General features: G+C 65.9%; 38 protein-coding genes. 18 read left to right on the forward strand and 20 right to left on the reverse strand.

Going from position 1 to position 45,394, the window contains the following annotated elements:
* Positions 1 to 221: 221 nt before the first annotated feature.
* Positions 222 to 788 (forward strand): YSC84-related protein, encoded by a 567-nt coding sequence (locus VHL31_RS06225; protein WP_329660345.1) that lies wholly within the window; start codon positions 222 to 224, stop codon positions 786 to 788.
* A gap of 21 nt (positions 789 to 809) precedes the next feature.
* Here the strand turns inward: VHL31_RS06225 and VHL31_RS06230 are convergent, their stop codons facing one another.
* Complete coding sequence (locus VHL31_RS06230) at positions 810 to 2,021, reverse strand: OpgC family protein (RefSeq protein ID WP_329660346.1); 1,212 nt, start codon at positions 2,019 to 2,021, stop codon at positions 810 to 812.
* 343 nt (positions 2,022 to 2,364) lie between these two features.
* On the opposite strand from VHL31_RS06230, the gene VHL31_RS06235 reads away from it, so the two are divergent.
* On the forward strand, positions 2,365 to 3,171 hold the full coding sequence (locus VHL31_RS06235) for an SGNH/GDSL hydrolase family protein (RefSeq protein ID WP_329660347.1): 807 nt from the start codon (positions 2,365 to 2,367) through the stop codon (positions 3,169 to 3,171).
* Positions 3,172 to 3,387: 216 nt separating this feature from the next.
* Here VHL31_RS06235 and VHL31_RS06240 read toward each other — a convergent pair whose 3' ends face one another.
* The 8 genes from VHL31_RS06240 to VHL31_RS06275 form a co-directional block, all read right to left on the reverse strand.
* Positions 3,388 to 5,007, reverse strand: a complete 1,620-nt coding sequence (locus tag VHL31_RS06240; protein ID WP_329660348.1) for a glycosyltransferase family 39 protein — start codon at positions 5,005 to 5,007, stop codon at positions 3,388 to 3,390.
* Entirely contained in the window at positions 5,004 to 6,170 is a 1,167-nt protein-coding gene (locus VHL31_RS06245; RefSeq protein WP_329660349.1) for a glycosyltransferase family protein, read from the reverse strand. Before VHL31_RS06245 ends, VHL31_RS06240 begins: the two co-directional genes overlap by 4 nt.
* A gap of 177 nt (positions 6,171 to 6,347) precedes the next feature.
* A complete protein-coding gene (locus VHL31_RS06250; protein ID WP_329660350.1) occupies positions 6,348 to 6,965 on the reverse strand; it encodes a DUF1109 domain-containing protein in 618 nt (205 codons plus the stop codon).
* On the reverse strand, positions 6,962 to 7,522 hold the full coding sequence (locus VHL31_RS06255; RefSeq protein WP_329660351.1) for a sigma-70 family RNA polymerase sigma factor: 561 nt from the start codon (positions 7,520 to 7,522) through the stop codon (positions 6,962 to 6,964). The genes VHL31_RS06250 and VHL31_RS06255 overlap by 4 nt, the downstream gene beginning before the upstream one ends.
* A gap of 72 nt (positions 7,523 to 7,594) precedes the next feature.
* Positions 7,595 to 8,182, reverse strand: a complete 588-nt coding sequence (locus VHL31_RS06260; RefSeq protein ID WP_349262373.1) for a malonic semialdehyde reductase — start codon at positions 8,180 to 8,182, stop codon at positions 7,595 to 7,597.
* A 36-nt stretch (positions 8,183 to 8,218) separates the two neighbouring features.
* Positions 8,219 to 9,538: a lipopolysaccharide biosynthesis protein gene (locus VHL31_RS06265; protein WP_329660353.1), complete on the reverse strand. Its 1,320-nt coding sequence runs from the start codon at positions 9,536 to 9,538 to the stop codon at positions 8,219 to 8,221.
* A 135-nt stretch (positions 9,539 to 9,673) separates the two neighbouring features.
* Entirely contained in the window at positions 9,674 to 13,267 is a 3,594-nt protein-coding gene (locus tag VHL31_RS06270; protein WP_329660354.1) for a DUF2341 domain-containing protein, read from the reverse strand.
* A 115-nt stretch (positions 13,268 to 13,382) separates the two neighbouring features.
* Positions 13,383 to 14,027 carry an HAD family phosphatase gene (locus VHL31_RS06275; protein WP_329660355.1) on the reverse strand — a complete coding sequence of 215 codons (645 nt, stop codon included), beginning with the start codon at positions 14,025 to 14,027 and terminating at the stop codon, positions 13,383 to 13,385.
* 201 nt (positions 14,028 to 14,228) lie between these two features.
* Here VHL31_RS06275 and VHL31_RS06280 point away from each other — a divergent pair, with 201 nt between their 5' ends.
* Complete coding sequence (locus tag VHL31_RS06280) at positions 14,229 to 14,660, forward strand: cupin domain-containing protein (protein ID WP_329660356.1); 432 nt, start codon at positions 14,229 to 14,231, stop codon at positions 14,658 to 14,660.
* A gap of 10 nt (positions 14,661 to 14,670) precedes the next feature.
* Here the strand turns inward: VHL31_RS06280 and VHL31_RS06285 are convergent, their stop codons facing one another.
* The 4 genes from VHL31_RS06285 to VHL31_RS06300 are packed head-to-tail and all read right to left on the reverse strand — an operon-like array spanning position 14,671 to position 20,722.
* Entirely contained in the window at positions 14,671 to 16,770 is a 2,100-nt protein-coding gene (locus VHL31_RS06285) for a PP2C family protein-serine/threonine phosphatase (protein ID WP_329660357.1), read from the reverse strand.
* A 3-nt stretch (positions 16,771 to 16,773) separates the two neighbouring features.
* Complete coding sequence (locus VHL31_RS06290; RefSeq protein ID WP_329660358.1) at positions 16,774 to 17,772, reverse strand: ABC transporter substrate binding protein; 999 nt, start codon at positions 17,770 to 17,772, stop codon at positions 16,774 to 16,776.
* Entirely contained in the window at positions 17,769 to 19,943 is a 2,175-nt protein-coding gene (locus VHL31_RS06295; RefSeq protein WP_329660359.1) for an MFS transporter, read from the reverse strand. Before VHL31_RS06295 ends, VHL31_RS06290 begins: the two co-directional genes overlap by 4 nt.
* A complete protein-coding gene (locus VHL31_RS06300) occupies positions 19,940 to 20,722 on the reverse strand; it encodes a hypothetical protein (RefSeq protein ID WP_329660360.1) in 783 nt (260 codons plus the stop codon). The genes VHL31_RS06295 and VHL31_RS06300 overlap by 4 nt, the downstream gene beginning before the upstream one ends.
* Positions 20,723 to 20,956: 234 nt before the next feature.
* Here VHL31_RS06300 and VHL31_RS06305 point away from each other — a divergent pair, with 234 nt between their 5' ends.
* From VHL31_RS06305 to VHL31_RS06315, 3 genes are all read left to right on the forward strand, one after another.
* Entirely contained in the window at positions 20,957 to 21,793 is an 837-nt protein-coding gene (locus VHL31_RS06305) for a formyltransferase family protein (RefSeq protein WP_329660361.1), read from the forward strand.
* 137 nt (positions 21,794 to 21,930) lie between these two features.
* A complete protein-coding gene (locus VHL31_RS06310; RefSeq protein ID WP_329660362.1) occupies positions 21,931 to 22,275 on the forward strand; it encodes an STAS domain-containing protein in 345 nt (114 codons plus the stop codon).
* Between the two features lie 17 nt (positions 22,276 to 22,292).
* The gene (locus VHL31_RS06315) at positions 22,293 to 23,351 is read left to right on the forward strand and encodes an NADP-dependent oxidoreductase (RefSeq protein ID WP_329660363.1); all 1,059 of its coding nucleotides are present in this window, start codon (positions 22,293 to 22,295) and stop codon (positions 23,349 to 23,351) included.
* On the opposite strand, the gene VHL31_RS06320 is transcribed toward VHL31_RS06315, so the two are convergent.
* From VHL31_RS06320 to VHL31_RS06335, 4 genes are all read right to left on the reverse strand, one after another.
* A complete protein-coding gene (locus VHL31_RS06320; RefSeq protein WP_329660364.1) occupies positions 23,352 to 23,894 on the reverse strand; it encodes an ureidoglycolate lyase in 543 nt (180 codons plus the stop codon).
* Positions 23,891 to 24,490, reverse strand: coding sequence for a short chain dehydrogenase (locus VHL31_RS06325; RefSeq protein ID WP_329660365.1), 600 nt, complete (start codon positions 24,488 to 24,490; stop codon positions 23,891 to 23,893). Before VHL31_RS06325 ends, VHL31_RS06320 begins: the two co-directional genes overlap by 4 nt.
* Before the next feature lie 609 nt (positions 24,491 to 25,099).
* A complete protein-coding gene (locus VHL31_RS06330) occupies positions 25,100 to 26,182 on the reverse strand; it encodes a replication initiator protein A (protein WP_329660366.1) in 1,083 nt (360 codons plus the stop codon).
* Positions 26,179 to 26,388: a hypothetical protein gene (locus VHL31_RS06335; protein ID WP_329660367.1), complete on the reverse strand. Its 210-nt coding sequence runs from the start codon at positions 26,386 to 26,388 to the stop codon at positions 26,179 to 26,181. Before VHL31_RS06335 ends, VHL31_RS06330 begins: the two co-directional genes overlap by 4 nt.
* Positions 26,389 to 26,512: 124 nt before the next feature.
* Here VHL31_RS06335 and VHL31_RS06340 point away from each other — a divergent pair, with 124 nt between their 5' ends.
* From VHL31_RS06340 to VHL31_RS06355, 4 genes are all read left to right on the forward strand, one after another.
* Positions 26,513 to 26,989: a YcgN family cysteine cluster protein gene (locus VHL31_RS06340; protein ID WP_329660368.1), complete on the forward strand. Its 477-nt coding sequence runs from the start codon at positions 26,513 to 26,515 to the stop codon at positions 26,987 to 26,989.
* A 76-nt stretch (positions 26,990 to 27,065) separates the two neighbouring features.
* The gene (locus VHL31_RS06345; protein WP_329660369.1) at positions 27,066 to 28,223 is read left to right on the forward strand and encodes an extracellular solute-binding protein; all 1,158 of its coding nucleotides are present in this window, start codon (positions 27,066 to 27,068) and stop codon (positions 28,221 to 28,223) included.
* Between the two features lie 361 nt (positions 28,224 to 28,584).
* Complete coding sequence (locus VHL31_RS06350) at positions 28,585 to 31,137, forward strand: GumC family protein (protein WP_329660370.1); 2,553 nt, start codon at positions 28,585 to 28,587, stop codon at positions 31,135 to 31,137.
* A gap of 162 nt (positions 31,138 to 31,299) precedes the next feature.
* Positions 31,300 to 32,388: an ABC transporter ATP-binding protein gene (locus VHL31_RS06355; protein WP_329660371.1), complete on the forward strand. Its 1,089-nt coding sequence runs from the start codon at positions 31,300 to 31,302 to the stop codon at positions 32,386 to 32,388.
* A gap of 15 nt (positions 32,389 to 32,403) precedes the next feature.
* Here the strand turns inward: VHL31_RS06355 and VHL31_RS06360 are convergent, their stop codons facing one another.
* On the reverse strand, positions 32,404 to 33,819 hold the full coding sequence (locus VHL31_RS06360; RefSeq protein WP_329660372.1) for a sugar transferase: 1,416 nt from the start codon (positions 33,817 to 33,819) through the stop codon (positions 32,404 to 32,406).
* A gap of 638 nt (positions 33,820 to 34,457) precedes the next feature.
* On the opposite strand from VHL31_RS06360, the gene VHL31_RS06365 reads away from it, so the two are divergent.
* The 5 genes from VHL31_RS06365 to VHL31_RS06385 all read left to right on the forward strand — a co-directional run bounded on the left by VHL31_RS06365 (position 34,458) and on the right by VHL31_RS06385 (position 41,342).
* Complete coding sequence (locus VHL31_RS06365; protein ID WP_329660373.1) at positions 34,458 to 36,755, forward strand: GumC family protein; 2,298 nt, start codon at positions 34,458 to 34,460, stop codon at positions 36,753 to 36,755.
* Positions 36,756 to 36,858: 103 nt separating this feature from the next.
* Positions 36,859 to 38,271 (forward strand): O-antigen ligase family protein, encoded by a 1,413-nt coding sequence (locus tag VHL31_RS06370; protein WP_329660374.1) that lies wholly within the window; start codon positions 36,859 to 36,861, stop codon positions 38,269 to 38,271.
* Positions 38,272 to 38,507: 236 nt separating this feature from the next.
* Positions 38,508 to 40,037 (forward strand): MBOAT family protein, encoded by a 1,530-nt coding sequence (locus VHL31_RS06375; protein ID WP_329660375.1) that lies wholly within the window; start codon positions 38,508 to 38,510, stop codon positions 40,035 to 40,037.
* Positions 40,038 to 40,046: 9 nt separating this feature from the next.
* On the forward strand, positions 40,047 to 41,018 hold the full coding sequence (locus VHL31_RS06380; protein WP_329660376.1) for a hypothetical protein: 972 nt from the start codon (positions 40,047 to 40,049) through the stop codon (positions 41,016 to 41,018).
* A gap of 126 nt (positions 41,019 to 41,144) precedes the next feature.
* A complete protein-coding gene (locus VHL31_RS06385) occupies positions 41,145 to 41,342 on the forward strand; it encodes a CsbD family protein (protein WP_329660377.1) in 198 nt (65 codons plus the stop codon).
* A gap of 105 nt (positions 41,343 to 41,447) precedes the next feature.
* Here the strand turns inward: VHL31_RS06385 and dps are convergent, their stop codons facing one another.
* On the reverse strand, positions 41,448 to 41,936 hold the full coding sequence (dps, locus tag VHL31_RS06390; RefSeq protein ID WP_329660378.1) for a DNA starvation/stationary phase protection protein Dps: 489 nt from the start codon (positions 41,934 to 41,936) through the stop codon (positions 41,448 to 41,450).
* A 275-nt stretch (positions 41,937 to 42,211) separates the two neighbouring features.
* On the opposite strand from dps, the gene VHL31_RS06395 reads away from it, so the two are divergent.
* Entirely contained in the window at positions 42,212 to 43,165 is a 954-nt protein-coding gene (locus VHL31_RS06395) for a glycosyltransferase family 2 protein (RefSeq protein WP_329660379.1), read from the forward strand.
* Positions 43,162 to 44,190, forward strand: coding sequence for a glycosyltransferase (locus VHL31_RS06400; RefSeq protein ID WP_329660380.1), 1,029 nt, complete (start codon positions 43,162 to 43,164; stop codon positions 44,188 to 44,190). The genes VHL31_RS06395 and VHL31_RS06400 overlap by 4 nt, the downstream gene beginning before the upstream one ends.
* A gap of 73 nt (positions 44,191 to 44,263) precedes the next feature.
* On the opposite strand, the gene VHL31_RS06405 is transcribed toward VHL31_RS06400, so the two are convergent.
* The gene (locus tag VHL31_RS06405; protein WP_329660381.1) at positions 44,264 to 44,437 is read right to left on the reverse strand and encodes a hypothetical protein; all 174 of its coding nucleotides are present in this window, start codon (positions 44,435 to 44,437) and stop codon (positions 44,264 to 44,266) included.
* 159 nt (positions 44,438 to 44,596) lie between these two features.
* Here VHL31_RS06405 and VHL31_RS06410 point away from each other — a divergent pair, with 159 nt between their 5' ends.
* The gene (locus VHL31_RS06410; protein WP_329660382.1) at positions 44,597 to 45,178 is read left to right on the forward strand and encodes an HXXEE domain-containing protein; all 582 of its coding nucleotides are present in this window, start codon (positions 44,597 to 44,599) and stop codon (positions 45,176 to 45,178) included.
* Positions 45,179 to 45,394 lie beyond the last annotated feature (216 nt).

Raw genomic sequence — 45,394 nt, forward strand, 5'->3', positions numbered from 1 at the left:
CCCAGGACGATCGCCGACGTTGCCGCGAGCAGGCGGACGAGACGCATGTGAACCTCCCTGTTCACCCGGTCTTCCTGCGGGTGTGGCGATCATCTACGACGGCTCCCCAGCCCAGAGCAAGTAATAGATCGTATGAATAGCCGTGTTCCACACGAGCCTGCTGCACATCTCCGTCGCCTCGCCTATCCTCGCGGCAGATCCGGAAGGACCGGACGGAGGACATGGACGTGCCGATCGATCGACGCAGGCTGGTGGCGGGTACAGTGGCGCTCATGGGTGGGATGGCAGCGGCCGGCATGGCCCAGGCGGCTTCGCGCCAGGAGATCGACGCGGAGGTGGACCTCGCCCTGGACACGCTGTTTCGTCACAACAGCGCGGCCAAGGCGCTCTCGGAGAAGGCCAAGGCGATCCTGGTCTTCCCGCGGGTCGTAAAGGGCGGCTTCGTGGTGGGCGGCAGCTTCGGCGAGGGCGCTCTCCTGGAGAACAGGGAGAACCGCGGCTACTACAACACCGTCTCGGCCTCGTTCGGCCTGCAGGCGGGTGCGGAATCCTTCGCCTATGCCCTCTTCTTCATGAACGAGAAGGCGCTGAGCTATCTCACGGACAGTCGCGGCTTCGAGCTGGGCGTAGGGCCGACGCTCGTGGTGGTGGACGAGGCCGTGCAAAAGCAGCTCACGACCACGAACGTATTCCAGGACGTCTATGCCTTCATCTTCAGCGAGCAGGGCCTGATGGCGGGCCTTGGCATCGAAGGCTCCAAGATCAGCCGGATCGAACCGGAGGCCTGATCCGGCGGACCCCGGCAGGCCTCAACTGCCGGCCGGGGTCGGACCGCCGGTGGGCGTACTGCGGCGAAGGAGCCCGCGCAGGTCCGTCTCGCGCAGCCAGGCGGGGACGGCCAGGGACGCGATCGCCGTGATGGCGATGAGCGTGCGGGCCAGCTCCGTGAACGGGCCGTAGTGCTTGTCCAGCGCCATCACCAGGTACACGACCGCGACGTGGAACACGTAGACCTGCAGGGAGTGGCGGCCGACCAGGCGCAGGAACGGCAGGGAGAAGAGGCGCGTGAACAGGTCGGCCAGCTTGCGGATCCGGCTGTTCTCCGAGCGCGGGCCCGCGATCATCACCCAGGCAAGCAGATAGCCGGTCGCGACGAAATTGAGGAGATAGACCAGGCTGAACTCGCCACGGTTGGTGACCGCCACGAAGCGGTTCCACACGACTTCCGGCAGGATCCCGAAGGTCCAGCTCACCCGGAACAGCAGGAAGAACAGGAAGAAGGCAAGCGCCGCCACGACCACCGCGCGCTGGTCCGGCCGGAACACATTGCGCCACTCGATCTGCCTGGTGCTGGTCAGCACGCCCATGACCATGCCGCTCATGAACACGATCTGCCACGCGAAGACGTTGAAATGGCTTCGCATGGCAAGGCCCTCGTCCCAGCTGCCGAGCAGTCGGTCGACGGCGGCACCCATTGGCAGGACCAGACCCAGCTGCACCGCGAACCAGCAGACCGCGGACATGGTGGCGACCAGGGCCCAGCGGCCCTTGAGCACGAGGTAGACGAGCGGCGGGGCCACCAGGAGGTAGACGATGTACTGGGGCAGGATGTCCATGTAGGTCGGCTGGTGCAGCAGCGAGGCGGCTGCAAAGCTCGAGGCGCGGCCGGGCGAGGCCAGCTCGCCCAGCCAGTCGATCCAGTAGCCGCGCGCCGTCGGCATCAGCCTTGCCGCGAGCAGCAGCACGAACAGGCAGAAAAGCGCGTAAAGGTAGAGTTCGGCCGCTCGGTGCCAGATGCGGTTCGCCCCGGCCAGGAAGCCGTCGCGGCTCATCCGCCGTGCATAGACCATGCCGATCAGAAGTCCGGACAGAAAGACGAATCCCTGGGCGTCCTCGACGAAGCCGATCTCGGCATGGTTGATGCGAACGAGCGCCAAGCCCTTCGTGAAGTGCAGGTGGTTCAGCATCATGAAGACGAGAAAGTAGCCTCTCAGTCCATCCAGCAGTTCGAACCGCCGCATCCTCACCCGTCTCCTCTCGACGATTCGGCATCGCTCTGGGCTGCCATCAGCGAAGACTGCATGGCATGCGCCCGTCCGAATCCCACGAATACGGCGGAATAAATGCAGATCAGGGCCGAAGTTCCGGATATGCCACCTTCAACGATGTCATCTGAACGAACGTTAGGGATGCGCCCATGACCGTGGCGCATGCGGCATGTCCGCAACAGGTTCCCTCCATGCGAAGATAAATTCGCGTTGTGCGCGAATTGACTGATGATCCTGACCGGGTTCTGACCTATCGGTCATCTCGACCCTGCGCACGGGCCATATAGCCCCTCATCGTGATGGAACAGAGTCGATCATGAAAAACACGCTCATCGTGGGCGCGATGCTGCTCGCCCTGTCGGCCGCCTCCACGATGGCCGCAGCTTCGCCGTGCGCAGCACCCGAAGGTGCCTGGGGTCCATTCAAGCCGCTAGCAACCAGCCAGAAGGCCCTAGCGACCAGGGGCGCCCTGAAGATCGTGGCACTGGGCTCGTCCAGCACGTTCGGCACCGGTGCCACCAGCCCTGGCCATGCCTATCCCGCCCAGCTCGCCAGCATCCTGCAGAAGAGATTCGTGGAGGCCCGGATCGAGGTCATCAACGCTGGGATCGGCGGCGAGACCGTCGACAAGAACCTGGCCCGCCTCGACAGGGACGTGCTCGCCAAGAAGCCGGACCTGGTGATCTGGCAGGTCGGCACCAACGACGCATTCCAGAAGAAGAGCATCGCCGACGTCTATCAGGGTGTCCTGAACGGCATCGCCCGGATCAAGAAGACGGGTGCGGACGTTGTGCTGATGGAGACCCAGTACTTCCCGGGCAGACCGGACACCGACGCTCTCAAGGCTGCCCGTGCGATGGTGCGCAAGGCCGCCATGGAAACGCAGGTAGGCTTTCTGCCCCGCTACACGTTGATGCGGCACTGGATCGAGACCGGCGAGTTCACGCCACGTACCCTGCTCATCGCCGACAGGATCCACATGACCGATGCCAGCTACCATTGCCTGGCCAGACGGGTGGCGGACCTGCTGCCGGGACCTGACGCCGTTGCCGATGGCGGCATGGTGGCGGTCACCAACAACCGCGACGATAACAAGGCCAATGGCGCCATCGTCGCACATTGATGTCGCTGGGGCATCGGGACCACTGCTCGATGAGGAGCATGCAACTGGCATGACGGACTGACGTCGTCCGAGGCATTCAGGCTACCTTGCCTTGCGCCCTCAGGAACGAGCCAAGCTGCGATCGTGCCGGCGTAGTCGAGCCGCATGAGCAGGCAGCCCAGATGGCGGGCACCGCGCGCTGGGCATGAGAAGTACGACGGCAGACGCCTGTTCTGGTCAGCGATGCGGCAGCACGGGGCAGTCCTGCCGCCCGGTCGGCGGGTGCGACCAGCGGAAGGCCTTGATCCGGCTGCCGTCTGGCAGGTCGATCGGCTCCATGCGCCTTACCACCAGGTCGGCCACGGAGTCGTCGATCATCGGCTGGTTGCGCCAGCGGAACGTGGGCGTGACCAGGAGGCCGGTCGGGAAGCAGTCGATGATCTTGTCGACGGCATCGGGCGTCGCGACCACCGGGCGTTCCGTCCGGATGTCGAGCGTGAATTCCTCCTTGCCGCGGCCCTGGGTGCGGACCTCCCCCATCCGGCTCCGGCTGATCAGGATGTCGTAACGTCCGAGGAAGTAGAGCGAGTCGAGCTCGTTGCTGGTGAGCACGACATCGGCCTTCTCCAGGTCCGGGCGCAGGATCGGCAGGACCTCGGCCCAGCGCGGCGCCGGCTGTGCTGGCGGCACGGTGATGTCGGCCAGCAGGGTGACCGTGCGCACGAAGGCTGCATTCGCGCCGACCACCCAGAGCACCGCAAGCACCAGGAAGATGGTGGCAGCCGTGCCTGCGCTGCGGCCGGGCGCCAGACGGGCGAACGCGATGCCGGCATGGGCGCGGGTGAACGAGACGACCCGCCGGATCAGGGCCGCCAGCGCGATCCCCCAGATGATGTAAAGAAACGGCAGTACGTAAAAGACGTACCGCATGCTCTTGTTGCCGGCAAAGCTGTGCAGCGCGATGCCCAGGCCGAACAGCACGGCGGCGAAGAACGTAGGCCGGGGTGCCGCGACCAGCGCCACAGCGAGCAGGACCGGCAGGAGCGTCCAGAGCGTCGGATAGAACAGCAGGAACCAGGTATGGTAGTAGACGACGTTGCCGGCGTTCTCCGCCGACCATTGCGGCGTCGCCCGGTACATGCGGAGTGCCACGTCGAGCTTGCCGGTGGCCTGCGCCACGACCAGCGCCAGCACGAGGAGCAGCAGGCCCGCGACGATCAGGCCGATCTTGCGGCCGGCCGGCACGTCCTTGCGCAGGAACCAGGGTCCGAACAGGTAGAGCACCGCCCAAAGGCCGAGGCCGGCCACGCCGATCAGCGTGGTGACCTGGAAGAAGGTCGCGATCGCGAGGGACAGGATCGCGACGAGCCCCAGGACGATCCGCGCGTTGCGGGTATGGTCTCCGGCAACGGCCGCGTAGACCGCGAAGCAGCCGACCAGGAAGGCCAGACCGTGGATGCCGTAGAAGCGCGCGAACTGGGCGATGTCGACAGTGAACGGAGCCACGGCGAACAGAAGGGCCGCGAGCACGCCCGCCACATTGCCCACCTCGCGCCGCACCCAGACGAACAGGAGGGGCACCATCAGCGCGACCGAGATCAAGGATGGCAGCCGGGCCACCCAGCGGTCCTCGCCGAACATCCCGAACAGCTGCGCGATCGTCCAGGTGAAGGGACCACCGCGCCGGTACACGCCCTCCGCGATCACGAAGTCCCCGGTCTGCAGGTACCCGCGCGCGGCCAGGATATGGTAGAGCTCGTCGAAGTCCGGCGCCTTGTTCAGGTTGATCGCATAAAGGGCGGCGGCACCGACGAACAGGAGGAAGGGCAGCAAGGGCCCCTGGCGCAGCGAGTTCATGGCTGACGCTCTCCCAGCAGCTCACGCATCAATCCGATCAAGCGTGCCGCCTCCTTGTCCCAGTTGAAGGTGGAAAGAACCGCCGCCCTGCCCCGCTCGCCCATGGCACGCGCCTCGTCGGGGTGGGCCGCCAGCCAGCGGACAGCGTCCTGCACGGCTTCCAGCGAGTTGGGATCGACGCAGAGGCCGACCCGGTGGCCCTCGATCAGCGACTTCCAGACCGGGAAGTCGGAGGCCAGGATCGGCAGGCCGGCCGCCATGTACTCGAAGAACTTGGTCAGTTCCTTTTCGCGGTAATGGCTGGTCTCGGGCATTACTGCCAGGCCGCAGGTCCAGGGCTCGCGATAGGCCTGCAGGATCCGCGAGAACGGCAGCTTCTCGCCGATGCCGACGATCTCGAGACGACTGGCACCGCTGCCGGCGCGCTCCTGCATCTTCCTGGCAAGATCGACCGGGGTGACGCCCACGGCCTGGACGAACGCGTCGTCCATCGTGCGCGCCAAGTCGGCATAGGTCAGCGCGCCCCGCTCCATGTTGAGGCCACCGGTGTAGAGGAGCCTGGGCGTGGCGGGAGGCTCGCTCGGCCGCTCGGCCAGCACGGCCAGCACGGCCGCGAACTGCTCGAGCCTCGGGTAGTTCAGCACCGGAACAGCTTCGGGGAAGCGGCGGGCGTAGTAGCGCTCGGCGATGACGGTGCGAAAGGCCCGGCGGGTCAGGCGCTCGACGCCGTAATAGCCCCAGGCGGCGACCTTCTTGGACACGGCGCCGGGGAGATAGGGCGTCTTGTCGAGGATCGAGGTGTAGTAGTCCTCGTGGACGTCGAACACGACCGGCTTGCCGGCGGCGCGCAGGCGCAGGGCCGGCAGGATCAGCTCGGGATCGTGGAACTGGTAGACGTCGGCGTCTTCGGCCAGGCCGCGGGCGATCACCGCCCGGGTGGTCTTGAGGAAGCGCTCCTTGCGGCCGCGGGGCAGTGGCACGGTCAGGATCTTCACGCCCTTGGCGACACGATCTGTGCCAGCGTCGGGCACGACCAGGCTGATGTCGAAGCCGGCCTCGGCCAGCGACACGCATTCCTTCTCGAAGATGCGGTTGTCGAAGGCATGGTGCACCGAGGTCAGGTGCACGATCCTCGGCTTCCGTCCGGAGGCGGCGACCGCCATGCTCACGTCCTGCCGCAGGAAAGCGACCGGTCGGGGCAACCGGACGGCCCGGCCGGGGCGGGCACGGGACTGGCTGGATAGGCGATCATGAAGTGCCCGCTGCAGGTCGTGGAATGACGGCGCCGGAAAATGCCAGGAGGATCAGCTACGGCGCAAGGCAGCCGGGCATACCAGGAGTCACCAGGCGAGGATACGGGGCCCGAGCGCACGGCCGATCAGCGTCGTGATCACGAGCGCCGGCAGGTAGGCGGTGACCAGATAGAGCGGATCGTCGTTCGGGCAGTGAAGGGCGTAGGCCGCGGCCGACAGCGTTCCTGCGAGGAGGCCGACCATGAGCCCGGTGCGCGGCAGGTCGGTCGGCGCCTGCATCCGTGCTGCATGGCCCAGCAGGACGAAACCGGGCAGGGCGAACAGCGGGACCATCACGAGGCACCACAGCGTCTCGTTGCGCCAAAGCGGCGGGGCAGGTCCGCTCAGCAGCTGGTAGGCTGCCGCCGCGAGAAGAACCGCCACGGCCGCCAGCGGCAGACAGAGACGCCGGCCGACCGGAGCGCCTGGCCGCAACATGCGCAGGAGCGATGGCAGCGTCAGCAGGCCCAGGCCCAGCGCGAAGGCAAGCTTGCCCAGCACCGGCAGGCTCGCCAGCACGCCCATCGGCCGCAAGCCCAGGACCAGGGCCGTGAGCAGCAGGGCCGTGGCAAAGCCGATCAGAACCGCGGACGGCAGGGACCAGCTGCTCGGGCGATGGACCTCGCGGTCGGCGACCAGCAGGTCGATGAGTTCCGGCGTGTTCATCCGCGGCCTCCATCCCGCTTCACCAGCAGGGCCAGCCGCTTCAGCCCCCGATGCACCCCGACCTTGATGGCCGAGACCGACATGCCGGAGCGAAGGGCGGCGTCCTGGACGGACAGGCCTTCCAGCCGGGTGAGCTCGATCGGCACGCGCATCTGGCGCGGCAGGGTCGCCATCAGCTTGGCGATGTCGCCGGGCGCGGCGGCCTCCTCGGTGTCGGTGTCGGCCGGCAGCTCCATCGCAGCGTCCAGCTCGATCTGCACGCCTTCCACCCGGCGGCGCCGCACCCGGTCGATCAACCGGTAGCGTGCGATCGCGAACAGCCACGGTCCAGCCGGCGCGGCCCGGTCGTAGGTGTGACGCTTGGCGTGGATGGAAAGCAGGGTTTCCTGCACGATGTCTTCCAGCTCGTTGATGAGCCCCGGCGGGAGGCGGCGCCGCAGGAAGGCGCGCAGCCGCCGGGCGGCCTCCTCCAAGAACGCCCGATAGGCCGCCTGGTCGCCATCGAGCGCGCTGCGCAACAGGATGTCGAGCCGGTCGGCCTGATCGGTCCGTTCCATGTCTCCCTGTTCCTACGTACCGGACGCGCGGCAGGTTACAGCCAAGCCGGATGGGCAACCAGCCGGGCGGCGCTACCGGACCTGGCAGGCCTCGTCGAAGCTCAGGCGCGGGTTGCGCTGCCGTTGTTCCGCCGGATCGCCGAAGCCGAGATTGCACAAGAAGATCGTCGACCAGCGTCCGTCCGGGAAGAAGGCGGCGTCGACCTTCGCCTTGTCGAAACCCGCCATCGGACCGCAGCCCAGCCCCTTGGCCCTGGCGGCCAGCATGAAGTAGGCGGCCTGGAGCGTCGCGTTCATGGCCCCCGCCGCATCCGCCTTGGACTGGTCACCGGTGAACCAGGAGCGGGCGTCCGAATGCGGCCAAAGGCGCGGCAGGAGCTCGTAGAAGTGGCGGTCGAAGGCGAAGATGGCGCAGACCGGTGCCGCCATGACCTTGGGGCGGTTGCCCGAAGACAGGGCCGGCTCCAATAGGGCCTTCGCTTCCGAGGAGCGGACGAACACGATCCGCAGCGGCTGGTTGTTCGCCGAGGTCGGGCCCATCTTGGCGAGATCCCAGACCTCCTCGAGCAGGCTGTCCGGCACCTCCTGCGGCAGGAACTTCGTCTTGGTGGCCGCGACGCGGAAGATCCGGTCCAGCATGGCGTCATCGCTCATGGGCATCTCGCTCCAGGAATTGCAGTGAAGTCGCGGCGGCGCTCACTCCGCCTGGGCCGCGGCCACGCCGTCGTTGCCGGCCGGCTGGCCGGTCAGGATGACATGGCGGGTGAGCAGCCAGTTCAGCCCGTAGTTCAGGCTCATGCCGATGCTGTAGATGAGCAGGGTCACGTTCGCTGAAAGGCCGGCCAGCCAGCCGAGCGCGAAGGCGGCCAGCGTGATCGTCATGTTGCCCACGTCCCACCACAGGTTCAGGTCCTGACGACCGAACATGGAGAGTGTCTGGCCGATCGGGAAGATCACGAACTGGGCGAGATACATGATCGCCAGGATCTGCAGCTGGACGCCCGCCTCGCGCCAGGCCTCGCCGAACACGAGGGCGAACAGGAAAGGAGCCGGGATGGCCACGGCCGCCATGCCGAGCGTGCCGATCCAGGCGAGGTGGAAGGTAGTGGTCTTGAACAGGCGGAACATGGCGGCCCGGTCCTCACGGGCGAGCCTGGGGGCGGCGCCAAGATAGGCCTGGCCGATGCTCATGCCGAGCAGCCGCACCGGTGCCAGCACCACGCGCTGCGCCAGGCCGAACTGCCCGGCGACCACGGGGCCGAACAGCGTGGCCAGGAACACGGCCGGCAGCATCTTGGCCGAGGTGTTCAGCAGGAGCGAGGGGGTGAGCAGCAGGGGAAAGCGGCGGTGGCGGGACAGAGCAGCGCGGATCATCGGCCAGCGGGTGCCGCGCAGGACCCGGCGCTGCTCCGGCCCGAAGCTGCGCACGAAGTTCGCGACACCTGCCGCCTGGCCCAGCGCCTGGCCGATCACGAGGCCGGCGGCACCCTTGGCGAGCCAGCCATGGACCAGCTGCCAGACGACCTGGAAGCCGATCTGAGCAAACTTGCTCAAAGCCACCGCCTGGAAAGCCTGGTGGCGCACCGCCCAGAGATTGGTGGCGTTGTAGAGGGCCATCGCGGCCGTGCCGACGGGAACGGCCCAAAGCAGCGGCCGCAATGCTGGGACGTTCGCCTGCTCGGCGAGGTGGCCGCCACCGAAGAACACCGCCACCGCCACCAGCACGGTAGTCGATGCGCCGGCCACCATGGCGGCGAGGAAGGTGGCCGCGGCATCCTCGGGTGCTGCGTCGAGTGGAATGGCGGTCTCGTAGCGCAGATTGGTGATGGCGCCGGTGATCGAGACGATCGCCGTGAAGACCGCGAGGACGCCGAAGTCCTCGGGCGTGTAGAGGCGGGTCAGGATCGGTGTCACCGCGATCAGCAGCGCCTGGGCGGCCAGCGTGCCGAGGGTGACGATGAGCGCATTGCGGGCAAGCCCGCCTTTGCGGAAGCGGGCGGTCAGACGGGCGAGCACGTGAGCGGGTAGCCTCGGTCCTTGAGCGGCGGCGCCTTCTTGCCATGTCCGGGCCGGGCCCGCGACCCCGCGCACGCAAAAATAGAATGGGGCCGCGCCAGAACGGCGCGGCCCCCTGTGGCTCCCGACAGGGCGTCAGGCGATGCGGAATGCAACGGGCATATGGAGGTCCGTGCGGGACTGGGTGCCCAGCCGGTCCGAATCGAAGCTCCAGCCGGCCCAGCTGGAACCGCCATTGGCGCTGTACTCGCCGTAGCTGCTCGGTGGCACGTTGCGGTCGGTGAAGCCGTAGGCGGCACCGCGCTGGAAGGCACCGAACCAGTAGTTGCCGGACGTAGCGGAGAAGCGGACGAAGTAGGTCTTCCCCTTCACGAGCATGCGCGGCTGACTGAACGACTTGAACTGCCACGGCACCGGCACGTCGTAGCGCGTGCTGAGAACGACCTGCGACGCCGGAATGCGGACGTCCTCCATGATCGTCCCGCTGGACCCGTCGATCAGCTGGCAGATCAGGTCCGAGGGAGTGCCGCCATACTTGCGCACACGCGTCCAAAAGCCGTCGACGCTGCGCGTCTCGTCCAGGATCGGGAAGCGCTGCCGCGCCATGAACGAGCCGCCGACCTGCTTGTCCGCCGTGTCGGCCGAGTAGATCCAGCCCTGCCCGCAGGCCATGCCGTCGTCATAGATGACCTCGAAGATCGGGCAGCGATCCGGCCGGATGTACCAGCCGGAGCTGTTGGTATAGAGGTGGGCCATCATGTCGCCATGATACGGCCCCATCCGCCCCGTGCCGCCCAGCGGGATCGGCTGCTTGGTGTGCAGCATGTTGACGGAGATCTCGTTGTCGCCGCTCGCGTCGAGCTGCAGGAAGACGAGATGGTAGATCTGGCCCGCCGTCAGCACCGGTGCGGCCCCGGTGAACGGCACCTTCGGAAACTGGTCGATGTCCAGGAGACCGGTGATGCTCTCCGTCTTGGCGAGGACCGTGGAGCTGGGAAAGTTGTTGGCCGGGTTGTTGGTGCGCAGCTCGACCCGGATGGTGCCGCCGTTGCCGATGCTGTAGCCGACATGGCCGCCCGGCACGTCCTTCTTGTTCCACCAGCGCACATGGGTGATCGCGCCATTTCGCTCGGCGACGAAGCGGAAGGCAGCGGGCCGATTGTAGCCGAACCGGGTGTTGCCCACCGCCTCCGCGTGGACCGTGCACCCGAACAGGCGGCCCCGGTACGGCTTGTCGTCCTGGGCACTTGGCGGCGGCGGCTCCACCTCGACCATCACCGTGCCGACCGAGGTGGCGTTCTGCGGGTCCTGCATGGTGTAGGTGAAGAAGTCCCGGCCGACGAAGCCGGTGGCGGGCGTATAGACGATCTTGCCAGCCGAAATGACGGCCGTGCCGTTGGCGGGCGTGCCGACCTGCCCCGAGACGAGGCTGCGCGTGCCGCTTTCCGGGTCGAGATCGTTGGCGAGCACGTCGATGGTGACGGCCGTGTTGCGTGAGGTGCTGGCCTGGTTGGGCAGCGCCACCGGCGCCTGATTGGCAGTGCCGAACACGTCCTCGCCGCCAAGGCCATAGAACGCCATCGGACGGCGCTGGTTGAGCTCCTCGGCCACCAGCCAGTTGTCCGGCAGGGCGCTGGCGCGGATACGCACCTCGTCGATCGCGCCGTCCCAGGCGCTGCTCGCGTCCTGCGAGGCCCGGCCGATGCGCAGGGGACCGTTGCTGAAGCTCGTGGTGCCCGCCCGATCGGGCGAGGCATAGGTCGAGCTGGTGGCAACCCCGTCGATCCAGATCCGGGGGCTGCCGCCCTTCTGCCAGACGACCGCCAGCTGCTGCGCCACGGTAGCCTGCACGTCGGAGGCACTCTCCACCCGGTTGCGCCCGTCGGTAAGCTGGTGCTCGACCAGGATCACGTTGGTGCCGTCGCCGGAGTAGCCCGCCTTGTCGTAGCGCAGGCAAAAGCCCATGGCGTCGTCGCGGCCGCTGATCGGGCCCACCGACAGGATGCCGCGATCGGTCCCGATCTGGTCGGCCTTTACCCTGGCCTGGATGGAATAGGCGGACAGGCCGTCCAGGAAGGTCGGCAGCGCCAGTGTCAGCTCGCTGGACGTGCCGTTGAAGTTGCCGGCGTCGCCGATCAGCGCGGCGCTGCCGATCGACGCGGCAGTCAGGTTGCGGCCGCGCCCGGTGCGGTCGCTGGTGCTGGGCAGGTGGTAGACCGCCAGATAGTCCTTCCAGACTCCTGCCACGTTCTCTTCCGAGATCGTTAGGCCCGGCTTCCCGTAATACAGGAAGACGGTCGTATCCGCGGTGGAGCCAATTGTGGGAATGCGTACCCAGGCACGCAGGGTCCCGGATGAGGCGACATAGCTTTCGGTCTCATGGTCCAGCCGCGTGCCGGTACCCGTCTCGAAGCGCAGGTCCAGTCCGACCAGGCTTTCCAGCCGGCCACCCGACTGGGCCTTGGGCTTCAGCCAGTTGCCGCTCAACTCCACCAGCATCGGGAAGTCGGTGAGCGATCCGCCGGTGAGCGAGGTCCGCGGGATCACAATGCGGCGGCGGTAGCGGTAGCCATTGGCATAGGTCTGCGGCGCTGGATCTGCCTGGACCTGGATCGTAACAGTGCCGGCCGTTTCTGCGCCCTTCGCATCGGCGATCCGGTAGACGAAGCCGTCCGTGCCGAGGAAGCTGGTGGCCGGGGTGTAGACGATCCGCTGCTGGGCATCGACGGCGACCTTGCCGTTCGGCGGCATCGTCACGGAGACGAGCCTGATCGCGTCGCCGTTGGGGTCGCTGTCGTTGGCCAGCACCGGGATCGTCACGGCCGTGTTGACATAGGTGGTCACACTGTCCGCCGCGGCGGTCGGGGCGGCGTTCGCCGCCTGGACCTGGACCGTCACGCGACCCGTTGCCGTGCCGCCGGCTCCGTCCGAGATCGTGTAGGTGAAGCTGTCGGTGCCGGCGAAACCCGCGGCCGGGGTATAGGTGACCTGGTTCAGCCCATCGATCGAGACGGCGCCGTTGGCTGGCATGGACAGGCCGGTCAGCTGCAGGGGGTCACCGTTGCCGTCCATGTCGTTCGCGAGGATGGCGATCAGCACGGGCTGCCCGGGTGTCGTCGAAGCCACGTCGTCCCTGGCCAGTGGCGGCAGGTTGGTTCCTGCGACGATGACCGTCACGACGGCGGAGTCGGACCCTCCCTGCCCATCGGACACGCTGTAGGCGAAGCTGTCGGTTCCGACGAAGCCAGGCTCGGGCTGATAGGTGACCGACATGTTCGGGTGCGCGGTGATGCTGCCATGCTCGGGCATGGACACGCTGGCGAGCTGCAGCACGTTCCCGTCGGGGTCATTGTCGTTACCGAGGACAGCGACGTTGACCATGGCGCCCGGCGAGGTCGCGACGACGTCGTCGTTGGCGACCGGCTGCCGGTTGGTGGCGCTGACGGTGATCGTGATGATGGCCTGCGCCGTCTCCCCGGTCGCGTCGCCGACCGTGTAGCTGAACTGGTCGACGCCGGAGAACCCGCCCTGGGGAGTGTAGACGAGCGTGTTCGGCTCGAGCCCAAGGGCCACGCTGCCACTGGCAGGCGACGAGAATCCGGCCAGGACGAGGTTCTGGCCTTCGTCGTTGGCGAACGGCGAGATCGTAAGGGGCTGACCGGGCAGGGTCGCCAGATTGTCGGGACGGGCGGTCGGCATGACGGGCAGCTCCAGACAGGTAGGGTTCATGGCCCATCGTTAGGACCACAGTCTGAACTGCCTCTACTCCTATGATAGGAGTATAGTCTCCGTCAAATGGAAAACGTCTTCCCCTCTGCCGCTGCGTCCCCCCGGTCGACCGGCCTCAGTTCAGCAGGTGGGACAGCCGCGGATCGCGATAGTCGTCCACGGCGATCGAGGCGCCGAGCGCCAGGATCTCGTCCTCGGGCAGGACCGCCTTGATCCCGACAACGGTCAGGCCGGCCGCCACGGCGGAGCGAATCCCGGACCGGCTGTCCTCGAACGCGATCGACCGGTCCGCGCTACCGCCCAGCAGGTCGAGACCGGTCAGGTACGGCAGCGGATGGGGCTTGGCGTCGGCAAGCTCGTCCGCGCTGACGATGCTCTCGAACCAGTGAAGCAGGCCGGCTGCGGCCAGCACCTTCTCGGCATTGGCCACCGGCGCATTGGTCACCACCGCACGTCGCAGGCCCTGACGATGCGCCTCTTCCAGGAACGGCACCACGCCGGGCAGCGGCGACAGCTCGCCCAGCATGTCCCGGTAGAGCCTTTCCTTGTCCGCCATGTGGCGCAGGCGCTCCTCCGGATCGAGATGCGGCAGGAACTCGGCGGCGATGGCCTCGGAGGCGCCACCGAGGATGCGGCTCTCGTAGATCTGTTCGTTGAACGGGATGCCCAGCTCCCCGAACAGGATCTCGAACGCCTTGAAATGCTGTTCTTCAGTATCGACCAAGGTACCATCCATGTCGAACAGGAGTACGCGCGTCATCGGTCCTCACGGCTGCCAGATGAATTGGAGATGGGGGCTGCAACTGGTGCGTAGCAGGTCTGTAAGCGCAATGCGGCCTTGCGCCCATGGAAGCACGACGCTCCTTGGCAGCGCTGCTGGCACCAGTTGCCATTTCCGGAACCTTCGTCGAGACTGTACGCAACAGCCCGCTGGGCATAACGATCATCATCGGATCAGGCGATGCGACCGGTCTTCCGCCTTTCATGGATCATGTCGGCCGGCCTCCTCGCCGCCTGCACCGCCGCGGCACCCGCCGACGGTCCACCGGTCGTGGTCAACGAGCTGGCTTCGGAGACCACCACCGCCTCGGGCCAGCCGATTCGCCTGCCGCAGGGCGATGCGCGGATCCTGCTGTCCGAATACATGATCGCCCCCGGTGCAAAGCTGCCGGTGCACAAGCACCCGTTCACGCGCCTTGCCTATGTGCAGGCCGGCACGCTGTCGGTCACCAACACCGACACCGGCCAGACGGTCGTCTACACGCCCGGCGACCTGGTCGTGGAAGCGGTCGACCAGTGGCATTTCGGCGAGAATGTCGGCACGACACCCGTCGAGCTGCTCGTGCTGGACGAGCTGGTCGGGGACGGACCCGCGACGGTCCTGAAGAAATAGGCCAGGCCCCTCAGGCCGCGATTGCGCGCAGGCCCTTCAGGCCGCGCAGTTTCAGGGCCAGCATGGTGATGTCGTCGGCCTGGGCGGCGCCGTCGGTGAAAGCGTCCAGCCCTGCCTGCACGTCCTCGACCACGACGCGCGGCTCGGTCGCGTCCAGCTTGGCCAGGGCCACCTCCAGTCCTTCCGTGTCGAAGAACTGGGCCTGCCGGTCGGCGGCCTCGGTCACGCCGTCGGTGAACAGGAACAGGAGGTCCCCCTCCCGCAGATCGATGGTGAGTTCGTCGAAGCCGACCTGATCGGACACGCCTAGGGCCGGGCCCAGGAAGGCCTCGATCGCATCGAGCGTGCCATCGCGCCGACGGATGAAGGGCGCGTTGTGCCCGGCATTCGCGAGCTTCATCTGGCCGGTGCGCGTGTCCAGGACGGCGACCAGGGCGGTCGCGAACATCATCTGGGGGTTGTCGGACGCGAGCACGTCGTTGGCAAAGCGCATGGCTTCGGCCGGCCCGGAACCCTGCAGGCAGGCGGCCTTGATCAGGCTGCGCGCGATCGCGATGAACATGGCGGCGGCGACACCCTTGCCCGAGGCATCGCCGATCGCCACCGCGATCCGGTCCTCGTCGATCAGGAAGAAGTCGTAGAAGTCGCCACCCACCTCCTCGGCCGGGCGCATCGCGGCGTAGACATCGAAATCGGTGCGGCCTGGGAAGGCAGGGAAGCTGGCCGGCAGGGTCGAGAGCTGCAGGGCGCGGGCGATCGACAGTTCCTGGCGCAGGTGCACCAGTTCCTCGCGCTCGCGCACCGCCTCCTTCAGCCGCTCGAGGTCACGCGTGCGCTCGGCCAGCAGCGCCGACAGCTCGTGATACTGGGCGACCACCCGCGCGGTCATGCGGTCGAATGCTACCGCAAGCGGCGTGGTGCCATCCGCATCGGCATCGGCCGCGCCGCTCTTCGCCTCGATCTCGGCCAGATCGCGCGCAAGCTCGCCTCGTGCCTGCGTGTCCAGCGTCGCCGCCAGCTCCTGCATCTTCTCGCGGATGAGCGCCTCCGAGCGCCGGCGGGCGCGGGAATGGCGAAAGCGCATGCGCTCCAGCGAGATCGCCCCTTCGCGCAGGACAACGACCGCCCTCGCGATGCCGCCGATCTCGTCGTTGCGCCTGGGCTGATCTGGCGAGAGGAGAAGATTGCCCCGCGCGATCGCCTGGACCACGACCGCCAGCTCTTCCAGCGGCACCAGGCTGTGGCGCAGCCAGCCATAGACCATGCCGATCACGACCAGCACAACCAGCGTGCAGCCCACCACGGTGATGCTGGTGACCAGCCAGCGCCGTTCGCGCTCCGCCGTCGCGTCACGCAGCGCGATCAGGAAGCCCGCCGGCGTGTCCGACATGTCGAAGATCTGTACGCTGCGCGCCTTGTGGACCCGCCCGTCCGGGTCCTCGATCACCGGGTCGATGTCCCCTGTGCTGTAGGCACCCTGCAGGCTCGACCACGGGCGCTCGTCCGTGGCGGCCACCAAGGCGTTGTCCGCCGTCATCAGATAGGCGCTGCCGCCATAAGTATCGGTGAAGGCAACTAGTGTCGGGCCGAGCGGGCGGCTCATCGCGAGATGGCCCCCGTCCAGGGACATCACGACCGTGGGCGTGAGCTGGCCGCCATCCTGCGGCTGCAGGCCCACCCACATGCCCTCGCCGGCCCTGGCCGACGGTGCCAAGCGGCGGACGTCGACCATGGCCCTATCCTCGGCCTGGCCGTGGCTGGTCCAGAGCAGCTGGCCGTCCGAGCCGATGAGGTCGACCCGGCTGAACAGATGGTCCGGACCGGCCGCCTCGATCTGCTCGTCCAGCCGCTTTGCCGCCGCCAGCCGGTCGCCCATCGCCAGAGCCTGGCTGAAGACGGGATCGTCCGCGAACCCGCGCAGGACCTGAACCAGGGGAGCTGCCTCCGCGCGGACAGTGACCTCCCAGACCTTGAGCTGCGCGGTGCGCTCGGTCCGGTTCGCGTCCCGCCCCACCCCGTCCGCGATGATGCTGGCGGCGGTCGCGACCAGCCCGGTGATCGCGGCGATCACCAGGAGGAGCACCAGGACGAGGCGGACGCGTAGAAGCATGGGTCAGACCGTCTCCGCGTAGCGGAGCAGCGAAAGGGGCGGGTAGAACTTCAGCCGGTTCGCCGTGTGCACGTTCACGATCAGGGAGAAGCGGGCCAGCGGTTCCACCGGGATCGAGGCGGGATCGGCGCCGTTCAGGATCTGCTCGGCCTTGAAGCCGGTGAACTGGCCCACGGCGTAGTAGCGGCTGACCAGGCCGAACAAGGCATGGGCCTGCAGGATGTAGGGCTCGGTCGACGTGAAGCTCGGCAGGCCCACGGCCATCGCGGTCTCCGTGAGCGGGATCTTGTTGCCGTTCAGGAAGGTGTCGGGCGCGATGTAGAGCCACTGGGCCCCGGCTTCGGCGATCTCCCGGACCTTGCCGGGCAGGGCGGAGGCCAAGGGCTTGCCATCGTCGCCGAGCGGGACGGGACGGTCGATCAGCTGGAAGCCCAGCTTCGTCGCCTGCTGGTGCAAGAGCTGCATGACCGCCAGCGAGTTGCCCTCGATCGGGCTGTAGGTGACCCCCATCGAGCGGAACGGGCGGTAGGCGGCCAGCGTGGCGAGCTGCTGGTCGACACCGGTGATGTAGAGCGTGCCGGTGGCCCGCCGTCCGGGCTGCTCCAGCGACGGAACGATCTTGTTCCAGACCGGCTCGGTCACGATGTTGAAGACGGCCGGCACCTCGTCGGCCAGATGCACCTTCGGGTCCACGGCATCATAGGGGCCAAGCGCGGTCAGCGCCGTGGTCGTTCCCCAGAGATAGACGAGGTCCGGCTTCGTCGCCTTGGCCTCGGCCACATGCTGCCTCACCGTGGCTGCACTCTGCGCGGCATCGCGGATGATCAGCTCCACCGGGATCTGCCGCTCGGTGAAGTAGTCGGCAAAGCCCTGGCAGGCATCTTCCCACCCGCGCCAGCTGATCATCATGATCCTGTGGGTCTTTGCCTGGGCCCTGGCCGTGCCGACCAACAGGCTTCCCATGGTGCCGGCGAGGAGGCTGCGGCGGGCGAGCGCGGTCATGGCAATGGCTCCCGTTCCTTGGGCACCAGGGCTCGGCCAGGCGAAAGAAAGGCGAACAGGGCCAGCAGGATCGCGGCTGCCCCGGGAATGAAGCCCAGCCAGATCGCCGCGGTCTGTGGTCCCGCGCCGGCGACCAGCGACGCGGCGATCATGGGCCCGGCCATGCTGCCGAACCGCTCGCCGCTGCGCAGAAAGCCCAAGAGCAAGGCCGACCTGGCACTGCGGTCCGGACCATCGCACAAGGCCGGCACTGCCGCCAGCATGGGCGCGCTGCCGATGCCGTGCCCGAGGCCCAGCGCCGCCACCGCCACGAGCATGCCGATCTCGAGCCCCAGCACTGGCAGGAGGAGGGCGCCGACGCTGGCAGCCAGCCCCATCAGTACCATCGGCAGGAGGTAGAGATGCCGGCGATCGGCCAGCCAGGCGCCGGCATGGATCGCGACCAGCATGCCGATCGAATACATCATGATGGTCCGGCCCACCGCGGGCAGCGTGACGCCGGCCTCGGTCAGGTAGAGTGGGGCCAGGTAGTAGACGAGGCCGTTCAGCCCGATCTTGGCCGGGATGGCCGCCAGCAGGACGATGGCCAGGAACCGGGGAGAATGAAGCGCCAGGGACCAGCTGTTCTGGCGACGCACGGCAGGCCTGGCAGCAGCCTCTGGATCGCCGGACGTGCGGGCCGGGAGCACGGCACCGGCCAGGCCCGCGGCCAGGGCAGCCAGACCTGCGGCCGCCAGGAAGGTGTTGGTGAAGCCGACCCGGTCGGCCAGGACGGCTCCGATCGCCATGCCGCAGATCGTGCCGCTGACCACCGCCAGGACGAACACCGCCAGACTGCCGGCCTTCCTGCCGCTGGCTGCGACCCGGACCAGGTGATGCTGGCAGGCGATCGTGACCAGTGCATAGCCGATCGCGGTGACGATGCGCCCGACGATGAGCATGCCCAGGCTGTCGGCTAGGCCGCACAGCACGTGACCGGCCACGGCCGGCACGGCACCCGCCAGGAAGACCGAGCGGCTGCCGTGCCGGCCCACCCACCAGCCACCGAAGGGCGTCGCGATCGCGACCGCGGCGACAAAGGCGGACAGCGGCAGGCCGATGGCGATGGCCGGATCGAGCCAGGAGAGCGGGGTGTAGAGCGACTTCGCGTAGAGCGGCATGAACGAGGTCGGCAGCTGCTCGGCGAAGACGAAGATGAACAGGGGCGTTCGCGCCACCACGGCGCCGGGCAAGGCGGTGATCCGGCCGAGGTCGCCGGGTGCGAACGACAGGCCGGCCCGCAAGGCCTCCAGCTCACGGCTGATCCGCTCGCCTGCGACCCTGCCTTCCCGGGCGATCTCCTCGGCCTTCCACAGGAGCCGGGCATAGGCCTCGTTCACGGTACGCACCGCGAGATTGACCGCACCCAGCAGCTGGCGGCTCTCGTCGGCGCCGACGACCGCGACCGTGCGGGTCCAGCTGCCGGCGGCAAGATCGCGCGTGGCCCGGGTGAGCAACTCCATCGGGCCGATGATCGAGCGGGCCATCAGGAAAACCAGGATCTCGTAGGTGGCCAGCACCGACACCAGCAAGACGATCCACACGTCCCAGCGCACGTCGGCAATCTCGGCTTCGTAGGTCCGGCCCGACGACCCGACATGCAGGACCAGGGGCACATCCGCCTTCACCACGATCGGCCAGGTGGTGTCGCGGATCTCGCCCAGCGTCGTGCTCGTGGAGCGCGACGCCTTGTCGTCACCGGTGCCGTCGTCGACCGTGACCATCCTGGGGTCTGGCCGGAAGACCCGGTCCTGCGCCAGGAGGCTCTCGAAAGCGGCCAGCTCGGGTCCGACGCCGTGCAGGAGCCTGCCCTGGCCATCCACCAGCGCAATATAGCCGAGGCCCGGCAGCTGGCGCCGGAACTCTTCGAAGAACTCCGGCACGCCGACCAGCTGATCCGGCGGTACGCCCAGTGCCAGAGCACGCTCGATCGTCGCCCCGATCGAATTCGATACCGCCTCCGCTTCGCGGTCCATCAGCGGCAAGAGTTCGCGGTTGAACGCGTCCAGCGCCCGGTTCGCGACATAGAGCGTGGACAGGACGAGGATCGCCACGGCCAGGAGAACCAGGGCTGCCCCATGGCCGCCCACGCCCGATCGCTGCCGATCATCCGTGCGGGAAAGCTGTATCATGGCGCTTCAGCCTGCTCGATCCGTCGTTCGGCGCCGCCCAGCTTCTGAAGAGTCTGGCGGATGACGCCGGCTACCGGGTCGACAGCGGCCTCGCTGTGCGGACGCTTGCCGGCCTGTTCGATGCCGGCATCGCCGATGGCCGCCATCACCGAGGCGGTGCCGGCTGCGAGGCGCCGGCGGGTGCGGTGCATCACAAGGGCGGCGCCCAGCAGCAGCAGGAAGGCGGAAGGCACGCTGGCCTCGAGGATGGCCTGGCCCAGGATCACCTGGATCGCTTCCATCGTGTACTGGATGCCGTTCTCGCTGTAGCCCAGCGCGATCCCGCCGACCGGCTGGTCGAACAGGTTGGTCAAGGGCATCACGATCACCGGCTCGTCGACACGGACCGGGTGGCGGTCGTCGGTAGCGCGCTCGTTGGCCGCCTGCAGCCAGCTCGCCGGCACCGGCTGCTCGGCGGTCGTGGTACGATCGGTGCTGTAGAGCGGCCGCCCGTTCTCGTCGAAGACCACGATCCACTCGATCAGCCGGTCGATCGTACGGCGCCGGTCGATCAGTGGCTGGATCGAGCGCAGGGCGCTCAGCGGCAGGCCGATCCGCATGCCGTCCTGGATGGCCGAGGCGAGGTCGCTGGCCAGGAACTCGAAGCGAGCCTGCTCCTTCTCGCGGACCACCTTCTCGAACTTCAGGAGGTTCAGCGTGGCGGACAGGACGAGGCTGGCCAGCACGATCACGAACGCCGTGATGGTGACCCGGCCCACCAGGGAGGTCCCCGACAGCATCAGGCTCCTCCCTGCCTTCTGGGTTCAACGAACTGGTCCATGCTGCCTTGGTTCATCCCAGCCGGCCGCTCCGGCACCTCCATCCACGGGCGCCGACGGACATTGTGGGGAATCAGACCGGATGGACAGGTAAAATCATACTGGCTACCAGTTGCTGGCTTCAAGCAGCGGTTGGCCACAAGAGTTGGGTCATGTTCATCCAATGCCGCGCTTGTGGGCAGCGAGGGGCAGGAGTTGAGAATCCTCGTCTGTACCAAAGCAGATCTGCCGAGCCTGATCGCGCTCAACCGGCTGCTGCCCGCGTTGTCGGCCCACACCGTGGAGGTGGTGCTCACCGACAAGACAAGGCCGGCCGAGCGGACCCAGCCTGAACTTGGCGTGATCAAGTTCCTCGAGCGCGACCTTCCGTTCAGGGTCCTGTTCCCCCTGGTCGAGCGCTCTGTCCGAACCGGCGAGCGGCCGCGTCTCGGCACGTTCGCCGAGCTGTCCGCCCGGCACGCGGTGCCGGTCAGGAACGTCCGGTTCATCAACAGCGGCGACGGCTTCGCCCTGGCCTCCTCCTTCGCGCCCGACCTGGTGCTCTCGATCCGGTTCAGCCTGCTGTTCAAGCGGCCGATGCTGGACCTGCCGCGCTACGGCATCCTCAACCTCCATCCGGGCCCGTTGCCCGGCTATGGCGGGCTGTTTGCGATCTTCCGCCAGATGCTGGCCGGACAGCGCGAGATCACCATGACCCTGCACCAGGTGGACGAGGGCATCGACACCGGCCCGGTCATGACCACTACGCCCATGACGATCATGCCGGGGCGATCGATGCTCTGGCATGTGCTGCGCGCCTACCGCACGGGCGTGGACGCCCTGCTGGACGCGGTAGCGACACTGGATGGCGGGCGGAAGCTGGACGCCGTCCCGCAGGACCCCGGTCAGTTCCGCTATTTCCGCCTGCCCGAGCCGGAACTCTTCCAGGCGTTCGCCAGCGCTGGCCTGAAGCTCTACGACTACGACGAGTATGCCGACGACGTGCAGGCCATGTTCGATATCCCGCTTCCGTCCTGCGTTCACGCTTCCTAGCTACACATCACACCCATCTGGACGACGTCGCCTGCCGGGCGCATGGAGTCGGCAGGATGCCGGGCGGGATGGGGCCGGTCGGGACGGGCCGCCGATCAGCCCGATGGGCGAGCGGCAGGCGCAAACGGGATGTGCACATGGAACTGAGCAGCGCGCTCCAGGACGGCATCATGGTCGTCGCGGCCACGGGCGACCTCAACGCGACATCCTGCAACCAGGTCGAGACGGAGCTCACCGCCCAGGCGGATGCAGGACATCGCTGGATCGTGCTCGACTTGGGCGAGGTCCGCTACGTCTCGTCCGCCGGGCTGCGGGTCTTCCTGGTCAGCGCGCGCAAGCTCGCCAAGGCCGGCGCCTTCGTGCTCGCGAGGCCGACACCGTCGGTAGCCCAGATCCTCAAGATGACCGGTTTCGACCGGATCGTTCAGGTCGAGCCGTCGCTCGAAGCGGCGGTCGCGACCGCACGCGCGAAGAAGAACTGACGATCGGAACAGCAGAGATGACGACCAATCGCAGGATCGTGCTCGCCCGCCACCCGGACGGACCGGCCACCCTGGAGGACCTCCGGCTGGAGGAGGTGCCGGCCCGCCCGCCCGAGGAAGGCGAGGTGCTCTGCCGGACGATCTGGCTCTCGCTCGACCCGTACATGCGCGGGCGGATGAGCCGGGCCGCCTCCTATGCCGCCCATGTCGAGATCGGCCAGCCCATCCATGGCGAGGCGGTATGCGAGGTGGTGGAGAGCCGGCATCCCGGCTTTGCTCCCGGTGACATCGTGGCGGGCGCACAGGCGGCGTCCCAGGTGTTCGGCTGGCAATCCTACCCGACAGTCCAGGGCGACAAGCTGCGTAAGCTCAACCCCGCCATGGAGCGGTATTCCCACGCGCTGGGCGTCCTGGGCATGCCCGGCCTCACCGCCTATGCCGCCATCAAGGGCATCGGCCAGCCGAAGCCGGGCGAGACGGTGGTGATCGGTGCGGCGACAGGTGCCGTCGGCATGGTCGCGGCCCGCGTCGTCCGCTCGATGGGAGCACGTGCCGTCGGCATCGCGGGTGGACCGGAGAAATGCCGGGAGGCGGTGGAGCGGTTCGGCTACGAGGTCTGCCTCGACCGGCACGAGCCGGACCTGATCGGCCGGCTGAAGCAGGCCTGTCCGAATGGCGTGCAGGTCTATCTGGAGCTTACAGGTGGTCCGGTGACGGATGCTGTCTGGCCGCTCCTGACCACCCATGCGCGGATCCCTGTCGTGGGGCTGATCGCCGCCTACCAGAGCGGCAGCATCGCGGACGGCCCGGACCGGCTGCCGCTCCTGTTCCGCCAGATCCTGGTCAAGCGCCTTCATATCCAGGGCATGATCGTCTGGGACTGGGCGTTCATGGAAGACGACTTCCACCGCGAGGTCGGTGGCTGGCTGAAGGACGGCTCCCTTCAGTATCGGGAGGACGTCGTGGAGGGCCTGGAGAACGCGCCGGCCGCCTTCCTGGGCATGCTCGAAGGGAAGAACCACGGCAAGCTGCTGGTCAAGGTCGGCCAGGAGCCGGCGAGGGACACAACGGCCTAGTCAGCCAGGTACGTCGCCGTCCAGCAGGATCAGGTGCGGCTTCAGCACCTTCTCGACGGTATCCGTCGGCGAGCCGGCCTGCATCGATTGCACCAGGAACAGCGACGGCTCGGTGCCGATGGCCAGAATCGGCAGGTGCCAGACACCCCGGCCGTAAACGATCCCCTGGTCCGACCGAAGGTGGACGGCGACCAAGCGTTGCAGGTCCGGCTGGCCTCCCAGGTCGGGCGCCAGCAAGGCGATCCAGCCGCAAGCTGCCCTGATTGGCTGGATCAACTGCTCGCTGGCCGCATGCCGCTCGAGCAACTCGGCCCGGAACGGCAGCCGGCCCGGTGCCACCTCGAACAAGGCGATGTTCAGGGCGAGCCCGGGAGCATGGGCGAGGGTGCCGATGGAGTGGCGAAGGCCCCTGCCCTGGTTGACCGCCTCGGGTGGGGCTTGGCCTCGGCTCACGAGCCGGCAGAGCGGCGCCAGCCGGTTCGCCAGTCCAGATGGCGTGCCATGCTGCTCGACCCGGACCACGATCGGCGCCTGATCCGTCACAGGACCTTGATGACCTTGCCGCTAAGCCCACCTTCGACGCTCTTGGCGTAGGCACGCGCCACCCGTGCGCCCGGTACCGGCTCGTGGCCGGGGAAGAACGGACCGTAGGCGCCAAGGGACTCCTCAAGCAGGCTCGGGCTCACCACGTTAATGCGCAGGCCACGCGGCAGCTCGATGGCGGCGGCCATCACGAATGCGTCGATCGCCCCGTTGACCATCGAGGCGGAACTGCCGGCCCGGACCGGGTCGTGGGACAGCACGCCGCTGGTCAATGTGAACGATCCACCGTCCGAGATCGTCCGCATGCCCATGAGGACCAGATTCACCTGTCCCATCAGCTTGTCGTTCAGGCCGATCCGGTAGGCGGCATCGTCCATCTGGTCGAGCGGGGCGAACTTTACCTTTCCGGTGGTGGCGACGAGAGCGTCGAACCGGCCGATCTGGCCGAAACCCGCACGGATCGATTCCTGGTCGGTCATATCGATCCGTATGTCGCCGCTGCTGCGCCCGACCGCGACGATCTCGTGCCTGCTGCCGAGTTCGGCCACGACGGCCTGCCCGAGCGTACCGCTCGCACCTATCACGACGATGCGCATGCCCTGGTCTTCCCCTGCTGAAGGCGTTCTGCCCGGAAACCACGTTCTACCTAGCAGCTTCGCCTCAGCACGGGCCACCCGCCTCCGTGGCCGTTAGAACGTTAAGATTCTGCTTAGTTAAGAAGTTAAACCGGCCAAAAGCGCTTCATCGGCAATGAGTTAGAAGGGTTTTTTGTGAACGAAGTACCGAGTCTTGGTGAACGAAATACCGAGTGGCTTGATGAATGATGTACCGAGTCCCGGTGAACGAAGTACCGGGCCTTGCAGGTTAGCGCCACATGCCATGTGAATGATGTACCGACATTTGCAGGGGGCCAATTGATCGCAGGGAACGGTTGGCGGGCAGGCTGGCTCGGTACTTCGTCCACCTAGGCCCGCCCCGTACGTCGCCCTTGGCAGCCCGACGGCGTCAACACGCGCTGCGACCTGCCCACCCGCGCTATGGAGCGTGAACGATGTACCGAGGCGCGTACTCTTGTGGACGAAGTACCGAGTCTGAACGGGCGCAATGTGAATGATGTACCGACATACGGTACATCATTCACATTTCCTGCCATGCCTTGATCGGCATTCCACCTGAAGATCCGTGGACGAAGTACCGAATGCGGCTCAGAGCGTCGTGGACGAAGTACCGATGCGGGCGCTGCTGCGCGGTGAGAACACGACCAGAAGCCGCTCGTTGGACGCCCAGCGCCGGCCATCGAAGCCGTCCTCCTCGACGGCCTGACGATCGGCCGGATCGAAGTTGATCGCGATGTGGTAGTCGGGAAGATCGTCGTCCTCGACGATCTTGCGCAGCTGCGGCTTGAAGAAGCGCGCCTCCATCACCGAGCCGCACTTGTCGATCAGCTTCGGCAGGGAGATCACCCAGCGGGCCTGGGCACCGCAATGCTTGCGCGCCAGCTCGTACAGGCGCCGCTTGAGGCCCATGCTGATCTGGAAATATTGGGGGCTGATGGTCAGAACCCGGCGGTCCTTCACGATCGCGCGGAACATCCAGTCGTTCAGCGTGATCTCGCAGCCGGCCATCACCTTCTTGCCGCTGCGGGTCTTCCTTTCCAGGATCCGGAACGTCTCGATCCAGCCAAAACCCCGCCGCTCCTTCACGTCCTGGGACTCGATCGTAGTGACGATCGTCGTGGAGCGAAGCCGGTAGATCGCGTCCAGGAGCAACTCGTAACCGCGCTTGCCGGAGCCGCGGCCGGTGACCTGCAGCAGGTTGTAGGCGTTGAAGCGCACCGTCTTCTCGACCGGCATGCCCCGCTCGATCCGATCGTTGATGATGGAGGCCAGGTAGATCAGGACGTCCTTGTCCCAGATCGTGGCGATGCCGCGATCGCCGGGGCGGATTTCGACGCGTACCTTGCCGTCGTCGTAGATCATCGGCTTGGTGCGCGGCGTCTTCTGCAGGGAGAAGAACGGAAACTCCATCAACGCCCGGTCGTCCTTGAACGGCGCGTTGATGAGGCTGTCCAGGAACAGGTCGACCTGCTTCTCGGCCCGGTCGTTGTCGGTCACCACGGGCACCCGGCGGGCCTGTTCCGGCTCCGTAGCGCCTTTGCGTCGACCGCGCTGCTGGACCACCTGCTCCACGCCATCGTCCAGCGCCAGGGCCGGCCCGCCGGCCGATGCGGCACCGGCACCATCGTCGGGTGCGTGAGGGACCGTGTGGACGATGTACCGACTCGTCACCCGGCCCGGTCCTTCTCGTGGCGGCGACGATCGCGGATCTCGGCAGCATCGACCCGGTAACCCGCGCGGGCGAGCGCTTCCAGAACGAGCGCGCGCATGGTCGTGTCGTTCTCCGCCATCCGGGTGCGCAGCTGGCGCAGCACATCGGTGGGCAGAAGCACCGTCAGCTTGCGGTCTGCGCTGTCGGCGCGGTCTTGGTAGGGCATACGGAAGTCCATACCAACGTACTTACGGCAGTTCCTGCCCGCTGTCCAGGAACGACCCGATGCCATTGCCCTTCCAGGCCGGGTCACCTATCCCCGACGATCCATTCGCAAGCCTGGTGATGTCATGAGTGGCGGTGGCCGCCCGGTCCCTTTCTGGAAGCGCAAGAACCTCGACGAGATGACGCCCGCCGAGTGGGAGTCCTTGTGCGATGGCTGTGGCCTGTGCTGCCAGATCCGGGTCGAGGATGAGGATACCGGCGAACTGGCCCTGTCGGATGCGGCCTGCCGGCTGCTGGACCTGTGCACGAACCGCTGCAGCGACTACCCCAATCGTCACGCCCGCGTCCGCGATTGCGTCGCGATCACGCCCGACAATGTCTACGAGCTCACCTGGCTGCCGCACAGCTGCGGCTACCGTCTGGTCGCCCACGGATACGACCTTCCGGACTGGCATCACCTGGTCTGCGGCGACCCTCAGCGCGTGCACGAGGAGGGTCCTTCGATGCTTGGCGAGCTGGTCAGCGAGGACGAGGTGGAGTGGGAGGAAGGAACGGCGCCAACCAGTCTTGACCGTCGCCAAAACGGCACGGACACTCCGTGAACGTTGCGGAAGGTGGGGGGTGGCGATAGGCCACCATGGGTTCTTCCGCACGAACATTGGGAGCGGAGAGCGCAGCATGACCGACACCAGGAATACCATTGATGCGGCGAAGACATGGCGCCGGCGCGAACTCGCGAAGCTGGCCTTGGGCGCAGGAATTGCCGCCTCGGTGGGCCCCTGGATCAGCCGGCACGCGGCGGCGTCCGGCGTGGTCAAGGTCTACGCCTGGTCAGACTATATCTACCAGGACATGATCGAGAGCTTCACGAAGGAGACCGGACTCGACATCGAGCTGTCCAAGTATGGCAGCAATGACGAGGTCTTCAACAAGCTAAAGGCGTCAGGCGGCAAAGGTTTCGATCTGGTCATGCCGACCACGAACGAAGGCACGCAATGGTACGACGCCGGCGGGCTCCTGCAGCCGCTTGACGAGAGCAAGGTCAACATCGACGCCATCTATCCGTCGATCTACGAGCAATCGGTCGACCTTGGTGGAACCTATCGCGGCAAACGCTATATCCTGCCATTCAACTGGGGCACCGAAGGGATTACCTACGACAGTGAAGCCTTCAAGACTTCCTACGGCGAACTGTCGATGGGCGACCTCTGGCGACCGGAGATGGTCGGCAAGGCGACCGTCAGGCAGAAGTCGGCTCTGATCGCGATCGGCCGCACCCTTGATGCCGAAGGCAAGCTTCAGTCGAACGGCATGCTGGATGCCTACAAGGACGAGGAAACGTCGCGCAAGATCTTCGAGCAGATCCTGCCCATTGCGATCGAATGGAAGAAGAACGTCAAGAAATTCTGGAACAGCGCCGACGACACCTACAACGCGTTCAACCAGGACGGCTGCGTGATCGGGCTGACCTGGGACGGCCCCGGCATCAAGCTGGGCCAGACCACGAACGGTCGGATCAAGTACCTGATGCCCAAGGAAGGCGGCTTCGCCTGGCTGGACGGCATGTCCATCCCCACGGGGGCCGAGAACGTCGAGGGCGCCTATGCCTTCATCAACCACATGTACAGGGCGGACATGGGAGCCTCCATGGCCAATCAGGCTGGCTACAACAGCGTGGTGGCAGAGGCCGTCAATCTGCTGAAACCGGAAGCCAAGACGGCGTTCGAAGCCGCTTATCCAGCCGGGGCGGTGGATAATCTCTGGTGGTGGCCGATCATTACTCCTTGGTTCAACCCGGTCCGCGCGGAGTATGTCGAGAAGTACACGGCCGCCTGACGGCGCCAACACCGTACTTGAAGCGGAGCGGACCGCTCGCATAATCCGTGGTCCGCTCTGTTGGCAGGTACGCGAATGTGGCCGTCCGAGACGGTGTGTGAGATCGCCGCAGGCAAATGCGCATGCGAATACTTCCACCGAGACCCTGAACGCTGGTATGCAGCGGCTTGGGTGCAGTGCAGCGGACAGCAGTTTCGCGCCGACACGCTTCTTGATCGGGACCAGCCTGCCGAGGCTCAGGTCAATGAACTCGAAGTGTGGCCGGCGGTTCCCGCATGCTGCGCATCTATCACGCCCGTCGGAAGTGCCATCGGGGCTACTCCCGTCGTCCGGACAAACCCTGACGTGATGTGACCGTGATATGGCCGACGATCAATACCGCTACCCGCCTCAAAGCCAGGCTGCGTATCGCCACATAGACTATGAGGGCGCCGAGGCGGACGGCCCGAACCTAGGCCAGCTCGCGGCGGTACTCTGGCGCCGCAAGACGATGATCCTGAGCGTCATCGTGCTCGGCACCGGCCTTGCCGGGCTTGCTGGCATCTCGATGACGAAGAAGTACACCGCGAAGGCGATGGTGGTCGTCCAGGGCCAGAGCGCCAACGTGGTCGACATGCAGCAGGTGGCGACCGGGCTTGAAGCCAATTCCACCACGGTCGAGACCCAGATCCGCGTCATTCAGTCCGCTCCGGTCGTCGACAAGGTGATGAACCGGCTCGGCCTGTTCGCCGATCTCGAGTTCAAGCCGACGATCGAGGAGGGAGAGGAAGGCCAGATGCTGGTCTTCACGCTCCCGGAGCCCTGGAGCGGCTATGTCGCCACGGCGACCTCGTTCCTGCCGGACAGCTGGCTGATCGCGACGGGAATTGCCAAGGAGCCGGTCGTCACCAGCGAGCTGGTGCAGATGGCGGCGCTCGACGCGACCATCCCTGTATCGGCTCTCGGCGCATCATCCGAGCCGGCTGCAGGGCCGGCTGTCGAAACGGCCGCCACGACCGCGGCGCCAGCCGCTGGCACGATCTCCTATGGCGACGTCGCCAGTACCACGCCGCCGCCCGCGCTCGGCGCGGGCATGAGCGCAGCGCCAGCCGACCCGAGCCTCGCCGCCGGAGGGCTGCCGCCCGGCATGCTGCCCCTTGGCATGGAACAGGCAGTGGAGATGGATCCGCTGAAGCAGGCGGCGCGCAACACGTTCCTGCGGAACCTGTCGGTCGCTCCGGAAGGCCGGTCGTTCGTGATCGGCTTGTCCTTCACCTCCGAAGACCCGGCGAAGGCGGCACGCATCGCGAACATGGTGGCGGACACCTATGTCCAAAGCCAGATCGATCAGAAGCGGCTGACCACGAGCCAAGCTGGCGATTGGCTGGGCCAGCGGGTCGAGGAACTCCGTGAGGAACTCGAGACCGTCGAAGCCAAGATCCAGCAGTACCAGATCGACAACAACCTGACGGCCGGTAACCGGACCGACCTCACCGACCTGCAGCTGACGGACATCAACCGGGAATTGCTCAGTGCGCAGGCCCAGCTGGCCGGCAAGGAAGCCCGTCTCGCCTTCGTGCGGGAACTCAGGGCGAAGAACCAGCCGCTCGACACTCTACCGGAAGTGCTGAGCTCTCCGCTCGTGCTCCAGCTGCGGGCACAGGAAAGCCAGCTCGAGCAGCAAGAAGGCGAACTGCGCGCGACCTTCGGCGCCAAGCATCCGCGCGTGCAGTTGATCGCGGCGGAGAAGGGGAAGCTGAACCGGAGCGTCGGCCAGGAGATCGAGCGCATCATCTCCAACATGGAGAACGAGGCGAAGGTCATGGCCGCCCAGATCGAGGTGATCAAGGAGAACCTCGGGCAGGTGCAGGGCAAGAGCGGCCAGGGCATGGTGGCGGAGGTCGGACTGCGCGAGCTCGAGCGTGAGGCTGCCTCCACCAAGCAGCTCTACGAGAGCTTCCTGCAGCGCTACAAGGAGACCCGCGAGCAGCAGCAGATCCTCGATTCCGACGCGAAGGTCATCTCGCCGGCCGCTCGGCCCGCCGTGCCATCGACCCCGGGCCTGCCGATCTTCCTGGCCGTCGGCTTTGTCGCCTCCTCGCTGGTCGGCAGCATGGGAGCGCTGCTCCTGGAGCGCATGGACAAGGGCCTGCGCTCGGCCGACGACGTCGAGCGTCACTTGGGCCTGCTTCGCATCGGCCTGATCCCGCAGACCAAGGAGATCACGGCCACCCGGCCCGCTTGGCGGTTCCTCAAGGACAAGCCTCTGTCCGTCTTCGCCGAATCGGTACGTGGTGTCAGCACCGCCATCCGCTTTGCTGACGTCGACAAACCGGCGCGCACGGTGCTGGTGACCTCCTCGGTGCCAGGCGAAGGCAAGAGCACGCTGGCGCAAAGCCTGGCGGTGGTCGCTGCCGCTGCGGATCACCGCGTGCTGCTGCTCGACCTGGACACCCGTCGCCCGGTGCAGGGGAAGACGTTCAACGTCGAGCCGGCCAACGGCATCGTGGAACTGCTCGGCGGTGAGGCTTCGTTCGATGACACGGTAGTCCGCCACGAGGCGTCGGGGGTCGACTTGGTCCTGGTCCGCAGGCGCCCGACCAACCCGGCCGCGCTGATGGAGAGCCGCAAGCTCAAGGCCTTCGTCGAGGCGGCGCTCCAGGACTACGACTATATCGTGATCGACACGCCGCCGGTCCTGGGGGTGAACGACGCGCTGCTGCTCTGCCCGTTGGTGGATGCGGTCGTGTTCGTGGCGCAGTGGTCGGAAACGAAGCACCAGCTGGCATTCAACGCAGTACAGGCGCTGCGTGGCGCGCGGGCCAAGCTGCTGGGAGTCGTGCTGACCAAGGTCGACGTCAAGAAGCACAAGCGTTACGGCTATGGAGACGCCGGCGAGTACTACGGTACCTACACCAAGTACTACTCCGAGTAAGCTGCCTAAGAAGGCATCTCACAACGCGCAAACGCCCGGTCCCTGGCCGGGCGTTTTCTTTTTGGGTCTGGTCGAGCCATTGAGCTTTCCCCTTCCCTTACCACCCCGCTCGCCGCTACCTATTCCCGACACCAGCCTACAATGCGGCGGAGACGTGGTAACATGAACGGCCAGAGCATTACGCTCGATCGTGTCGCCATGCGATTTGGAGCGTTCACGGCGGTCGACGGCATCTCCATGCGGATCGAGCCCGGCGAGTTCTTCAGCTTTCTCGGCCCGTCCGGCTGCGGCAAGACCACGATCCTGCGCATGATCAGCGGTTTCATGGAGCCCTCCGAAGGACGCGTGCTGATCGGCGACAAGGACATGGCCGGGATCGGCCCCAACCGCCGACCGACAGCGCTGATCTTCCAGAACCTCGCCCTGTTCCCGCTGATGAAGGTCTGGGAGAACGTGGCGTTCGGCATGGAGGTCCGCCGCGTCGACAAGGCCACCCGTCGCAAGAAGGCCGACGAACTGCTGGAGATGGTGGCGCTCGGCAACCAGGGTGACAAACTGGTATCAGAGCTCTCCGGCGGGCAAAAGCAGCGTGTCGCCATCGCGCGGGCACTGGCGGTGGAGCCGTCGGTGTTGCTTCTCGACGAGCCTCTTTCAGCCCTGGACCTGAAGCTTCGGCAGCATATGCGGGCCGAGCTGCGAGCGCTTCAGCGCCGCACGGGAGTCACCTTCGTCTACATCACCCACGACCAGGGTGAGGCGCTCACGATGTCGGACCGGATCGCCGTGATGAACACTGGCCGGATCGAGCAGATGGGCACGCCCAAGGAAATCTACGATCGGCCGCAGACGGCGTTCTGTGCGACCTTTGTCGGGGAAAACAACGCCTTTGCCGGGCAGGTCGTCGCCATGGATGGGGACATCGCTGCGGTCGACACGCCCATGGGGCGCCTGCTGGGCCGCCGGACGTCGTCGATGAAAGAGGGGGATGCCGCAATCCTGTTCGTTCGGCCGGAGCGGTGCCGGGTCATCCAGGGTGAAGCCGTCGACAACCGTGTCGACACGAAGGTGATCCGGCTGGATCTGGAGGGCGCCTATGCGAACATCGTGGCCGAAGGCCCTGGTCGGGAACTGTCGGTGCACCTGACCAACCAGGGTGACCTGAGCGCCACCGGTCCTGGTGGTCTGGTGACGATCGGCTTTGACAAGCACGCGGCGTTGATCCTGCCGCAAGGGCAGCTCGCCAGGAGCTGACGATCCGGCACGCCATCAGATGACGGCGTGCGAATCCAGTTCGCTGTTCTCTTCGTAGGTCGCACCCTGGTTGCGCAGCCACGCGCGGGCATGGTCGATGGCTGCCTGATTGACCTGCTCGCCGAAGATCACCATGCGCGTCGTCATCAGGATGATCTTCATGTCGAGCCAGGGCGACGCGTGGCGAGTGTACCAGAGGTCGAGCGCCATCTTGTCGGGGTTGGTCAGCTGATGACCGCCATTCACCTGCGCCCAGCCCGTCAGGCCAGGACGCAGCCGGGCACGCTCCCATCCGCCGTCCGGCAGATCGGCGAGATCGCGCGGCAGCAGCGGCCGCGGGCCAATGAACGACATGTCGCCCTTCAGGATGTTCACGAGCTGCGGGATCTCGTCGAACCTTGTGCGCCGCAGGAACCGCCCCACCATGCCGGTGCGCTCGGCGTCGCTCAGCAGGCGACCGTCAGCGGCGCGGGGCGAGCGCATCGACCGGAACTTCAGCAGCGTGAACGGGCGCAATCCATGCCCCGGCCGGACCTGCCGGAAGAGCACCGGGTTGCCCATCTCCACCAGTACCATGAAGGCGGCAAGGAGAGCGATCGGTGCCGTGAACAGCAACAGCCCGGCACTTGTGATGATGTCGAGAAGCCGCTTGATCTCCAGCCAGCGAGGAGCACCGATCGGCATGGGCTCGTCCGCACTGGCGATCACCCCGCCTCCACCAAGACGCAGCGACAGGAGATCCGGCAGGGTGTCGATATCGACGCCGTGACGGCGCGCGATCCCACCCAGCCGTGAGATCAAGCCGGCCGGGAGGCTCTCCAACGGCTTGGTCACGATCAGCCGCTCGGCGAAGATTCCATGGGTTTCGAGATCGACGAGCACATGGTCCAGGTCCTCGGCGCTGCCCAGGACCGGCACGCCGTTGAGCGAGCGTCCCATCAGCTCGCCCCGGTCGCACAGCATGCCGACCGCATAGAAGGCCGATCCCGGGATCGCATCCAGCGCATGCAGGTAGATTGCTGCGCCCTCGCCCGTGCCGAGCAGGAGAACGGGCGTGCGCTGCCGGAACGTGCTGCGGCCACCCTGGCGGCTGATGTACCAGCGGTAGAAGAAGCGCGACCCGGAGAGAAGGGTCACCAGGACGAACCACTGGATTAAAGGGACCGAGCGCCCGATGCCCTCGAGCCGGCCGATCATGAACATCGTCGGGACGAACAGGAAGACGGCAAGGGTGGCGGCACGGGCCACCGCCATCTGATCTGCGGTCGAACTCCAGCGCCAAATGCTCTTGTGAAGGCTCAAGGAAAAGAACACCAGAGCGGAAAGCCCTGCAAAGATGGCCGTGCCGACGATCAGAGCATCGGTGTTCTCGGGGCTCCAGACGTCGCCCGCGCGGAACAGCATTGCCAAGATGAAGGAGACCGCCGCCATGAAGGTATCATGGGCCAGAATCACGATGCGCCGGCCAGTGTGCCCTGGCTTGGTCCATGAGAGAAAACCCGACATCGGCGAAAGCGTCTCCGGCCTATAAGGTCCGACCTATCGGCCCGACCACCACATTATAACTTCGAGCGAACGCAGGAGAACGTCCGCATGAATGGAAGGTAAGCTGGCCTACCTTCCTCCAGTAGGTCGTCAGCAGCGTCCACACCATCCATCAGAGCATGATCGCTCAGGATTCTCAATGTCGCCTGCTCCCGCGCCATCCTCACGTACCGCTCGATTGTCGCATTATGGTGACGAATCTTCGGGCAGCTGTGCTAGAAGAGGCTATCCAATACCTGCCTGCACCTTTACGGGAACAGTGCCTCCGGGCTATGTTGCAAGCGCTGTATGCACAACAGCGGCTGGCGCAGGAGATGGTTCCACGCTGTCGCTGCGGGTCAGCACGTGTGGCCTGCGCTGCGCGAGAGCGTATCATGATCTGCATGCGGCACTCGACATCGCATAGAATGTGCATATCTCCTGGCAAATCCACGGTGGGTTGCTAGAACGTACGTGAACGTTCGGTAACTTTCCATCCTGCGTGCCTGCGGGCGCGTCTTGGGATCGCAACTGGTCGGAGCGCGATGAACGCCATCAACATGCAGACTCGCGGCAATGTTCCTGCCCGCGGCAGGCGGGGTGCAGTCACCACCGCCGCCGATGACCAGGATTCCATCGACCTAGGCGAGCTGCTGGCGATCCTGTGGCGCCGCAAGTGGCTGATTGCCCTGATCGTGGCCCTTGGAACGACGTTAGGGACCCTAGCGGGAACACAGATCGAGAAGCAGTACACCGCGACGGCCGCGGTGATGCTGGAGCCTACCACGCCGGACGGCCAGGTCGTGAACCTCCAGCAGGTCGTTGCCGGTCTGACCGGCGACATCGCCGGGCTGGCGACCCAGGTCCGCCTGCTGACGGCGCGCGATCAGGTCGCACGCGTCATGGACGACATGAACCTGTTCCAGGACCCGGAGTACAATCCGGCCATGGACCCGGAGAACGTGCCGGACAATCTCGACTATGCCATCGGCGGGCCGATCGAGCGGCTGCTGGCCCTGTTGCCGGACAACCTCCTGATCGCTAGCGGCTTGGCGAAGGAGAAGCTGCCTGTTCTGGAAAGCGAGGCTCCTGCACTCAATCGGCAGGCAGCCCTGGACCGGTTTGCCCGCAACCTCCAGGTCAAGCTCGACGACCCTTCCTACGTGATGCTGGTCTCGTTCACCTCGGAGGATCCAGCCAAGGCGGCCAACATCGCCAACCGCATCAGCCAGATCTACGTCCAGGACCAGATCGCGTCGAAGTCCGCAGCCACCATCAGGGCGTCCGGGTGGCTGGAGGAGCGTCTGGTCTCGCTCAAGGCCGAGGTGGCGCAGGCCGAGCAGGCCGTCGAGACGTTTCGTGCCGAGAACGACATCGTCACCACCCAGGACGTGACCCTGAACGACCAGCAGCTATCCGACCTCAATCGGCAGCTGATCGAATCGCGTGCCGAGATGGCCGCTGCGGAGGCCAAGCTGCGGCTGGCGAGGGACATGCGCGGCGGCGGCGTCGGCCTCGACACGATCGGGGAGGTGCTAAACAGCCCCGTGGTCATCGCCCTGCGTAACCAGGAAAGCGACCTGCTGCGGCGCGAGAACGATCTCCGGCAGCAGTTCGGTGCGCGCCATCCACTGATCCAGCAGATCGCTACCGAAAAGCAGCAGCTCTACGGAAAGATTTCCGCCGAGGTGTCGCGGATCATCTCGAACCTCGGCAACGAGGTCCAGGTGATCGGCACGAAGGTGGCGACGCTCGAGCAGGAACTCGATCGGGCGAAGGGCACCACGGTCAAGGACCGCGATGCGGAGATCAAGCTGCGCGAACTGCAGCGCCAGGCAGATGCCAGCCGCGCCCTGTACGAGCAGTTCCTGCAGCGTTCCAAGGAAACCCGCGAGCAGGAAGCCCTGATCGAGCCGGACGCGAAGATCATCTCGGTTGCAGCGCCGCCGAACTTTCCCTCCACGCCGGGCCCGCGCCTGTTCGGGATGGTCGGTTTCGCCGGCAGTCTGGTCGCCGGCTCGCTCTTGTCGCTGCTCCTCGAGCGGCGCGACCGCGGGCTGCGTTCGTCCCGGCAGGTCGAGCGTCTGCTCGGCATGCAGCCTCTTGCGCTGGTGCCACGGCTCGATCGTCTCAAGCGCAATCAGAAGCCGCACCAGTACCTGATGGCCAAGCCGCTATCAGCCTACACGGAATCGATCCGGTCGGTGCTCACCACGCTGAAGCTCTCGTCGATCGACAACCCGCCGAAGGTCATCCTGGTGACCTCGTCGCTCCCGCAGGAAGGCAAGTCCACCTTCGTGGCCAGCCTCGCCGCTTTTGCGGCGCGCTCGCAGAAGAAGGTGATCCTCGTCGACCTGGACCTGCGGCATCCGTCGGTGGCACGCGAGCTCGGGCGCCCGGTGGCAGCCGGCATCGTCGAGTTCATGGTCGGCGACCGCACGCTCGATGAGGTCGTGCAGCATGATCCGGCAACCGGCCTGGATTTCCTGCCGGTCAAGCGGCAGACTGCCAACCCGACCGACCTGCTCGACAGCCAGAAGATGCGCCTGCTGATCGAGACCCTGCGTCAGACCTACGACTACGTGTTCCTGGACTGCGCACCGGTCATGAGCGTGACCGACAGCCGTGTCGCTGCGCTGCTTGCCGACCGGATCGTGTTCTGTGTGCGCTGGTCGAAGACTCCGCAGGACGCGGTGACGCTCTCCTTCGAGACGCTACGCCAGACCAACGTGCCGATCGGCGGCGTCGTCGTCACGCAGGTTGATGTCAAGAAGCATGCCCAGTACGGCTATGGTGACGTTGCCCAGTACTACGGCAAGTACCAGGACTACTACGTGAACTGAACCGAAGTCGGGCTCATGCGTTTTGCGTGGGCCCGGTTCCGGTGGCCCTGCCCGGCCCATTCATTCTATCGCTGGGACGACAGCATTGGCCTTTGTGCTGAACTTGCCGAAGATCGTTCCGATCAAGGGGGTCGGGACCAAGAACCCGCTCATGCGGCTGTTCCTCGACCTGTTTTCGTTCGAGGCACTGTTCGTCCTCTTCCTGTTCGCGGGACGCTACAAGGCCGACCCGCGCTTCGCGTTCTTCCCGGTCGATCCTACCGTCCTGTTCCTGGTCGCCAGCATGGCGATCGGGCTGATCCTCCTGTTCCAGGAGAAGATCTACCTGCCCGGCACCTACGCCCTTGGGATATGGGTGGTCTTCATTGTCTATCTGTGGATCAGCATGGTCTGGGGCGTCGGTCGCTCCTACGGCCGCGAGAAGGTCATGCTCGCGACCGTGATGAACACGTGGTGCCTGATTGCAGGTGCCATGATCATGGCAAACTCCCGGGAACGGGTGAGCCGGTTCATGAGGCTCGTGATCATGTTTGCCTTCTGGCTAGGCATCGAGGCGTTGATCGCCTGGAGCAAGCAGGGCTTCCGTGGGCGGATCCTCATCAACAACGGCGACAGCTACCTTGGCTTCGGTCGTGTCTGCGGCCTCGGCGCCATCATCGCCTGCGCCTTCTGGGCGACCCGCAAGGGGCTGGACTTCACGCGCATCGGCCTGATGGCGCTGCTTGGCATGTTCATGCTGGTCCTGCTCATCGGTGGCGGCCGTGGACCCCTGATCGCCGGCATCGTACCCATGCTACTGATCGCCGTGATCGGCTGGAGGGTCAGCCGTAGCGGGCGGGTCCGGGTGATGAAGATGCAGATCCCGATCCTGATCGCCCTTGTCGGGATCATCGGGGTCATCGTGTATTCCTTCACCTCGCCGGATGCCGATCTGGGCGCGCTTGCCACGCTCAATCGCTTTCGTGGCATCGTCAGCGGCGACCTTGAGAGTCATTCGGACCTTCGCCGGAGCCTGAACCTCGAGAACGCCATCCTGGGGATCTCGCGCGCGCCGATTTTCGGACATGGAATTGGCAGCTGGCCGATCATCGTCAACAACTCGGATTACCAGGACCATCCGCACAACATGATCCTGGAGATCCTCTACGAGTCGGGCCTCGTAGGTTTGGCCATCGTCGCCTGCGTGTTCATCGTTCTCACCCGCAAGATCAACGTCCACCGGCTCCGGACAGACCCGCTTCTCCTGGCCGCAGCCATGATGAGCGTGAACGTTTTCATGAATGCGATGACCTCGGGCGATCTCCCCGAGAACCGGCAGGTGTTCGCGATGCTGGGCCTCTTGCTGGTGCGGTCGCCGGAGGAAGAGGAAAGCGAGGATGCCGCGGAGGACGACGATGATTCGTCGCCAGAGGGCGATGAGCCGCCGGACATCGATGAAGAAGGCGACCTGTCCGAGTTCCGCCGGCTCCGCCCGCGAACGGAAGAGCGTTGGATGCAGGCCGATGAACCGCTCTAGGGCCAACTGGCGGGCCGATCCGTCCAGCCACACGGGCCGCTGCGGTGCCCTGTGGCTACCCTCAGCACCGCCAACACACTCGCGTGACCGACTGACCGGCGACAATTGACCACGGTCCTGTTCCCGTTGATCGACGGCGCTCGGGATAGCAGTGTCCCCAGCGTCCGCCGACGGGGCCCGGCATTCAGATCCGATCTCTCCGGCGTTATTGAAGTCATCCAGGGAAGACACGCCGGATGGTGTTCAGCTCGTATCCGTTCCTGTTCGGCTTTCTTCCGATCGTGCTGGCACTGTGCTGGAGTTGTCGTCTCCTGGCACCGCCGCAGGTCGCGGTGGTTCTGCTGGGAGCGGCGTCCATCTGGTTCGCCGGCTACTGGGACTGGCACTACCTGCCGCTCCTGCTTGGCACGATCCTCTTCAACTTCATCATGAGCTGGGTGATCCACAGCCAGAAGACGGATCAAGCACGCCGTCTTGCGCTATTCGTGGGTGTCGCCGGCGACCTGCTCTGCCTCGGCTATTTCAAGTATTCCATGTTCGTCGTGGGCAATCTGGAGGAACTGCTGGACAGCGAGTTCGGCTGGCCGATCGTCATCCTGCCCATCGGTATCTCATTCTACATCTTCACCCAGATCGCCTTCCTAGTGGACATCTGGCGTGACCGCAGCCGTCCCTACGGCCTGATCGAGTACATCCTGTTCGTCACCATCTTCCCGCATCTGATCGCCGGCCCGATCATCCACCACAAGGAGATGATCCCGCAGTTCCGCAGGGACAGCTTCGCCCGGTTCGACCTAGCGAACGTCAACACCGGCATCGCCTACTTCGTGTTCGGCTTGGCGAAGAAGGTGCTGATCGCCGACAACATCGCGCCGGTGGCGGATGCAGTGTTCCAGGCGGCCGACCGCGGCGACCCGATCAGCACGCTTGAAGCTTGGTTCGGCACGCTCGCCTATGCCCTGCAGCTGTTCTTCGACTTCTCGGGCTATGCCGACATGGCAATTGGCCTGGGCTTCATGCTCGGGGTGGTGTTTCCCCAGAATTTCGATCGCCCTTACCGGGCCACGTCGATCGGCGACTTCTGGCGTCGCTGGCACATCACCCTGTCGCGCTTCCTGCGCGACTACCTCTACATCCCTCTTGGCGGCAACCGGCACGGCTTCCCGCGTGAACTCCTGGCCCTGTTCGTCACCATGCTGCTCGGCGGCATCTGGCATGGAGCCGGCTGGACCTTCGTCATCTGGGGGGTGATGCACGGCTCCTACCTGGTCATCCAGCGCCTCTGGCAGCGTATGCGGGGCGGAAAGCCGCCGCGTGACGAGAAGCCACGGCTTGGCCTGGGATGGCTGATCACCATGCTGGCGGTGCTGGTCGCGTGGGTCCCCTTCCGCGCCACCACGCTGGACGGCACGTTCGGCATCTGGCAGGCGATGATCCTGCAAGGACCGATGGCGCCGGATGCCTGGCGCTGGGTGCTTCGGCCGATCGCGGGAACATTGGAACAGGTCGGCGTCACCTTCGGCGGCCCTGGCTATGTCCGTCTCCGGCTTTGGGGCAGTGCCGGGCCAATCATCGTCCTCGCCTTGGGCCTCGCCTTGTTCCTGCCCAGGTCCGATGTCCTGGCGGAAAGCCTGTTCGGCCTGCGCAGGCTGGACGGTGCCGGCATGATTCAGGTCGGGTGGCGCGCAGTGGCGCTAGGCGTAGCGTTCTTCGCCTCGGTCATCTACCTCGGCTACCACACGACCTTCCTCTACTTTCAGTTCTGAGAGGACCGCATGGAACGGAAATTTCTTGCGGTCTTCGCGGCAACCGCCCTGTTTCTCGCCGGCTGCATGGTCGGCTTGAACTGGTACGTCGACCCTTTCGCGCGCCATGCCTCGGTCGACGACGGGTTCGACCGCGGCCCCGCCTACACCCTGAACCGGCGTCTCTTCAAACTGATCGCCTTCGACCGGTGGATGGCGGAGCACCAGGGGGGGCCTCCCTCGCTCGTCATCGGGGACAGCACCGCCAATCAGCTCGACGACGAGGCGCTGACCGCCATCACCGGTCGTCCCTGGTACAGCATGGCGTTCGGCGGCGCCGGGCTGAACGAGATGACCGAGCTCGCGGACTACGTGCTCGACAACTACCCGGTGAAGGAGATCGTCTGGGGCGTGCCCTTCACCCGCATGATGGGCGATGTCGAGAGCGACATGCCGCGCTCCATCGAGATGGCCAATTCGCCGTGGAAGCACATGTTCACCTACGAGGCACTGCAGGCTTCGCTGCTCGTGCTGCGCTCGACCTGGACCGGGGTCGGCTTCAATGACCCTGCCCTCGACACCGGGGGAGAGGATGTCGTGACCTATCAACTGAGTCGGACGAAGACGGAGATGTCGGGGCGGCCGTGGCCGGCCAAGGAACTGGCGGCACTCGCACAAACGCTGGCCCGTGCCGAAGAACGCGGCATTCCCGTCACCATCCTGATCCCTCCCGTGCATCCTCGCACCGCCGAGATGTTCCGGCAGGACTTCGCGGATCGATATGCCCAGTATCGGGAGTTTCTTGCGCCGTACTGCGTGGTCGACTTCACGACACCGGAGGAGGCCAGCCGCTGGCCGGCCGCCATGTTCGGCGACTCCGTCCACCTGAGCCGCCGGGACAAGCCGCTGCTGACCGAAGCGCTCGGCCGCGCACTGCCCGCCCCCTGTGCCACGACCGGTCCGCGCAATGGCAAGCCGCAGGTAACGTCCGCAAACGACTGAACGGTGCTCACGGGGCCAATCGCTCTCTTGTGACGCGCCCCGCTCCCTCCGGCGGCAGGCGGAGCGGAACCCCCTGCCCGGCACGGGGTTTACTAACCATCGAAACCACAGCCAAGGGTGACCAAGATGGCTTCCGGAACGATGGACAAGATCAAGGGCGGTGTGAAGGAAGTAGCTGGCAAGGTGACCGGCGATCAACGCACCGAGACGGAAGGCAAGACCGACCAGACCAAGGGTGATGTCAAGAACGCCACCGACAATGTCAGCGAAGCCGCCAAGGGCGTGCGGGACAGCCTGACGGGCGACAAGACTCCACGCCACTAAGGCGCGTTTTTAGTTCATGAGTTCTTGGGTCGTCGGGCTCGTTCCTCACATTGGACGGGCCCGATTGTCGTGTGGCGGTTCGGCCGTAGCAGAACCGCCATCCGTTCAGTGGCTCTCCTGGACGTGCGCCTCGAGGAACCAGAGCGACTTGTCGAGCGAACGGGATGCCGCGGTGAAGATGTCGGCCGTGGTGGGGTCACCGGCCTCGTCCGTTTCGTCGATGGCCTTGCGGACACGGTTCGCGACGTCGCCATAACGTTCGATCAGCGCCTTGAGATGATCCTCGACGGCATAGATATCAGTCGGATAAGCCGGCACCTTGGTCGTCGCCGCTACCGCCTGAACGCTTCCAAGCGCCGTGCCGCCCAACTGGGTCACCCGCTCTGCGATCGTGTCGACATGGGTGTCGAGTTCGTCCCGGAACTGATCGAGCATCTCGTGGATGGCGATGAAATGCGGACCTTTCAGGTTCCAGTGTGCCTGTTTGGTTGCCAGGGCGAGGTCGATCGCCGCTGCCAGATTCTCGTTGAGGATCCCGATCACCGTAGCCTTGGCGTTGGTGGAAACATCGTTCTTGGTTGGATGCGTTCTCATCACAGTCATCTCCTTTTCCACGTCCTATATGGTGCGCAAGCCGGCGTCGTCGCAACTGCGGGTCGGACTGGGCGTTCCGTAGAAGCCCGGCGGCATACGCATAATGTGCAGCGCCGCCAGTATCGTCTGCCGGGCAGTTGTGGCATCAGCGACGCACCGGGAGATGTCGGATAGGCACGCTCGCTTTTCATGAGCGGCTTCACCGACTACACCCCCTTCGCAACGGATTGCGTGTCTCCAGTGAGACCGTTCAGTTACGCACTACCTGGACCACCATGTCAGTCGACGTCTCGATCATCGTTCCCGTCTACAACGAGGAGGACAATGTCCGCCCGATGTACGAGGCGATCCGCGACGCGGTAGCCGGCCTCGACCGTACGGTGGAATTGGTCTTCGTTGATGATGGTTCGCGCGACAGGACCGTCGAGCGGCTGTGCGAGCTCCCGAGGCAGGGCAGGCCAATTCTTCGCATCGTCAAGTTCCGTCGCAACTATGGTCAGACCCAGGCCATGATGGCCGGTATCGACGTCGCGCGTGGCAAGGTGCTGGTCACCATGGACGGCGACCTGCAGAACGACCCGCGCGACATACCGCGTTTCCTGGAGCAGATCGACGCGGGTCACGACCTCGTCGTCGGCTGGCGGAAGGACCGCAAGGACCATTGGTCGCGGGTGCTGCCATCCAAGGTCGCCAACCGGCTGATCGGCTGGGTGACGGGTGTGCCGATCAAGGACAATGGCTGCTCGCTGAAGGCCTACCGCGCGGACCTGATCAAGAAGATCCCGCTCTACTCCGAGATGCACCGCTTCATTCCCGCGATGAGCTCCCTGGCACGGCCGAAGATCGCGGAGATCGTGGTCCGCCACCATCCTCGCGTGCACGGCTCGTCCAAGTACGGCTTCTCGCGCATCTACAAGGTCTTCGTGGACCTGATCGCAATCCGCACCGTGCTCACCTTCGCCCGCTCACCACTCCTGTGGCTGGGTGGGCTGACCTTGGTGACGTTCCTGATCACGACGCTGGCGGCCATGTCTGCCGTGGTATTCGCGGACACCTCCTATGCCGGGTCGTCCGTGGTGTTCGCAGGCGTGACGCTCCTCTTCGGCGCGCTCAGCCTATTCCTGATCTTCCTGGCCTTCCTGGGCCAGCTCATCTGGGGAGCACGCTCGAAGAGCCTGGCTCCCTTCGTCGACCTAGCCGTTCAACCTGCCGGTCGGGAAGTACCGTGACCCTGCCAACTTCCGATGTCATCCTCGGCACGCCCGCGATCCCGACGCGCAGCGACCAGACCTCGACCATCCCTGCGCCCGGCCAGACGGCCCGGCCGCCGACCGATCTGGTCCTCTCGGTGGTCGTGCCGGTCGCGCGCGAGACGGACACGATCCTGACCGATCACCAGCGCCATGCGCTTGCGTTGGAAATCCTGGGCCCGGTCGAGTTCGTCTACGTGGTGGACGGTCATCTGCCGCGGACCACGTCGGCGCTGGAGAAGATGGCGCGTGCCTCGGGCGGGACGGTGCGTGTCCTCGTCTTCAACCAGGCGTTCGGCGAAGCGGCGGCCCTGTCGATCGGCTTCAAGCATGCACGGGCCGACAGGATCCTGACGCTCGTGCCGGAGCCGCAGGTCGACCCGGCAGATCTCCCCGCCCTTGTCCGGGGGCTCGATCGTGCAGACATGGTCGTCGCCAAGCGGACCAGCGGCGTCGGCGGGTCGGTGTTCGGCGCGGGCAAGATGGAATGGGTGTTGAAGCGCCTGCTCCAGTCGCCTTTCGCCGATCTCCGCTGCCGGGTCAGGGCACTGAAGAAGGAGGTCGGCGAAGAGATCGTTCTGTACGGTCACCAGCATCGCTTCTTCCCGCTGCTTGCCCTGCGCCACGGCTTCAAGGTCATCGAGCAGACGGTGCGACCGGGCGATGGGCTGCCCCTCAGGGACACATCAGCGCCGCTCGACTACAGCATGATCCTGGACGTCGTGACGGTATTCTTCTTGTTGAAGTTCCTGAAGAAGCCCTTCCGCTTCTTCGGTGGCTTCGGCATTGCCGTCCTGGCCCTGGGCCTGCTCGCCACCGGCTGGCTGGTCTTCGCGCGGCTCACCTTCGGCACGCCGCTGGTGGACCGCCCCGCCCTCATTCTCTCCTCCCTGATGGTGGTCCTGGGCGTGCAGATCATCGCGGTCGGGTTGATCGGCGAGATCGTGACGTTCGCCTATACCAAGGACATGCGCGACTACCGCATCGACCGCATCATCGAGTAGGACGCCAGGCGCTGAAGCGTGGCGGCCCTGGTGTCACTGGAGCAAGGTGACGGGCCCGCCACGGCGCCAAACGCTAGAGAACGGCGAAGAAAACGATGATCATGGCGATGACCGCGAGCGCGACGCTGATGCCGAGCACATAGCGCACCCGGCCGAGCTTCTGGCCCTGTCGGGCGGCGGTGGGTGCCTTGACGGCGCTGGAATCGTGCCGGTCAGGCTCGGCCACACGGGGTTCGGAATTGGCCATGGCAGGTCGCTCCAGTTCGGTGATCTCGTCCGGATGAACGGTCCGCCGACTGGGCGGTTCCGGCAATCACGAGGCTGACCTGTTGAACAACGGCGACTGCCCTGGCCACTCCGGCTATGCTTTTGCTCGACCACGTGCAGAACAGCAGGCCGGATCCGCATGCATACGAGGTGGCTCGCGACCCACTGGGTGACAGGTGCGGGCTTCATGGCCGGGGGCTTCCTTGCCATGGCCCCGCTCCTCCTTCTAGTCCTGCCAGCGGCGATCTTCCTGATCTTCCTGCACGCGCCGGGCTATATGATCCATCAGGTGGAGGAGCACGCCGGCGATCGGTTCCGGACATTCGTGAACGACCGGATGTTCGGCGGGCTCGACGTTCTGCGCAGCGTCGACATCCTGGTCATCAACCTGCCGCTCGTCTGGGGTCTGAATGCCGCCGCACTCTACGTGGCGTTCATCTGGGGCGAAGGGTTCGGCTTGGCGGCACCCTATGCCATGCTGGTCAATGCCTTCGCCCATGTCGGAGCTTCGGTAAAATTCAAAGGCTACAATCCCGGCCTTGCCACTTCGATCCTCGTCTTCGTACCGCTCAGCGTCGTGACGATCTGGGTCATCGGGGCACTGCCCTCGGTGGATCTGATGCACCATGCGATCGGCGTGGTCATCGCCTTGCTCGTCCATATCCTGATCGTGGTGCACTCCGCATCGCGCCATGCCGCCTTGAAGGTCGCGCCATGCTGAATGGATCGCGTGGGAGCCGCCACGGTTCACGTCGGCCTCAGCCCCGGTACCTGACCACCTCCACTTCCGGCACGGCCCGGCCGTCATAGACGGTGAGCTTGGCCAGGCGGACCCGGCAGCCGTCGACCTGGGCGTCCTGGAATACGAACGCGATCAGATCTTCCGCCCAGCTCTCCAGAAGCGGCTGGTGCGGGCGCCTGGGCCAGACCTCGGTCA

Source organism: Geminicoccus sp. (assembly GCF_036263595.1).
Lineage (GTDB): Bacteria > Pseudomonadota > Alphaproteobacteria > Geminicoccales > Geminicoccaceae > Geminicoccus.

Excerpts from the sequence above, each read along its gene's own strand:
- VHL31_RS06225 (WP_329660345.1), top strand. The coding sequence starts at position 222 with ATGGACGTGCCGATCGATCGACGCAGGCTGGTGGCGGGTACAGTGGCG.
- VHL31_RS06230 (WP_329660346.1), bottom strand. The coding sequence starts at position 2,021 with ATGCGGCGGTTCGAACTGCTGGATGGACTGAGAGGCTACTTTCTCGTC.
- VHL31_RS06235 (WP_329660347.1), top strand. The coding sequence starts at position 2,365 with ATGAAAAACACGCTCATCGTGGGCGCGATGCTGCTCGCCCTGTCGGCC.
- VHL31_RS06240 (WP_329660348.1), bottom strand. The coding sequence starts at position 5,007 with ATGAACTCGCTGCGCCAGGGGCCCTTGCTGCCCTTCCTCCTGTTCGTC.
- VHL31_RS06245 (WP_329660349.1), bottom strand. The coding sequence starts at position 6,170 with ATGGCGGTCGCCGCCTCCGGACGGAAGCCGAGGATCGTGCACCTGACC.
- VHL31_RS06250 (WP_329660350.1), bottom strand. The coding sequence starts at position 6,965 with ATGAACACGCCGGAACTCATCGACCTGCTGGTCGCCGACCGCGAGGTC.
- VHL31_RS06255 (WP_329660351.1), bottom strand. The coding sequence starts at position 7,522 with ATGGAACGGACCGATCAGGCCGACCGGCTCGACATCCTGTTGCGCAGC.
- VHL31_RS06260 (WP_349262373.1), bottom strand. The coding sequence starts at position 8,182 with ATGCCCATGAGCGATGACGCCATGCTGGACCGGATCTTCCGCGTCGCG.
- VHL31_RS06270 (WP_329660354.1), bottom strand. The coding sequence starts at position 13,267 with ATGAACCCTACCTGTCTGGAGCTGCCCGTCATGCCGACCGCCCGTCCC.
- VHL31_RS06275 (WP_329660355.1), bottom strand. The coding sequence starts at position 14,027 with ATGACGCGCGTACTCCTGTTCGACATGGATGGTACCTTGGTCGATACT.
- VHL31_RS06280 (WP_329660356.1), top strand. The coding sequence starts at position 14,229 with ATGCGACCGGTCTTCCGCCTTTCATGGATCATGTCGGCCGGCCTCCTC.
- VHL31_RS06285 (WP_329660357.1), bottom strand. The coding sequence starts at position 16,770 with ATGCTTCTACGCGTCCGCCTCGTCCTGGTGCTCCTCCTGGTGATCGCC.
- VHL31_RS06290 (WP_329660358.1), bottom strand. The coding sequence starts at position 17,772 with ATGACCGCGCTCGCCCGCCGCAGCCTCCTCGCCGGCACCATGGGAAGC.
- VHL31_RS06295 (WP_329660359.1), bottom strand. The coding sequence starts at position 19,943 with ATGATACAGCTTTCCCGCACGGATGATCGGCAGCGATCGGGCGTGGGC.
- VHL31_RS06300 (WP_329660360.1), bottom strand. The coding sequence starts at position 20,722 with ATGCTGTCGGGGACCTCCCTGGTGGGCCGGGTCACCATCACGGCGTTC.
- VHL31_RS06310 (WP_329660362.1), top strand. The coding sequence starts at position 21,931 with ATGGAACTGAGCAGCGCGCTCCAGGACGGCATCATGGTCGTCGCGGCC.
- VHL31_RS06315 (WP_329660363.1), top strand. The coding sequence starts at position 22,293 with ATGACGACCAATCGCAGGATCGTGCTCGCCCGCCACCCGGACGGACCG.
- VHL31_RS06325 (WP_329660365.1), bottom strand. The coding sequence starts at position 24,490 with ATGCGCATCGTCGTGATAGGTGCGAGCGGTACGCTCGGGCAGGCCGTC.
- VHL31_RS06335 (WP_329660367.1), bottom strand. The coding sequence starts at position 26,388 with ATGCCCTACCAAGACCGCGCCGACAGCGCAGACCGCAAGCTGACGGTG.
- VHL31_RS06340 (WP_329660368.1), top strand. The coding sequence starts at position 26,513 with ATGAGTGGCGGTGGCCGCCCGGTCCCTTTCTGGAAGCGCAAGAACCTC.
- VHL31_RS06345 (WP_329660369.1), top strand. The coding sequence starts at position 27,066 with ATGACCGACACCAGGAATACCATTGATGCGGCGAAGACATGGCGCCGG.
- VHL31_RS06350 (WP_329660370.1), top strand. The coding sequence starts at position 28,585 with ATGGCCGACGATCAATACCGCTACCCGCCTCAAAGCCAGGCTGCGTAT.
- VHL31_RS06355 (WP_329660371.1), top strand. The coding sequence starts at position 31,300 with ATGAACGGCCAGAGCATTACGCTCGATCGTGTCGCCATGCGATTTGGA.
- VHL31_RS06360 (WP_329660372.1), bottom strand. The coding sequence starts at position 33,819 with ATGGCGGCGGTCTCCTTCATCTTGGCAATGCTGTTCCGCGCGGGCGAC.
- VHL31_RS06365 (WP_329660373.1), top strand. The coding sequence starts at position 34,458 with ATGAACGCCATCAACATGCAGACTCGCGGCAATGTTCCTGCCCGCGGC.
- VHL31_RS06375 (WP_329660375.1), top strand. The coding sequence starts at position 38,508 with ATGGTGTTCAGCTCGTATCCGTTCCTGTTCGGCTTTCTTCCGATCGTG.
- VHL31_RS06380 (WP_329660376.1), top strand. The coding sequence starts at position 40,047 with ATGGAACGGAAATTTCTTGCGGTCTTCGCGGCAACCGCCCTGTTTCTC.
- VHL31_RS06385 (WP_329660377.1), top strand. The coding sequence starts at position 41,145 with ATGGCTTCCGGAACGATGGACAAGATCAAGGGCGGTGTGAAGGAAGTA.
- dps (WP_329660378.1), bottom strand. The coding sequence starts at position 41,936 with ATGAGAACGCATCCAACCAAGAACGATGTTTCCACCAACGCCAAGGCT.
- VHL31_RS06395 (WP_329660379.1), top strand. The coding sequence starts at position 42,212 with ATGTCAGTCGACGTCTCGATCATCGTTCCCGTCTACAACGAGGAGGAC.
- VHL31_RS06405 (WP_329660381.1), bottom strand. The coding sequence starts at position 44,437 with ATGGCCAATTCCGAACCCCGTGTGGCCGAGCCTGACCGGCACGATTCC.
- VHL31_RS06410 (WP_329660382.1), top strand. The coding sequence starts at position 44,597 with ATGCATACGAGGTGGCTCGCGACCCACTGGGTGACAGGTGCGGGCTTC.